Source organism: Streptomyces sp. NPDC046860, from assembly GCF_040645115.1.
Taxonomy (GTDB): Bacteria; Actinomycetota; Actinomycetes; order Streptomycetales; family Streptomycetaceae; genus Streptomyces.
In genome coordinates this window covers 170225-225974 of record NZ_JBEYXQ010000010.1, presented here as the reverse complement: position 1 = coordinate 225974, position 55750 = coordinate 170225, and the positions used below count along the sequence as shown (strand labels likewise).

Here is a 55750-nt window from a genome sequence, read left to right as displayed (position 1 = left end):
GGACGACCGCGACCTCGGCCTCCTCCAGGATCAGCGCGGCCAGCTCGACGGTGGTCGCGGGACGCCTGCCCCGGATCTCCTTGCCCAGCAGGTCCTTCACCGAGGGGTAGACGTAGAAGGCGCCCTCGGGCTCGGGGCACAGCACGCCGTCGATCTCGTTCAGCATCCGCACGATCGTGCGACGGCGCCGGTCGAAGGCCTCGCGCATCTCCGCCACGGCCTTCAGGTCGCCGGAGACGGCGGCCAGCGCGGCCATCTGCGCCACGTTGGAGACGTTGGAGGTGGCGTGCGACTGGAGGTTGGTCGCGGCCTTGACCACGTCCTTGGGGCCGATGACCCAGCCCACGCGCCAGCCGGTCATGGCGTACGTCTTGGCGACACCGTTGACCACGATGCACTTGTCCCGCAGCTCGGGCAGGATCGCCGGGAGCGAGGTGAAGGTGGCGTCGCCGTAGACCAGGTGCTCGTAGATCTCGTCGGTCAGCACCCACAGGCCGTGCTCGACGGCCCAGCGGCCGATGGCCTCGGCCTCGGACTCGCTGTAGACCGCGCCGGTCGGGTTGGAGGGCGAGACGAAGAGGACGACCTTCGTCTTCTCCGTGCGGGCCGCCTCCAGCTGCTCGACGGTGACGCGGTAGCCGGTCGTCTCGTCGGCCACGACCTCCACCGGCACACCGCCGGCGAGACGGATCGACTCGGGGTAGGTGGTCCAGTACGGCGCCGGGACGATGACCTCGTCGCCCGGGTCGAGGATCGCGGCGAACGCCTCGTAGATGGCCTGCTTGCCGCCGTTGGTCACCAGGATCTGGGAGGCGTCGACCTCGTATCCGGAGTCCCGCAGGGTCTTCGCGGCGATGGCGGCCTTCAGCTCGGGCAGGCCGCCGGCCGGGGTGTAGCGGTGGAACTTCGGGTTCCGGCAGGCCTCTACGGCCGCCTCGACGATGTAGTCCGGGGTCGGGAAGTCGGGCTCACCGGCGCCGAAGCCGATCACCGGACGCCCGGCGGCCTTGAGGGCCTTGGCCTTGGCGTCCACGGCGAGGGTGGCGGACTCGGAGATCGCGCCGACTCGGGCGGAGACCCGGCGCTCGGTGGGAGGGGTTGCAGCGCTCATACGCCCATCGTTCCAGACCGGAAACACGGCGGGCACACGGGTTTCACAGACTGAACGGCACCGGGCGGGCACCGGAACAAGGGTCCGAATCCTGGCCGCGGCCAGGACGATCTTCCACACCGGGCGCCCGGCCGGGCACTTTCTGTTCGACGCCGGGCCGTTGAACACGTACACTCTCACCTCGTTGGCCTCCAGCAGCCTCCGCGCGACCGGTGCACACCGAGCGGTCGGTCGGATGCGGTAAGTTGGGGGACATACAAAGGGTCGTAGCTCAATTGGTAGAGCACCGGTCTCCAAAACCGGCGGTTGGGGGTTCAAGTCCCTCCGGCCCTGCTACACACACCGCCAGGATGTGTGCGCATGTACGTACAGCAATGCACCGCCGTGCGGCTCTGATTCACCGGGCGCGGCACGGCCACGATTCCGGGATCAGGTGAGGACGCATGACGGACGCCGTGGGCTCCATCGACACGCCTGACGCCCAGGACGAGCTGTCGGATGCCAAGAAGCCCCGCAAGGGCGGCAAGCGAGCCAAGAAGGGCCCGCTGAAGCGTCTTGCCACCTTCTACCGCCAGATCATCGCGGAACTCCGCAAGGTCGTCTGGCCGACCCGCAATCAGCTGACGTCGTACACGACCGTCGTGATCGTCTTCGTCGTCATCATGATTGGCTTGGTCACCGTGATTGACTATGGCCTCAACCACGCGGCCAAGTACGTCTTCGGCTGAGCCAAGAGCGAAGGGCGCCGTGGTACCGGCGCCTTTTTTCGCATGTTCCACCCCTATGTATCCAGGAAGAAGCAGCCATCGTGTCTGACCCGAACCTGAACGACGCCACCGAGCCTCGCCGAGACACCGCCGAGGCGGTGGACGCCGAGCTCGACATCGTCGAGGGCGCGGACGAGCAGGACGAGTTCGAGGCTGCCGCCGAGGTCGACGCGGACGTCGTCGACACGGACGAGACGGACGAGGCCGGCGACGACGTCGTCGAGGCCGAGGAAACCGTCGAGGCCGTCGAGGAAGAGCCCGCCGAGCCGGTCGACCCGATCGCCGCGCTCCGCGAGGAGCTGCGCACGCTCCCCGGCGAGTGGTACGTCATCCACACCTACGCGGGTTACGAGAACCGCGTGAAGACGAACCTCGAGCAGCGCGCCGTCTCGCTGAACGTCGAGGACTACATCTTCCAGGCCGAGGTGCCGCAGGAAGAGGTCGTCCAGATCAAGAACGGCGACCGCAAGACGATCAAGCAGAACAAGCTGCCGGGTTACGTCCTGGTCCGCATGGACCTGACGAACGAGTCCTGGGGCGTCGTCCGCAACACCCCCGGCGTCACCGGCTTCGTGGGCAACGCCTACGACCCGTACCCGCTGACCCTGGACGAGATCGTCAAGATGCTCGCCCCGGAGGCCGAGGAGAAGGCCGCCCGCGAGGCCGCCGAGGCCGAGGGCAAGCCCGCCCCGCAGCGCAAGGTCACCGTCGAGGTCCTGGACTTCGAGGTCGGCGACTCGGTCACCGTCACCGACGGCCCCTTCGCCACCCTCCAGGCCACGATCAACGAGATCAACGCCGACTCGAAGAAGGTCAAGGGCCTCGTCGAGATCTTCGGCCGCGAGACCCCGGTCGAGCTGAGCTTCGACCAGATCCAGAAGAACTAGTTCTCCTCTGGGCACATCGCTTCCGAAGCAGGTCAGACCGGCTGTCACAGCGGGTCTGACCTGCTCGGTTTTCAGCCGCGCATCTATACCCGCTATCGTTGTGCGGTATGCCTGCGTCCGGGTGGTTCACCGGGGGCGGGCAGGACCCGAATCGAAAGGACCCGGAGAGCAATGCCTCCCAAGAAGAAGAAGGTCACGGGGCTCATCAAGCTCCAGATCAACGCCGGTGCGGCGAACCCGGCCCCGCCGGTCGGCCCCGCGCTCGGTCAGCACGGCGTCAACATCATGGAGTTCTGCAAGGCCTACAACGCCGCGACCGAGTCGCAGCGTGGCTGGGTCATCCCGGTGGAGATCACGGTCTACGAGGACCGTTCCTTCACCTTCGTGACCAAGACTCCGCCGGCCGCGAAGATGATCCTCAAGGCCGCGGGCGTGGAGAAGGGCTCCGGCGAGCCGCACAAGACCAAGGTCGCCAAGATCACCGAGGCGCAGGTCCGCGAGATCGCCACGACCAAGATGCCCGACCTGAACGCCAACGACCTGGACGCCGCGTCGAAGATCATCGCCGGCACCGCCCGTTCCATGGGCATCACGGTCGAGGGCTGATCACCCACCCCGTAGTCATGCGGCCGTAGCCGGTCGCACGTGGCAGGGCCTGCTCGGCCCGTACCACGCCTCCTTTTCAGAACCCCTCAGGAGCAGTTGTGAGCAAGCGCAGCAAGGCTCTCCGCGCTGCGGACGCCAAGATCGACCGGGAGAAGCTGTACGCCCCGCTCGAGGCCGTCCGTCTCGCCAAGGAGACCTCCACGACCAAGTTCGACGGCACCGTCGAGGTCGCCTTCCGCCTGGGTGTCGACCCGCGCAAGGCCGACCAGATGGTCCGTGGCACCGTGAACCTTCCGCACGGCACCGGTAAGACCGCCCGGGTCCTGGTCTTCGCGACCGGCGACCGTGCCGAGGCCGCGCGTGCCGCGGGCGCCGACATCGTCGGCTCCGACGAGCTGATCGACGAGGTGGCGAAGGGCCGTCTGGACTTCGACGCCGTCGTCGCCACCCCGGACCTCATGGGCAAGGTCGGCCGCCTCGGCCGCGTCCTCGGCCCGCGTGGTCTGATGCCGAACCCGAAGACCGGCACCGTGACCCCGGACGTGGCCAAGGCCGTGACCGAGATCAAGGGCGGCAAGATCGAGTTCCGCGTCGACAAGCACTCGAACCTGCACTTCATCATCGGCAAGACGTCGTTCGACGACGCCAAGCTGGTGGAGAACTACGGCGCCGCGCTGGAGGAGATCCTCCGTCTGAAGCCGTCCGCCGCCAAGGGTCGCTACATCAAGAAGGCCGCCATCAGCACCACGATGGGCCCCGGCATCCTGGTGGACCAGAACCGCACCCGCAACCTCCTCGTCGAGGAGGACCCGGCCGCCGTCTGAGCCTTCGCTCACCGGTAGCCGCGTCCGCGACGCGCGCGTGTGAGGAGGACCCCGCACCCTTCGAGGGTGCGGGGTCCTCCCCTTTTCCTTTCCCTCCCGGCCCGCCCGTGCCCTGGGTTACGGTGCGGGCAGGTGCTTACGAGGGGGTGGGGGACCGGATGAGGAGCACGACCGTCCGCCGGGCGGGGACCGCGGCGCTGGTACTGGCCGCGCTCGGCCCGCTGGCCTCCTGCGGCGACGACCGGGAGGACGCCCCGAGCCGCCCGTTGGCCGCCCTGCGCTCCGCCGAGCGGTCCACCGACCGCGCCGAGTCGGTCCGCGTGCGCTCCACGCTCAGCTACGGCAAGGCCCTCTCGCTGTCCTCCGACGGCGCCCTGCGCTGGGGCGACGGCGTCACCGGCCACCTCACCATCCGCTACACGGGCGGCGCCCTCGCGGCCGCCATGCGCGAGGCCGGCACCTCGTCCCTGCGGGCCCGCTATCTCCCGGACGCCTACTACGCCCGCATGAGCGACACCTTCGCCCGGCGGGCCGGCGGCCGGCACTGGATCAGGTACGGCTACGCCGACCTGGCGCGCGGCGGCGACGGACTCGGGATGTATCTGAAGGACCAGATGCGCAACACCACGCCCAACCAGTCGGTGAAGATGCTGCTGGCCTCCGGGGACGTGCGCAGGGTCGGTGCCGAGCGGGTCCAGGGGACGTCTGCCACGCACTACCGGGGCCGGGTCCGCGTCGCCGACCTGGCGGGCCGGGAGAGCGGTCTGAGCGCCCGCGAACTGGCCGGCCTCAAGCGCCAGCTCGACCAGGCCGGGGTCACCACGGAGACCGTGGACCTGTGGATCGACCAGCGGAACCTGCTGGTCAAGAAGGTGGAGCGGGCCGACACCGCCCAGGGCAGCCTGGTCTCCACCGCCTACTACCGTGAGTACGGCGTCCGCGTCACCGCCGAGGCGCCCCCGGCCTCCGACACCCAGGACTTCACGAAGCTGGCCCGGTCCGGGAGCCTTGCCGGCGCCCGCTGAACCAGCGGATTTGCCCGGCGGTGCCCGAGTCCCGTACTCTCCTCGAGAAGCCAAAGACCGCTGGTCGTTGCCGCACGCTCACCTGAGGGTGTGGTGGCCGAAGGACTCACTGCAAAGTGGGCGACCCGCGCAGGTGTCAGTGGAAGAACTCCCGGAGCAGACGCGTCCACGCGTAAGCGCCCGGTCGAGTCCGCCCCGAGCGCCTGCGCCGGGGCGTTTGTTTTTCCCAGTCTCCTCCTTCGGGGTCCGCGCGGTCAGAATCACCCGGAAGGAGGCCGAGACTCTATGGCGAGGCCCGACAAGGCTGCCGCAGTGGCCGAGTTGACGGAGCAGTTCCGCAACTCCAACGCTGCCGTGCTGACCGAGTACCGCGGTCTCACCGTGGCGCAGATCAAGACCCTGCGCCGGTCGCTCGGTGAGAACGCCAAGTACGCCGTGGTGAAGAACACGCTGACCAAGATTGCGGCCAACGAGGCCGGGATCACGCTGGACGACCAGCTCTTCGCTGGTCCGACGGCTGTCGCCTTCGTCACCGGTGACCCGGTGGAGTCGGCGAAGGGTCTCCGTGACTTCGCCAAGGACAACCCGAATCTCATCATCAAGGGCGGTGTCCTTGACGGCAAGGCGCTGTCCGCCGATGAGATCAAGAAGCTTGCGGACCTCGAGTCCCGCGAGGTTCTGCTCAGCAAGCTGGCCGGTGCCTTCAAGGGCAAGCAGTCTCAGGCTGCTCAGCTCTTCCAGGCGCTGCCCTCGAAGCTCGTCCGCACCGTGGACGCGCTCCGTGCCAAGCAGGCCGAGCAGGGCGGTGCCGAGTAATTCGGCTCGCTTTCTGATCCTGGCCGCCTGACGCGGCGAGGGTCGCAGCGGGCCCTAAGTACGCCCGCCTCACCCAGTACATCCGGCACCTGCCGAATTAGTGGAAGGACCGCCATCATGGCGAAGCTCACCCAGGACGAGCTGCTTGCCCAGTTCGAGGAGATGACCCTCATCGAGCTCTCCGAGTTCGTGAAGGCCTTCGAGGAGAAGTTCGACGTCACCGCCGCCGCCGCGGTCGCCGTGGCCGGCCCGGCCGCCCCCGGCGCCCCGGCCGAGGCTGCCGAGGAGCAGGACGAGTTCGACGTCGTCCTCACCGGCGCCGGCGAGAAGAAGATCCAGGTCATCAAGGTCGTGCGCGAGCTGACCTCCCTGGGTCTGAAGGAGGCCAAGGACCTCGTCGACGGCACCCCGAAGCCGGTCCTCGAGAAGGTCACCAAGGAGGCCGCGGAGAAGGCTGCCGAGTCCCTCAAGGCCGCCGGCGCCTCCGTCGAGGTCAAGTAACACCTCACGGGGTTCCCGCGAACCTCACCCGCGTGACCGCGGCCTGAAGAGGCTGTAACGCGAACGCACCGAAGAGCGATCATCCATCCGGGTGGTCGCTCTTCGGCGTATCCGGGGGACGACCGGGGTTGCCTTGCACTCGTCGTGGCGAGGGGTATGGTGATCTTCGTCGTGTCTCCGGAAGGCCCCGTTCCGGCTGGGGGGCCTTGACGAACCGCACGCAGCGCGCAATTCTCAGGACGCGTCGTCACAACGATCCGGATTCGAGGCATGGATCGACGGCGAAGAGGGCAGGATCATCCTGCGTCGAGGGCAGCGGGCCGAGGGCGTCGAACACGAGGGCGTTGAGAAAAACGAGGGTCTCCGAAACCGGGACTGGACATCAGTGTGCCAAGTGGCTACACTGACCCTTTGCGCTGCCTGTTAGCTGTCCCCTGCCCGTCACCAGGGGTCTGCCCTCACTCGAGCACCGACGCCGAACTTCCCTGACCTGGGGTTTCCCGTCGTGAGCCTGAGAGAGGGACCGGTACGCGCGTAGTGAGTCCGAGCCCTCGGAAGGACCCCCTCTTGGCCGCCTCGCGCACTGCCTCGACCGCGAATACGAACAACGGCGCCAGCACCGCCCCGCTGCGCATCTCCTTTGCAAAGATCAAGGAGCCCCTCGAGGTTCCGAACCTTCTTGCGCTCCAGACCGAGAGCTTCGACTGGCTGCTCGGCAACGACGCCTGGAAGGCTCGCGTCGAGAAGGCTCTCGAGAACGGTCAGGACGTTCCCACCAAGTCCGGTCTGGAGGAGATCTTCGAGGAGATCTCCCCGATCGAGGACTTCTCCGGGTCGATGTCGCTGACCTTCCGCGACCACCGCTTCGAGCCGCCGAAGAACTCCATCGACGAGTGCAAGGACCGCGACTTCACGTACGCCGCGCCGCTCTTCGTCACCGCCGAGTTCACCAACAACGAGACCGGCGAGATCAAGTCCCAGACGGTCTTCATGGGCGACTTCCCGCTCATGACCAACAAGGGCACCTTCGTCATCAACGGCACCGAGCGTGTCGTGGTGTCGCAGCTCGTCCGCTCGCCGGGTGTCTACTTCGACTCCTCCATCGACAAGACGTCCGACAAGGACATCTTCTCCGCCAAGATCATCCCGTCCCGGGGTGCCTGGCTGGAGATGGAGATCGACAAGCGCGACATGGTCGGTGTCCGCATCGACCGCAAGCGCAAGCAGTCGGTCACCGTTCTGCTCAAGGCGCTCGGCTGGACCACCGAGCAGATCCTCGAGGAGTTCGGCGAGTACGAGTCCATGCGCGCCACCCTGGAGAAGGACCACACCCAGGGCCAGGACGACGCGCTGCTCGACATCTACCGCAAGCTGCGTCCGGGCGAGCCGCCCACGCGTGAGGCCGCGCAGACGCTGCTGGAGAACCTGTACTTCAACCCGAAGCGCTACGACCTCGCCAAGGTCGGCCGTTACAAGGTCAACAAGAAGCTCGGTGCCGACGCCCCGCTCAACGCGGGTGTGCTGACCACCGAGGACGTCATCTCGACGATCAAGTACCTGGTCAAGCTGCACGCCGGTGAGACCGAGACCGTCGGTGACAGCGGCCAGTCGATCGTCGTCGAGACCGACGACATCGACCACTTCGGCAACCGTCGTCTGCGCAGCGTCGGCGAGCTGATCCAGAACCAGGTCCGTACGGGTCTCGCCCGTATGGAGCGTGTCGTGCGCGAGCGCATGACCACCCAGGACGTCGAGGCGATCACGCCGCAGACCCTGATCAACATCCGGCCGGTCGTCGCCTCCATCAAGGAGTTCTTCGGCACCAGCCAGCTGTCGCAGTTCATGGACCAGAACAACCCGCTGTCGGGTCTCACCCACAAGCGCCGTCTGTCGGCTCTTGGTCCGGGTGGTCTCTCCCGTGAGCGGGCCGGCTTCGAGGTCCGCGACGTGCACCCCTCGCACTACGGCCGCATGTGCCCGATCGAGACGCCCGAAGGCCCGAACATCGGTCTGATCGGCTCGCTCGCCTCCTACGGCCGGGTCAACGCGTTCGGTTTCGTCGAGACCCCGTACCGCAAGGTCGTCGACGGCCAGGTCACCGACGAGGTGGACTACCTGACCGCCGACGAGGAGGACCGCTTCGTCATCGCGCAGGCCAACGCCACGCTCAACGACGACATGCGGTTCGAGGAGGCCCGCGTCCTGGTCCGCCGTCGTGGCGGCGAGGTCGACTACGTCCCCGGTGACGACGTCGACTACATGGACGTCTCCCCGCGCCAGATGGTGTCCGTCGCCACCGCGATGATCCCGTTCCTGGAGCACGACGACGCCAACCGTGCCCTCATGGGCGCGAACATGATGCGCCAGGCCGTGCCGCTCATCAAGAGCGAGGCCCCGCTCGTCGGCACCGGCATGGAGTACCGCTCCGCCGTCGACGCCGGCGACGTGGTCAAGGCCGAGAAGGCGGGTGTGGTCCAGGAGGTCTCCGCGGACTACGTCACCACCGCCAACGACGACGGCACGTACATCACGTACCGCCTGCACAAGTTCTCGCGCTCCAACCAGGGCACCTCGGTCAACCAGAAGGTCATCGTCAACGAGGGCGACCGGATCATCGAGGGCCAGGTCCTGGCCGACGGTCCGGCCACCGAGAACGGCGAGATGGCCCTGGGCAAGAACCTGCTCGTGGCGTTCATGCCGTGGGAGGGTCACAACTACGAGGACGCGATCATCCTGTCGCAGCGCCTCGTGCAGGACGACGTCCTCTCCTCGATCCACATCGAGGAGCACGAGGTCGACGCCCGTGACACCAAGCTCGGCCCCGAGGAGATCACCCGGGACATCCCGAACGTCTCCGAGGAGGTCCTCGCCGACCTCGACGAGCGCGGCATCATCCGCATCGGCGCCGAGGTCACCGCGGGCGACATCCTCGTCGGCAAGGTCACGCCCAAGGGTGAGACCGAGCTGACGCCGGAGGAGCGTCTGCTCCGCGCGATCTTCGGTGAGAAGGCCCGCGAGGTCCGCGACACCTCCCTGAAGGTGCCGCACGGCGAGACCGGCAAGATCATCGGTGTCCGCGTCTTCGACCGCGAGGAGGGCGACGAGCTGCCCCCGGGCGTGAACCAGCTGGTCCGCGTCTACGTCGCCCAGAAGCGCAAGATCACCGACGGTGACAAGCTCGCCGGCCGTCACGGCAACAAGGGTGTCATCTCCAAGATCCTGCCGATCGAGGACATGCCGTTCCTGGAGGACGGCACCCCGGTCGACATCATCCTGAACCCGCTGGGTGTCCCGTCCCGAATGAACCCGGGACAGGTCCTGGAGATCCACCTCGGCTGGCTCGCCAGCCGCGGCTGGGACGTCTCCGGCCTCGCGGAGGACTGGGCCGAGCGCCTGCAGGTCATCGGCGCCGACCAGGTCGACCCCGGCACCAACGTCGCCACCCCGGTGTTCGACGGCGCGCGCGAGGACGAGCTGGCGGGTCTGCTGCAGCACACCATCCCGAACCGCGACGGTGAGCGGATGGTGCAGCCGACCGGCAAGGCCCGGCTGTTCGACGGCCGCTCCGGTGAGCCGTTCCCGGACCCGATCTCCATCGGGTACATGTACATCCTCAAGCTCCACCACCTGGTCGACGACAAGCTGCACGCCCGTTCGACCGGTCCGTACTCGATGATCACCCAGCAGCCGCTGGGTGGTAAGGCCCAGTTCGGTGGCCAGCGCTTCGGTGAGATGGAGGTGTGGGCGCTGGAGGCTTATGGCGCCGCGTACGCCCTCCAGGAGCTGCTGACCATCAAGTCCGACGACGTGACCGGCCGCGTGAAGGTCTACGAGGCCATCGTCAAGGGCGAGAACATCCCCGAGCCCGGCATCCCCGAGTCCTTCAAGGTGCTCATCAAGGAGATGCAGTCGCTCTGCCTCAACGTGGAGGTGCTGTCCTCGGACGGCATGTCCATCGAGATGCGCGACACCGACGAGGACGTCTTCCGCGCTGCGGAGGAGCTCGGCATCGACCTGTCCCGGCGCGAGCCGAGCAGCGTCGAAGAGGTCTGACGGGAGTCCGGCGGGGTCCTCTCACCGAGGACCCCGCCGACCCCCAGGCCCCCGTTTCAGACCACAGACTTACGACACTGAGAGGGATTGACGCATAGTGCTCGACGTCAACTTCTTCGACGAGCTCCGGATCGGCCTGGCCACCGCGGACGACATCCGCCAGTGGAGCCACGGCGAGGTCAAGAAGCCCGAGACGATCAACTACCGCACCCTCAAGCCCGAGAAGGACGGACTCTTCTGCGAGAAGATCTTCGGTCCGACCCGGGACTGGGAGTGCTACTGCGGCAAGTACAAGCGCGTCCGCTTCAAGGGCATCATCTGTGAGCGCTGTGGCGTCGAGGTCACGCGCGCCAAGGTGCGCCGTGAGCGGATGGGCCACATCGAGCTCGCCGCCCCCGTCACCCACATCTGGTACTTCAAGGGCGTTCCGTCGCGGCTGGGCTACCTGCTCGACCTCGCCCCGAAGGACCTCGAGAAGGTCATCTACTTCGCGGCGTACATGATCACGTACGTCGACGAGGAGCGCCGTCAGCGCGACCTGCCGTCGCTGGAGGCCCACGTCTCCGTCGAGCGCCAGCAGATCGAGAACCGCCGCGACTCCGACCTGGAGGCCCGCGCCAAGAAGCTCGAGACCGACCTGGCCGAGCTCGAGGCCGAGGGTGCCAAGGCCGACGTGCGCCGCAAGGTGCGCGAGGGCGCCGAGCGCGAGATGAAGCAGCTCCGTGACCGCGCGCAGCGCGAGATCGACCGCCTCGACGAGGTGTGGAACCGCTTCAAGAACCTCAAGGTCCAGGACCTCGAGGGCGACGAGCTGCTCTACCGCGAGCTGCGTGACCGCTTCGGCACGTACTTCGACGGTTCGATGGGTGCCGCGGCGCTGCAGAAGCGCCTGGAGTCCTTCGACCTGGAGGAGGAGGCCGAGCGCCTCCGCGAGATCATCCGCACCGGCAAGGGCCAGAAGAAGACCCGTGCGCTCAAGCGCCTCAAGGTCGTCTCCGCGTTCCTGCAGACCAGCAACAGCCCCAAGGGCATGGTGCTCGACTGCGTGCCGGTCATCCCGCCGGACCTGCGTCCGATGGTGCAGCTGGACGGTGGCCGCTTCGCGACCTCCGACCTGAACGACCTGTACCGCCGTGTCATCAACCGCAACAACCGCCTGAAGCGGCTTCTCGACCTCGGCGCGCCCGAGATCATCGTGAACAACGAGAAGCGCATGCTCCAGGAGGCCGTGGACGCCCTCTTCGACAACGGTCGTCGCGGTCGCCCGGTCACCGGTCCCGGCAACCGCCCGCTGAAGTCCCTGAGCGACATGCTCAAGGGCAAGCAGGGTCGTTTCCGTCAGAACCTGCTCGGCAAGCGAGTCGACTACTCGGCGCGTTCCGTCATCGTCGTCGGCCCGCAGCTGAAGCTGCACCAGTGCGGTCTGCCCAAGGCCATGGCGCTGGAGCTCTTCAAGCCGTTCGTGATGAAGCGCCTGGTCGACCTGAACCACGCGCAGAACATCAAGAGCGCCAAGCGCATGGTGGAGCGCGGCCGCACGGTCGTGTACGACGTCCTCGAAGAGGTCATCGCCGAGCACCCGGTTCTGCTGAACCGTGCTCCCACCCTGCACCGCCTCGGCATCCAGGCCTTCGAGCCGCAGCTGGTCGAGGGCAAGGCCATCCAGATCCACCCGCTCGTCTGCACCGCGTTCAACGCGGACTTCGACGGTGACCAGATGGCCGTGCACCTGCCGCTCTCCGCGGAGGCGCAGGCCGAGGCCCGCATCCTGATGCTGTCCTCGAACAACATCCTCAAGCCCGCCGACGGCCGTCCGGTGACGATGCCGACCCAGGACATGGTCCTCGGTCTGTTCTTCCTCACCACCGACGGTGAACTCCGTGACACCAAGGGCGAGGGCCGCGCGTTCGGCTCCACGGCCGAGGCGACCATGGCGTTCGACGCCGGCGAGCTGGCCCTGCAGTCGCCGATCGACATCCGCTTCCCGGTGGGCACCATCCCGCCGCGTGGCTGGACGCCGCCGGCGCGCGAGGAGGGCGAGCCCGAGTGGCAGCAGGGGGACTCGTTCCGCCTGCGCACCACCCTGGGCCGCGCGCTCTTCAACGAGCTGCTGCCCGAGGACTACCCGTTCGTCGACTACTCGGTGGGCAAGAAGCAGCTCTCCGAGATCGTCAACGACCTGGCCGAGCGCTACCCCAAGGTCATCGTGGCGGCGACGCTCGACAACCTGAAGGCGGCGGGCTTCTACTGGGCGACCCGTTCCGGTGTCACCGTGGCCATCTCCGACGTCGTCGTTCCCGAGGCGAAGAAGGAGATCGTCAAGGGCTACGAGGCGCAGGACGAGAAGGTCCAGAAGCAGTACGAGCGCGGTCTGATCACCAAGGAAGAGCGCACTCAGGAGCTCATCGCGATCTGGACCAAGGCGACCAACGAGGTCGCCGAGGCGATGAACGCGAACTTCCCCAAGACGAACCCCATCTTCATGATGGTTGACTCGGGTGCCCGAGGAAACATGATGCAGATGCGGCAGATCGCCGGTATGCGTGGTCTGGTGTCGAACGCCAAGAACGAGACCATCCCGCGTCCGATCAAGGCGTCCTTCCGTGAGGGCCTGTCCGTGCTGGAGTACTTCATCTCCACGCACGGTGCCCGTAAGGGTCTGGCGGACACCGCCCTGCGTACCGCCGACTCGGGTTACCTCACCCGTCGTCTGGTGGACGTCTCGCAGGACGTCATCATCCGCGAGGAGGACTGCGGCACCGAGCGCGGCCTCAAGCTGTCGATCGCCGAGCGCGGCGCCGACGGTGTGCTGCGCAAGGCGGACAACGTCGAGACGTCCGTGTACGCGCGCTGCCTCGCCGAGGACATCGTCGTCGACGGCAAGGTGCTGGCCCCGGCCGGCACCGACCTGGGCGACGTGCTCATCGACGAGCTGGTCAAGTACGGCGTCGAGGAGGTCAAGACCCGCTCGGTCCTGACCTGCGAGTCCGCCGTCGGCACCTGCGCGATGTGCTACGGCCGTTCGCTGGCCACCGGCAAGCTGGTCGACATCGGTGAGGCGGTCGGCATCATCGCCGCCCAGTCCATCGGTGAGCCCGGTACCCAGCTGACGATGCGTACCTTCCACACCGGTGGTGTGGCCGGTGACGACATCACCCAGGGTCTGCCCCGTGTGGTCGAGCTCTTCGAGGCCCGTACCCCGAAGGGTGTCGCCCCGATCTCCGAGGCCTCCGGCCGCGTGCGGATCGAGGAGACCGAGAAGACCAAGAAGCTCGTGGTCACCCCGGACGACGGCAGCGACGAGACGGCGTTCCCGATCTCCAAGCGCGCCAAGGTCCTGGTCCGCGAGGGCGAGCACGTCGAGGTGGGCCAGCAGCTCACCGTGGGTGCCACCAACCCGCACGACGTGCTGCGCATCCTGGGTCAGCGTGCCGTCCAGGTCCACCTGGTCGGCGAGGTCCAGAAGGTCTACAACTCGCAGGGTGTGTCGATCCACGACAAGCACATCGAGATCATCATCCGGCAGATGCTCCGCCGCGTGACGATCATCGAGTCCGGCGACGCCGAGCTGCTGCCCGGCGAGCTGGTCGAGCGCTCGAAGTTCGAGACCGAGAACCGTCGTGTGGTCCAGGAGAACGGGCACCCGGCCTCCGGCCGCCCGCAGCTCATGGGTATCACCAAGGCGTCGCTGGCGACCGAGTCGTGGCTGTCCGCGGCCTCCTTCCAGGAGACGACCAGGGTCCTGACGGACGCGGCGATCAACGCCAAGTCCGACTCCCTGATCGGCCTCAAGGAGAACGTCATCATCGGTAAGCTCATCCCGGCCGGTACGGGTCTGTCCCGCTACCGCAACATCCGGGTCGAGCCGACCGAGGAGGCCAAGGCCGCGATGTACTCGGCCGTCGGCTACGACGACATCGACTACTCGCCGTTCGGCGCGGGCTCCGGCCAGGCCGTTCCGCTGGAGGACTACGACTACGGTCCGTACAACCAGTAGGCGAGCAGCCGAAAGGCTCTTGAACCGAAGGGCGGCATCCCCCCGGGCATGCCGCCCTTCGGCGTTTTCCGCCCGCCCGGCGGACATTTGGGCGCATCATGGAAGAACCCCGGTCGGGGGTTCGGGAGGTGCTCCGTGTCGCATCCGTCGTGGCAGCCGTCGTGGCCGGACAACAACGACCCGGCGGCGTCCGGTACTCCACCGGCGCCGTCGCACCCGCAGGGATGGCCCCTGGCGCCCTTCCCCGGCCCGTTCCGGCCCGCGATGCCCCCGCCCTGGCCCGGGGTGCCCCAGGGGCAGGCCGGCGCCGCCTCGTTCATGCTGGCCTCGCACGCCGACCGGGAGCGGGCCGTGGACGTGCTGCGCGCCGGGTTCGCCGAAGGGCGGCTGGAGAAGGACGAGTTCGACCGGCGGGTGGGCCGGGTGTTCGCGGCCCGTTCGGTCGGTGAGTTGGCGCTGGTGGTGGCCGACCTGCCGCAGGGGCCGGCGCCGCATCCGGCGCCCGTGACGCCCGTGCCGCAGGTGTTCTGGCCCACACCGCGGCCGGCGGCCAACGGCAAGGCGGTGGGGTCCGCGGTGTGCGGGCTGCTGTGTCTGCTGACGGCCGGGCTCACCGGTATCCCGGCGGTGGTGCTGGGGCACACCGCGCGCGCGGAGATCCGCCGCACCGGCGAGGACGGCGACGGACTGGCCCTGACCGGCCTCGTTCTGGGCTGGCTGTCCGTCGGAGGCTGGGCGCTGCTGTGGCTGCTGCTGATCGCGGTGGGCGTGCTGGACCGATGACGGGGGCGTGGCCGGGTGTGTGCGCTACGTGAAATCGAAGATCGTTGACGGCGTTGGGACTTGACATGCCCTGTCCCTCACGGGTGGCCGCCTCGCATTTGTTTTGACCGAAGTCCGTGCGGTAGGTACGCTCAGACCTTGTGCCTGGGGTGTGCCCTGGCTCCCGTGTGTGCTTCTCACCGCACGGCGAGTCGTCAGCGGCCACCGAAATCCGCGCCCTTCCCTTTGCGGCGGGAGTCCGCGGGTTCGACACACCCGACCGCGTGGGTCGGTGACGTTCCAGGTTAGCTTCACCATTCGGCACACAGAAACCGGAGAAGTAGTGCCTACGATCCAGCAGCTGGTCCGGAAGGGCCGGCAGGACAAGGTCGAGAAGAACAAGACGCCCGCACTCGAGGGTTCGCCCCAGCGTCGCGGCGTCTGCACGCGTGTGTTCACGACCACCCCGAAGAAGCCGAACTCGGCCCTGCGTAAGGTCGCGCGTGTGCGTCTGACCAGCGGCATCGAGGTCACGGCCTACATTCCGGGTGAGGGACACAACCTGCAGGAGCACTCCATCGTGCTCGTGCGCGGCGGCCGTGTGAAGGACCTGCCGGGTGTTCGCTACAAGATCATCCGCGGTTCGCTCGACACCCAGGGTGTCAAGAACCGCAAGCAGGCCCGCAGCCGCTACGGCGCCAAGAAGGAGAAGTAAGAATGCCTCGTAAGGGCCCCGCCCCGAAGCGCCCGGTCATCATCGACCCGGTCTACGGTTCTCCTCTGGTGACCTCCCTCATCAACAAGGTGCTGCTGAACGGCAAGCGCTCCACCGCCGAGCGCATCGTCTACGGCGCCATGGAGGGTCTGCGTGAGAAGACGGGCAACGACCCGATCATCACGCTGAAGCGCGCGCTCGAGAACATCAAGCCGACCCTCGAGGTCAAGTCCCGCCGCGTCGGCGGTGCGACGTACCAGGTGCCGATCGAGGTCAAGCCCGGTCGCGCCAACACGCTCGCGCTGCGCTGGCTCGTCGGTTACTCCCGCGCCCGTCGCGAGAAGACGATGACCGAGCGTCTGCTCAACGAGCTTCTCGACGCTTCGAACGGCCTCGGTGCGGCCGTCAAGAAGCGCGAGGACACGCACAAGATGGCCGAGTCCAACAAGGCCTTCGCGCACTACCGCTGGTAGTCGCTACCCACATCGAGACCGAGAGAAGACTGAAGCCTTATGGCTACCACTTCACTTGACCTGGCCAAGGTCCGCAACATCGGGATCATGGCCCACATCGACGCGGGCAAGACGACCACCACCGAGCGGATCCTGTTCTACACCGGTGTGTCGTACAAGATCGGTGAGGTCCACGACGGCGCCGCCACGATGGACTGGATGGAGCAGGAGCAGGAGCGTGGCATCACGATCACGTCTGCTGCGACGACCTGCCACTGGCCTCTCGAGGGCAGTGACTACACCATCAACATCATCGACACCCCGGGTCACGTCGACTTCACCGTCGAGGTGGAGCGTTCGCTCCGCGTGCTCGACGGTGCCGTGACGGTGTTCGACGGTGTCGCCGGTGTCGAGCCGCAGTCCGAGACGGTGTGGCGTCAGGCCGACCGTTACGGCGTGCCCCGCATCTGCTTCGTCAACAAGCTGGACCGTACCGGCGCCGAGTTCCACCGCTGCGTGGACATGATCAAGGACCGCCTCGGCGCGGTCCCGATCGTCATGCAGCTCCCGATCGGTGCCGAGATGGACTTCCAGGGCGTTGTGGACCTCGTCCGCATGAAGGCGCTCGTGTGGTCCGCCGAGGCCGCCAAGGGCGAGATGTACGACACCGTCGACATCCCGGCCTCGCACCTCGAGGCTGCCGAGGAGTACCGCGGCAAGCTGGTCGAGACCGTCGCGGAGCACGACGACGAGATCATGGAGCTCTTCCTGGAGGGCCAGGAGCCCACCGAGGAGCAGCTCTACGCGGCGATCCGCCGGATCACGATCGCGTCCGGCAAGTCCGAGGGCGTCACGGTCACCCCGGTGTTCTGTGGCACCGCGTTCAAGAACAAGGGCGTCCAGCCCCTGCTCGACGCGGTCGTGCGCTACCTGCCGACCCCGCTCGACGTCGAGGCCATCGAGGGCCACGACGTCAAGGACGCCGAGCTCGTCGTCAAGCGCAAGCCGTCGGACGAGGAGCCCCTCTCCGCGCTCGCGTTCAAGATCATGAGCGACCCGCACCTCGGCAAGCTCACCTTCGTCCGGGTCTACTCGGGCCGCCTGGAGTCCGGCACCTCGGTGCTGAACTCCGTCAAGGGCAAGAAGGAGCGCATCGGCAAGATCTACCGCATGCACGCCAACAAGCGTGAGGAGATCGAGTCGGTGGGCGCCGGCGACATCGTCGCCGTCATGGGCCTGAAGCAGACCACCACCGGTGAGACGCTGTCCGACGACAAGAACCCGGTGATCCTGGAGTCCATGGACTTCCCGGCGCCGGTCATCCAGGTCGCCATCGAGCCCAAGTCCAAGGGTGACCAGGAGAAGCTGGGTGTCGCCATCCAGCGTCTCGCGGAGGAGGACCCCTCCTTCCAGGTCCACTCGGACGAGGAGACCGGCCAGACCATCATCGGCGGTATGGGCGAGCTGCACCTCGAGGTGCTGGTCGACCGCATGCGCCGTGAGTTCAAGGTCGAGGCGAACGTCGGCAAGCCGCAGGTGGCTTACCGCGAGACGATCCGCAAGGCCGTCGAGCGGCTCGACTACACCCACAAGAAGCAGACCGGTGGTACCGGTCAGTTCGCCAAGGTGCAGATCGCGATCGAGCCGATCGAGGGTGGCGACACCTCGTACGAGTTCGTGAACAAGGTCACCGGTGGCCGCATCCCGAAGGAGTACATCCCTTCGGTGGACGCGGGTGCGCAGGAGGCCATGCAGTTCGGCATCCTGGCCGGCTACGAGATGACGGGCGTCCGCGTCATTCTTCTCGACGGTGGCTACCACGAGGTCGACTCCTCCGAGCTCGCCTTCAAGATCGCCGGCTCGCAGGCCTTCAAGGAGGCCGCGCGCAAGGCTTCGCCCGTGCTCCTCGAGCCGATGATGGCCGTCGAGGTCACCACGCCCGAGGACTACATGGGTGAGGTCATCGGCGACATCAACTCCCGCCGTGGCCAGATCCAGGCCATGGAGGAGCGGGCCGGTGCCCGCGTCGTGAAGGGCCTCGTGCCCCTCTCGGAGATGTTCGGCTACGTCGGAGACCTCCGCAGCAAGACCTCGGGTCGCGCAAGCTACTCGATGCAGTTCGACTCCTACGCCGAGGTTCCCCGGAACGTCGCCGAGGAGATCATCGCGAAGGCCAAGGGCGAGTAACGCACCCCGTTTACACGCTTTAGGCTTGACACCGACCGCCGGGGTCGGACCAGACGGAAAGATCCCGGCGGACGGCATCCCAGCAAAGATCACCTGGCGCCGATGAGTAAGGCGTACCAGAACCACTCCACAGGAGGACCCAGTGGCGAAGGCGAAGTTCGAGCGGACTAAGCCGCACGTCAACATCGGCACCATCGGTCACATCGACCACGGTAAGACGACCCTCACGGCCGCCATTACCAAGGTGCTGCACGACGCGTACCCGGACCTGAACGAGGCCTCGGCCTTCGACCAGATCGACAAGGCTCCCGAGGAGCGCCAGCGCGGTATCACGATCTCGATCGCGCACGTCGAGTACCAGACCGAGACGCGGCACTACGCCCACGTCGACTGCCCCGGTCACGCGGACTACATCAAGAACATGATCACCGGTGCCGCGCAGATGGACGGCGCCATCCTCGTGGTCGCCGCCACCGACGGCCCGATGCCGCAGACCAAGGAGCACGTGCTCCTGGCCCGCCAGGTCGGCGTTCCGTACATCGTCGTCGCCCTGAACAAGGCCGACATGGTGGACGACGAGGAGATCCTGGAGCTCGTCGAGCTCGAGGTCCGTGAGCTCCTCTCCGAGTACGAGTTCCCGGGCGACGACCTGCCGGTCGTCAAGGTCTCGGCGCTCAAGGCGCTCGAGGGCGACAAGGAGTGGGGCAACACCGTCCTCGAGCTCATGAAGGCCGTGGACGAGAACATCCCGCAGCCCGAGCGCGACGTCGACAAGCCGTTCCTGATGCCGATCGAGGACGTCTTCACGATCACCGGTCGTGGCACCGTCGTCACCGGCCGCATCGAGCGTGGTGTCCTCAAGGTCAACGAGACCGTCGACATCGTCGGCATCAAGACCGAGAAGACCACCACCACGGTCACCGGCATCGAGATGTTCCGCAAGCTGCTCGACGAGGGCCAGGCCGGTGAGAACGTCGGTCTGCTGCTCCGCGGCATCAAGCGCGAGGACGTCGAGCGCGGCCAGGTCATCATCAAGCCCGGTTCGGTCACCCCGCACACCGAGTTCGAGGCCCAGGCCTACATCCTGTCCAAGGACGAGGGTGGCCGCCACACGCCGTTCTTCAACAACTACCGCCCGCAGTTCTACTTCCGTACCACGGACGTGACCGGCGTCGTGACCCTCCCCGAGGGCACCGAGATGGTCATGCCGGGCGACAACACTGAGATGACCGTTTCGCTCATCCAGCCCGTCGCCATGGAGGAGGGCCTGAAGTTCGCCATCCGTGAGGGTGGCCGCACCGTGGGCGCCGGCCAGGTCACCAAGATCGTCAAGTAAGTACCGCTTGCTTGAGGGTCCTTGAACGACCCGGAGAGGCCCGCACGACGCAAGTCGTGCGGGCCTCTTCGCTGTTCCTGTGACGTTGCCCTCAGGCGCCCGCCCGGGTGGGTTTGACCTGCGTCACTTTCGGGGTAATCTACTCGGCTCGATTGGCCAGAGGGGTACGCCATATGGCAGACTGTCGGAGTTGCTCGGTCGAGTGTTGATGCTGCGCGCCTCCCGCCGGGAGGACCGGAAGCGAGTCCCACAGTACTCGTCAACCCCCTGGGGTTGGACGTACGGGAATCTTCCGGGAAGCGTGGGCGCAGCACCGACCAGGCGCCCGGTGGGCCTTCCGCCCTCGGCCCGCGGTTCCGGCAGGGCCGTGTGCATTCCCTGAAGGGATGTTCCAGCGATGGGCATTCTCGTTAGCGGCAGTGCGACACGCCCGACCGCGTGGGTCGGAGAGAAGGCAGTGTGAAACTGCCGGGTTCCAGAGCGTGAGAGAAGACAGGACTACTGAGTAGCCATGGCGGGACAGAAGATCCGCATCCGGCTCAAGGCCTACGACCACGAGGTCATCGACTCCTCGGCGAAGAAGATCGTCGAGACGGTGACCCGCACTGGTGCGTCGGTCGCGGGCCCGGTGCCGCTGCCCACTGAGAAGAACGTGTACTGCGTCATCAAGTCGCCGCACAAGTACAAGGACTCGCGCGAGCACTTCGAGATGCGCACGCACAAGCGCCTGATCGACATCCTCGACCCGACGCCCAAGACCGTTGACTCCCTGATGCGACTCGACCTCCCGGCCGGTGTCGACATCGAGATCAAGCTCTAGGGATCGGTGATCTGAGAATGGCTAAGCAGATCAAGGGCATCCTGGGCGAGAAGCTCGGCATGACGCAGGTGTGGGACGAGAACAACCGTGTTGTTCCGGTCACCGTCGTCAAGGCCGGCCCGAACGTCGTCACCCAGGTCCGCACCAACGACGTCGACGGCTACGAGTCGGTCCAGATCGCCTTCGGCGAGATCGACCCGCGCAAGGTGAACAAGCCCCTCAAGGGCCACTTCGCCAAGGCCGACGTCACCCCGCGCCGCCACCTGGTGGAGCTCCGCACCTCCGACGCCAGCGACTACACGCTGGGCCAGGAGATCACTGCCGAGGTCTTCGAGTCGGGCGTCAAGGTCGACGTCACCGCGAAGAGCAAGGGCAAGGGCTTCGCGGGTGTCATGAAGCGCCACAACTTCAAGGGTGGCAAGGCGTCCCACGGTGCCCACCGTGTGCACCGCATGCCCGGTTCCATCGGTGGCTGTGCCACCCCCGGTCGTGTCTTCAAGGGCATGCGCATGGCGGGTCGCATGGGCAACGAGCGGGTGACCACCCAGAACCTGACCGTTCACGCCGTTGACGCGGAGAAGGGCCTGCTCCTCATCAAGGGCGCGGTTCCTGGTCCGAACGGCGGCCTCGTCCTGGTCCGCACCGCGGCCAAGGGGGCCTGAGGACTATGAGCACCATTGACATTCTGTCGCCGTCCGGCGACAACGCCGGGACCGTCGAGCTCCCGGCCGAGATCTTCGGCGTAGAGAAGATCAGCGTTCCGCTGCTTCACCAGGTCGTCGTCGCGCAGCTGGCCGCGGCCCGTCAGGGCACGCACAAGGTCAAGCGTCGTGGCGAGGTCCGCGGTGGTGGCCGCAAGCCTTACCGCCAGAAGGGCACCGGCCGCGCGCGCCAGGGTTCGACCCGTGCGCCGCAGTTCGCCGGCGGTGGCGTCGTCCACGGCCCCACGCCGCGTGACTACTCGCAGCGGACCCCCAAGAAGATGAAGGCCGCGGCCCTGCGCCACGCCCTCACCGACCGGGCCCGCAACGCTCGCATCCACGTCATCACCGGCGTGGTCGAGGGCGAGACCCCCTCCACCAAGGCCGCGAAGAGCTTCCTCGGCAAGGTCAGCGAGCGCAAGAACGTGCTCCTGGTCATCGAGCGCTCCGACGAGGCCGCGCTGCTTTCCGCGCGCAACCTGCCCCAGGTCCACATCCTGGAGCCGGGCCAGCTGAACACGTACGACGTTCTCGTCTCGGACGACGTGGTCTTCACCCAGGCCGCTTTCGAGTCCTTCGTGTCCGGCCCGAAGGCCAATGACACCGAAGGGAGCGAAGCCTGATGGCTACGCGCCACCCGAGCATCGCCTCGAAGGCCGCCAAGGCCGCCAAGGCCGCGCGCGTCGCCAAGGCGAAGCGTCACGCCACCGAGGGCAAGAACACCGTCGAGACCCCGCTGAGCAAGTCCTTCACGGACCCCCGTGACGTGCTGCTCAAGCCGGTCGTCTCGGAGAAGAGCTACGCGCTCCTCGACGAGGGCAAGTACACGTTCATCGTCGCCCCGAACGCCAACAAGACCCAGATCAAGCAGGCCGTCCAGGCGGTCTTCGACGTCAAGGTCACCGGGGTCAACACGATCAACCGCCAGGGCAAGCGCAAGCGCACGAAGACCGGCTTCGGTCAGCGTGCCGCCACCAAGCGCGCGATCGTGACCCTCGCCGAGGGCGACCGTATCGACATCTTCGGCGGTCCGACCGCCTGACGGCGGTCTGGATCGTCCGATATCGGACGAGGACTGAGAAATGGGAATCCGCAAGTACAAGCCGACTACGCCGGGCCGTCGTGGCGCCAGCGTCGCCGACTTCGTCGAGGTCACGCGGTCCACGCCGGAGAAGTCGCTGGTCCGCCCGCTGCACAGCAAGGGCGGCCGTAACAACGCCGGTCGTGTGACCGTTCGCCACCAGGGTGGCGGACACAAGCGCGCCTACCGAGTGATCGACTTCCGTCGTCACGACAAGGACGGCGTGCCGGCGAAGGTCGCGCACATCGAGTACGACCCCAACCGCACCGCGCGCATCGCGCTGCTGCACTACGCCGACGGCGAGAAGCGCTACATTCTCGCCCCGCGCAACCTGCAGCAGGGTGACCGCGTCGAGAACGGTCCGGGCGCCGACATCAAGCCGGGCAACAACCTGGCGCTCCGCAACATCCCGGTCGGTACCACGATCCACGCGATCGAGCTCCGTCCCGGTGGCGGTGCCAAGTTCGCCCGCTCCGCCGGTGCGTCCGTGCAGCTCCTTGCGAAGGAGGGCTCCATGGCCCACCTCCGCATGCCGTCCGGCGAGATCCGTCTCGTCGACGTGCGCTGCCGCGCCACCGTCGGTGAGGTCGGCAACGCCGAGCAGAGCAACATCAACTGGGGTAAGGCCGGCCGTAAGCGGTGGCTGGGCGTTCGCCCGACCGTCCGTGGTGTGGTCATGAACCCGGTCGACCACCCGCACGGTGGTGGTGAGGGCCGGACCTCCGGTGGTCGCCACCCTGTGTCCCCGTGGGGCAAGAAGGAAGGCCGTACTCGTTCGCCCAAGAAGGCGTCGAACAAGTACATCGTCCGCCGCCGCAAGACGAACAAGAAGCGCTAAGGACGGGTTGAGATGCCTCGTAGCTTGAAGAAGGGGCCCTTCGTAGACGACCACCTGATCAAGAAGGTGGATGTCCAGAACGAAGCCGGCACCAAGAACGTCATCAAGACCTGGTCCCGTCGCTCGATGATCGTCCCGGCCATGCTCGGCCACACGATCGCGGTGCACAACGGCAAGACCCACATCCCGGTGTTCGTCACCGAGTCGATGGTCGGCCACAAGCTCGGCGAGTTCTCGCCGACCCGCACCTTCCGCGGCCACGTCAAGGACGACCGGAAGTCGAAGCGCCGCTAGTAGCGGATCGCATTCAGACACGTAAGTAACTGAGAGGGACAACCATGGAAGCCAGGGCCCAGGCGCGGTACATCCGCGTTACGCCCATGAAGGCCCGCCGCGTGGTGGACCTTATCCGTGGCATGGATGCCACGGAGGCTCAGGCTGTTCTGCGATTCGCTCCGCAGGCAGCCTCCGTGCCGGTCGGCAAGGTGCTCGACAGCGCCATCGCCAACGCCGCGCACAACTACGACCACACCGACGCCGACAGCCTCTTCATTTCCGAGGCCTACGTCGACGAGGGCCCGACCCTGAAGCGGTTCCGGCCGCGCGCCCAGGGCCGTGCCTACCGGATCCGCAAGCGGACCAGCCACATCACCGTGGTCGTCAGCAGCAAGGAAGGAACCCGGTAATGGGCCAGAAGGTAAACCCGCACGGGTTCCGGCTCGGTGTCACGACCGACTTCAAGTCGCGTTGGTACGCCGACAAGCTGTACAAGGACTACGTCAAGGAAGACGTGGCCATCCGTCGCATGCTGACGCAGGGCATGGAGCGCGCGGGTATCTCCAAGGTGGAGATCGAGCGCACCCGTGACCGTGTTCGCGTCGACATCCACACCGCGCGTCCGGGCATCGTCATCGGCCGCCGTGGTGCGGAGGCCGACAAGATCCGCGGTCAGCTGGAGAAGCTGACGGGCAAGCAGGTCCAGCTGAACATCCTCGAGGTCAAGAACCCCGAGACCGATGCTCAGCTCGTGGCCCAGGCCGTCGCCGAGCAGCTCTCCTCCCGTGTCTCCTTCCGCCGTGCCATGCGTAAGAGCATGCAGTCGGCGATGAAGGCGGGCGCCAAGGGCATCAAGATCCAGTGCGGTGGCCGCCTCGGTGGCGCCGAGATGTCCCGCTCGGAGTTCTACCGCGAGGGCCGTGTGCCCCTGCACACGCTCCGCGCGAACGTGGACTACGGCTTCTTCGAGGCCAAGACGACCTTCGGCCGCATCGGCGTGAAGGTCTGGATCTACAAGGGCGATGTCAAGAACATCGCCGAGGTCCGCGCCGAGAACGCTGCGGCCCGTGCGGGTAACCGCCCGGCCCGTGGTGGCGCCGACCGCCCGGCCCGTGGTGGCCGTGGTGGCGAGCGTGGCGGTCGCGGTCGTAAGCCGCAGCAGGCTGCCGGCGCCGAGGCCCCCAAGGCCGAGGCTCCCGCTGCCGCCGCTCCGGCTGAGAGCACCGGAACGGAGGCCTGACCGAAATGCTGATCCCCCGTAGGGTCAAGCACCGCAAGCAGCACCACCCGAAGCGCAGTGGTATGGCCAAGGGTGGCACGCAGGTCGCGTTCGGCGAGTACGGCATCCAGGCGCTGACCCCGGCCTACGTCACGAACCGCCAGATCGAAGCGGCTCGTATCGCCATGACCCGCCACATCAAGCGTGGCGGCAAGGTCTGGATCAACATCTACCCGGACCGTCCCCTCACCAAGAAGCCTGCCGAGACCCGCATGGGTTCCGGTAAGGGTTCGCCGGAGTGGTGGATCGCCAACGTCAAGCCCGGACGCGTCATGTTCGAGCTGTCGTACCCCAACGAGAAGATTGCGCGTGAGGCCCTCACTCGTGCGGCCCACAAGCTGCCGATGAAGTGCCGGATCGTCAAGCGCGAGGCAGGTGAAGCGTGATGTCGGCCGGTACCAAGGCGTCCGAGCTGCGCGAGCTGGGCAACGAGGAGCTTCTCGCGAAGCTCCGCGAGGCCAAGGAAGAGCTGTTCAACCTCCGCTTCCAGGCGGCGACTGGTCAGCTCGAGAACCACGGCCGTCTGAAGGCGGTCCGCAAGGACATCGCGCGGATCTACACCCTGATGCGCGAGCGTGAGCTGGGCATCGAAACGGTGGAGAACGCCTGATGAGCGAGAAGAACGTGACTGAGAACGCAGAGGCCCGCGGCTTCCGCAAGACCCGTGAGGGTCTCGTCGTCAGCGACAAGATGGACAAGACCGTCGTCGTCGCCGTCGAGGACCGCGTGAAGCACGCGCTGTACGGCAAGGTCATCCGCCGTACGAACAAGCTCAAGGCTCACGACGAGCAGAACGCCGCCGGTGTCGGCGACCGTGTCCTCCTCGCGGAGACCCGGCCGCTGTCGTCGACGAAGCGCTGGCGCATCGTCGAGATCCTCGAGAAGGCCAAGTAGGCGATTCCCCCTCGGGGGAACTGCTCAAGCAAGATTCCTGCGGGGTAAATCCGCAGGTCAGTTCCGCCAGGCTCGGTCGGGGTCCTTCACCGGACCCCGGCCGGGAACCGGCAGACAATCAGGAGATAGACGTGATCCAGCAGGAGTCGCGGCTGCGTGTCGCCGACAACACTGGTGCGAAGGAGATCCTTTGCATCCGTGTGCTCGGTGGCTCCGGTCGCCGCTACGCGGGCATCGGTGACGTCATCGTCGCCACCGTCAAGGACGCGATCCCCGGCGGCAACGTGAAGAAGGGTGACGTCATCAAGGCGGTCATCGTTCGCACCGTCAAGGAGCGCCGCCGTCCGGACGGCTCGTACATCCGCTTCGACGAGAACGCCGCTGTCATTCTCAAGAACGACGGCGACCCTCGCGGCACCCGTATCTTCGGCCCTGTCGGCCGTGAGCTGCGCGAGAAGAAGTTCATGAAGATCATCTCGCTCGCGCCGGAGGTGCTGTAAGCATGAAGATCAAGAAGGGCGACCTGGTCCAGGTCATCACCGGTAAGGACAAGGGCAAGCAGGGCAAGGTCATTGCCGCTTTCCCGCGCGACGAGCGTGTCCTGGTCGAGGGTGTCAACCGGGTCAAGAAGCACACCAAGGCCGGCCCCACCGCCAGCGGTTCGCAGGCGGGCGGCATCGTCACGACCGAGGCGCCCATCCACGTCTCCAACGTCCAGCTGGTCGTTGAGAAGGATGGCAACAAGGTCGTCACGCGTGTCGGCTACCGCTTCGACGACGAAGGCAACAAGATCCGCGTTGCCAAGCGGACGGGTGAGGACATCTGATGGCTACCACCACCACTCCGCGTCTGAAGACGAAGTACCGCGAGGAGATCGCGGGCAAGCTGCGTGACGAGTTCCAGTACGAGAACGTCATGCAGATCCCCGGCCTCGTCAAGATCGTGGTCAACATGGGTGTGGGCGACGCCGCCCGCGACTCCAAGCTGATCGAGGGCGCCATCCGCGACCTCACCACGATCACCGGTCAGAAGCCGGCCGTCACCAAGGCCCGCAAGTCCATCGCGCAGTTCAAGCTGCGCGAGGGTCAGCCGATCGGTGCCCACGTCACGCTCCGTGGCGACCGCATGTGGGAGTTCCTGGACCGCACCCTGTCGCTGGCGCTTCCGCGCATCCGCGACTTCCGCGGCCTGTCCCCCAAGCAGTTCGACGGTCGTGGCAACTACACCTTCGGTCTCACGGAGCAGGTCATGTTCCACGAGATCGACCAGGACAAGATCGACCGTACCCGGGGCATGGACATCACCGTGGTCACCACGGCGACCAACGACGCTGAGGGCCGCGCGCTCCTTCGTCACCTCGGCTTCCCGTTCAAGGAGGCGTGAGCGAGATGGCGAAGAAGGCTCTGATCGCTAAGGCTGCTCGCAAGCCCAAGTTCGGTGTGCGTGGCTACACCCGCTGCCAGCGCTGCGGCCGTCCGCACTCCGTGTACCGCAAGTTCGGCCTCTGCCGCGTGTGCCTTCGTGAGATGGCTCACCGTGGCGAGCTGCCGGGCGTGACCAAGAGCTCCTGGTAATCCCCCTAAAAAGGGATTCCTGAAGCTCTCGGTAAGCAACTGGGTCGGCAGAGGCCCTTCCCCACATGCCGTAGGCTTGCGGGGTTGGGCGTCTGTCGCGCCCGTACGACTTACTACGCCGTAGGTCCACCGCGCCGCACCCGCCCCGTCTCGGATCGGGGAGAGGGATGGCGCACCAGGAAACCCCGGCGAGAGAGGCCGAAGGCCAATTCATGACCATGACTGATCCGATCGCAGACATGCTTACGCGTCTGCGGAACGCGAACTCGGCATACCACGACTCCGTGACGATGCCGGCGTCCAAGATCAAGTCTCACATCGCGGAGATCCTCCAGCAGGAGGGCTTCATCACGGGCTGGAAGGTCGAGGACGCCGAGGTCGGCAAGAACCTCGTTCTCGAGCTGAAGTTCGGCCCGAACCGTGAGCGCTCCATCGCGGGCATCAAGCGGATCTCCAAGCCCGGTCTCCGGGTTTACGCGAAGTCCACCAACCTGCCGAAGGTGCTCGGCGGCCTGGGCGTGGCGATCATCTCCACGTCGCACGGTCTCCTCACCGACAAGCAGGCCGGCAAGAAGGGCGTGGGTGGGGAAGTCCTCGCCTACGTCTGGTAACGGAAGGGAACGGAGGAAACAGCTATGTCGCGTATTGGCAAGCTCCCCATCACGGTTCCCGCCGGCGTGGACGTCACCATCGACGGCCGTACGGTCGCGGTCAAGGGCCCCAAGGGCTCGCTGACCCACACCGTTGTCGCGCCGATCGACATCGTCCGGGATGAGGACGGCACCCTCGCGGTGACCCGCCCCAACGACGAGCGTCAGAACAAGGCCCTCCACGGCCTGTCCCGCACGCTGGTGGCGAACATGATCACCGGCGTGACCCAGGGTTACGTGAAGAAGCTCGAGATCAGCGGTGTCGGTTACCGCGTTATGGCCAAGGGCTCGAACCTCGAGTTCGCGCTCGGCTACAGCCACCCGATCATCGTCGAGGCGCCCGAGGGAATCACCTTCAAGGTGGAGTCCCCGACCCGCTTCCAGGTCGAGGGCATCGACAAGCAGAAGGTCGGCGAGGTTGCGGCCAACATCCGCAAGCTGCGCAAGCCCGACCCGTACAAGGCCAAGGGCGTCAAGTACGAGGGCGAAGTCATCCGCCGCAAGGTCGGAAAGGCGGGTAAGTAAGCCATGGCATACGGACAGAAGATCCTCAAGGGCGACGCCTACAAGCGCGCCGCGATCAAGCGCCGCCACATCCGGATTCGCAAGAACATCTCCGGTACGGCGGAGCGTCCGCGTCTGGTCGTCACCCGCTCCAACCGCCACATCGTGGCGCAGGTGATCGACGACCTCAAGGGCCACACCCTGGCCTCCGCGTCCACGCTGGACGCGTCGGTCCGGGGCGGCGAGGGCGACAAGTCCACGCAGGCCAAGCAGGTCGGCGCCCTGGTCGCCGAGCGCGCCAAGGCCGCCGGTGTCGAGGCTGTCGTGTTCGACCGTGGTGGCAACCAGTACGCCGGGCGCATCGCCGCCCTGGCGGACGCCGCCCGCGAAGCCGGTCTGAAGTTCTGAGCCGGTTCCGTAGCTAGCGGAAACAGAGAGAGGTAATTCCAATGGCTGGACCCCAGCGCCGCGGTGGCGGTGCCGGTGGCGGCGAGCGGCGGGACCGGAAGGGCCGTGACGGCGGCGCTGCTGCCGCCGAGAAGACCGCGTACGTTGAGCGCGTTGTCGCGATCAACCGCGTCGCCAAGGTTGTGAAGGGTGGTCGTCGCTTCAGCTTCACCGCGCTGGTCGTGGTGGGCGACGGTGACGGCACCGTGGGTGTCGGTTACGGCAAGGCCAAGGAGGTGCCGGCCGCCATCGCCAAGGGTGTTGAGGAGGCCAAGAAGCACTTCTTCAAGGTCCCCCGTATCCAGGGCACCATCCCTCACCCCATCCAGGGTGAGAAGGCTGCCGGCGTCGTGCTGCTCAAGCCCGCGTCCCCGGGTACCGGTGTTATCGCCGGTGGTCCGGTGCGCGCCGTGCTCGAGTGCGCCGGTATCCACGACATCCTGTCGAAGTCCCTGGGCTCCGACAACGCGATCAACATCGTGCACGCGACCGTGGCGGCCCTCAAGGGCCTGCAGCGTCCCGAGGAGGTCGCGGCCCGCCGCGGTCTGCCGCTCGAGGACGTCGCCCCCGCGGCTCTGCTCCGTGCGCGTGCCGGGGCTGGTGCGTAATGGCGCAGCTCAAGATCACGCAGGTCAAGTCGTACATCGGCAGCAAGCAGAACCACCGCGACACCCTGCGGTCCCTTGGTCTCAAGGGCATCAACACGCAGGTCGTCAAGGAGGACCGCCCCGAGTTCCGCGGCATGGTGCACACCGTCCGCCACCTCGTGACGGTTGAGGAGGTCTGATCATGGCGGAGAACAACCCGCTCAAGATCCACAACCTCCGTCCCGCCCCGGGCGCCAAGACCGCCAAGACCCGTGTGGGTCGTGGTGAGGCGTCGAAGGGTAAGACGGCCGGTCGTGGTACCAAGGGTACGAAGGCCCGTTACCAGGTTCCGGAGCGCTTCGAGGGTGGCCAGATGCCCCTCCACATGCGTCTCCCGAAGCTGAAGGGCTTCAAGAACCCGTTCAAGACCGAGTTCCAGGTCGTGAACCTCGACAAGCTGGCCGCGCTCTACCCGCAGGGTGGCGAGGTCACCGTCGAGGGTCTGGTGGCCAAGGGTGCCGTTCGCAAGAACAGCCTCGTCAAGGTCCTCGGCCAGGGCGAGATCTCCGTGGCGCTGCAGGTGACGGTCGACGCCGTCTCCGACTCCGCCAAGGAGAAGATCACCGCCGCGGGCGGTACGGTCACCGAGCTGGTCTGAGTCCTTCAGGTCTCTCGATGACGTAGAACATCCCGACCGGGGATACCCCACAATGGGGTATCCCCGGTTGGTCGTTCCTAGGGGGGCGGTGTCGCCGGTAAGGTGGCTGGCGCTGTTCCCTTTTCCTTATTCGTCGAACCTCTAGACCGTCACCCTTGACGCAGTTGCGCGGGGGTCGCAGGAGGCACCGTGCTCACCGCGTTCGCCCGGGCGTTCAGGACGCCCGACCTGCGCAAGAAGCTGCTCTTCACGCTGGGCGTCATCGTGGTCTACCGGGTCGGTACCCACATCCCGATCCCCGGCGTCAATTACAAGGCCGTCCAGACCTGCGTGACCGAGGCCTCCGGCAACCAGGGCCTCTTCGGCCTGGTCAACATGTTCAGCGGCGGAGCGCTGCTCCAGATCACGATCTTCGCCCTCGGCATCATGCCGTACATCACGGCGAGCATCATTCTCCAGCTTCTGACCGTCGTGATCCCGCGTCTGGAGGCCCTCAAGAAGGAGGGTCAGGCCGGCACCGCGAAGATCACGCAGTACACCCGCTATCTGACGGTGGCGCTCGCCATCCTGCAGGGCACCGGCCTGGTGGCCACCGCCCGCAGCGGCGCCCTGTTCAGCGGCTGCACGGTCGCCGGGAACATCGTCCCGGACCAGGCGATCTTCACCACGATCACCATGGTGATCTGCATGACCGCCGGTACGGCGTTCGTGATGTGGCTCGGTGAGCTGATCACCGACCGCGGCATCGGCAACGGCATGTCGATCCTGATGTTCATCTCGATCGCCGCGACCTTCCCGTCCGCGCTGTGGGCCATCAAGAAGCAGGGCACCCTGGCCGGCGGCTGGATCGAGTTCGGCACCGTCATCCTGGTCGGCCTGGTCATGGTCGCGCTCGTCGTCTTCGTGGAGCAGGCCCAGCGCCGCATCCCCGTGCAGTACGCGAAGCGCATGATCGGCCGCCGTTCCTACGGGGGTACGTCGACGTACATCCCGCTCAAGGTCAACCAGGCGGGCGTGATCCCGGTCATCTTCGCCTCGTCGCTCCTCTACATCCCGGCGCTGATCGCTCAGTTCGCCGGCGGCGACTCGGGCTGGAAGCGCTGGATCACGGCGAACCTGACCAAGGGCGACCACCCCATCTACATCTCCCTGTACTTCCTGCTCATCGTGTTCTTCGCGTTCTTCTACGTGGCGATCTCCTTCAACCCCGAAGAAGTCGCCGACAACATGAAGAAGTATGGTGGCTTCATTCCGGGCATCCGGGCCGGTCGGCCGACCGCTGAGTACCTGAGTTACGTGCTCAACCGGATCACCTGGCCGGGTTCGCTGTATCTGGGTCTGATCGCTCTCGTACCGACGATGGCGTTGGTGGGCTTCGGGGCGAGTCAGAACTTCCCCTTCGGTGGCACCAGCATCCTGATCATCGTGGGTGTGGGCCTCGAGACGGTGAAGCAGATCGAGAGCCAGCTCCAGCAGCGCAATTACGAAGGGTTCCTCCGCTGATGCGTATCGTCCTCGTCGGGCCGCCTGGCGCCGGTAAGGGAACGCAAGCCGTCCGCCTCGCCGAGACGCTCACCGTCCCGCACATCTCCACGGGCGACCTGTTCCGGGCCAACATCAGTCAGCAGACGGAGCTGGGCAAGCTGGCCAAGTCCTACATGGACGCGGGCAACCTCGTCCCGGACGAGGTCACCATCGCCATGGCCAAGGACCGCATGGAGCAGCCGGACGCCGTGAACGGCTTCCTGCTCGACGGTTTCCCGCGCAACGTCTCGCAGGCCAAGGCGCTGGACGAGCTGCTGCAGGGCGAGGGCATCACGCTGGACGCCGTCCTGGACCTGGAGGTCCCGGAGGAAGAGGTCGTCAAGCGGATCGCCGGCCGGCGCATCTGCCGCAACGACTCCTCGCACGTCTTCCACGTGACGTACAGCGCGCCGAAGAAGGAAGGCGTCTGCGACGTCTGCGGGGGCGAGCTGTACCAGCGTGACGACGACTCCGAGGACACCGTCCGCAAGCGGCTCGAGGTCTACCACACGCAGACCGAGCCGATCATCGACTACTACAAGGCGCAGGGGCTCGTCCGGACGATCTCCTCGCTGGGCCCGGTGGACGAGATCACCAAGCGGGCGCTGGAGGCACTCAAGCGCGAGAAGGCCGGCAGCGAGTAGGAGCCCGGTCCTTCCGGCCGCGGTGCCCGCCCAGGGCGCCGCGGCCGTAGTGTTGTGCAGGTAACCCAGTCGGTCCGAGTGACGGAGAGCGCAGGCCCCCCATGGTGCAGATCAAGACCCCCGAGCAGATCGCCAAGATGCGAGCGGCGGGGCTGGTCGTCGCCGCGATCCACGCGGCCACCCGCGAGGCGGCTGTGCCCGGTGCGACCACCAAGGACCTGGACGACGTGGCGCGCAAGGTGCTGGACGAGCACGGCGCGAAGTCGAACTTCCTGGGGTACGGCGGCTTCCCCGCGACCATCTGCACGTCGGTGAACGACGTCGTGGTGCACGGCATCCCCTCCGAGGACGTCGTCCTGAAGGACGGCGACATCATCTCCATCGACTGCGGCGCGATCGTCGACGGCTGGCACGGTGACGCGGCCTACACGGCCTTCGTCGGCTCCGGCCACGCCCCCGAGCTGGTCGAGCTGTCCCGCGTGACCGAGGAGTCGATGTGGGCGGGGATCGCGGCGATGAAGCTGGGCAACCGCCTGGTCGACATCTCCCGCGCGATCGAGACCTACATCCGCCGCCAGCCCAAGCCGGGCGGCGGCAAGTACGGCATCGTCGAGGACTACGGCGGCCACGGCATCGGCACCGAGATGCACATGGACCCGCACCTGCTGAACTACGTCGAGCGGCGCCGCGGCAAGGGCCCCAAGCTGGTCCCCGGCTTCTGCCTCGCCATCGAGCCCATGGTCTCCCTCGGCACCCCGCGCACCAAGGTCCTCGAGGACGACTGGACCGTCATCACGACGGACGGCACCTGGTCCTCCCACTGGGAGCACTCGGTCGCCCTGACGGAACAGGGCCCTCTGGTCCTGACCTCCCCGGACGGCGGCAGGGCGAAGCTGGCGGAGTACGGCGTGACCGCCGCTCCTGATCCGCTCGCATAAGGATCAGCCGTATGGGGCAGACTTTCTCGATTCGTGTTTCCGGGTGCGCTGACGTAGACTGACTCGTCGGCTCTCGTGCACCCGCATGTCCGCATGCGCTCGCGCAGAGTCGATCAAGGTAGTCGATTCGAAGGGCGAAGCGTGGCCAAGAAGCAAGGTGCCATCGAGATCGAGGGCACTGTCGTCGAGTCTCTGCCGAACGCCATGTTCAAGGTCGAGCTCCAGAACGGCCACCAGGTCCTGGCACACATCAGCGGCAAGATGCGTATGCACTACATCCGCATCCTCCCTGACGACCGGGTCGTGGTGGAGCTGTCTCCGTACGACCTGACGCGTGGCCGGATCGTCTACCGGTACAAGTAGATCTTGCCCGCATCCCGGCTCGCGCCGGGGTGGTGGCACTGACCCGGAGAACCTCACCCCATGAAGGTCAAGCCGAGCGTCAAGAAGATCTGCGACAAGTGCAGGGTGATCCGCCGTCACGGCCGGGTCATGGTCATCTGCGACAACCCGCGCCACAAGCAGCGCCAGGGCTGACGCACGGCCGAACCCTCTGCACTCATCGCAGAGTTTCGCGCGACGCAAGCTGAATTGTTCATACGCAGAGCCCGAGCCAACCAGCTCGACACCCTCGGTCGGAGGCCGAGGACCCGGTTCGTACCTCGTACGGCGGCCGGGACCCGGTTCTGTGGAAGACCTCCGAAGAATCACCAGGAGCCATTGAATGGCACGCGTTTCCGGTGTTGACATCCCGCGCGAAAAGCGCGTGGAGGTCGCCCTCACCTACGTGTTCGGCATCGGCCGGACCCTCTCCCAGGAGACGCTGGCTGCGACCGGCGTCGACCCGAACACCCGCGTCCGCGACCTGAGCGAAGAGCAGCTCGTCGCGATCCGCGAGTACGTGGACAACAACATCAAGACCGAGGGTGACCTCCGTCGCGAGATCCAGGCCGACATCCGCCGCAAGGTCGAGATCGGTTGCTACCAGGGTCTCCGTCACCGTCGCGGCCTGCCCGTCCGCGGTCAGCGCACCAGCACCAACGCCCGCACCCGCAAGGGCCCGCGTCGCGCCATCGCCGGCAAGAAGAAGCCGGGCAAGAAGTAGTCCTCAGCGGACAACGCTTCATCAGCGGTCTTCGCTGTAGGACCGACCACCTCCCCGTAGGAGTTTGTAGATGCCCCCCAAGGGACGTCAGGGCGCTGCCAAGAAGGTGCGCCGCAAGGAAAAGAAGAACGTCGCTCACGGCCACGCGCACATCAAGAGCACGTTCAACAACACGATCGTCTCGATCACGGACCCGTCCGGCAACGTGATCTCCTGGGCCTCCGCCGGCCACGTCGGCTTCAAGGGCTCCCGGAAGTCCACGCCGTTCGCCGCGCAGATGGCTGCCGAGTCGGCCGCCCGCCGCGCCCAGGAGCACGGCATGCGCAAGGTCGACGTGTTCGTCAAGGGCCCGGGCTCCGGTCGTGAGACCGCGATCCGCTCCCTGCAGGCCACGGGCCTCGAGGTCGGCTCCATCCAGGACGTCACCCCGACCCCGCACAACGGCTGCCGCCCGCCGAAGCGCCGCCGCGTCTGACGCACAGCGCTCCGCTGGTTTTCGCGGGTCCGGGCGGTACGGCTCTTTCGGGCCGTGCCGCCCGTACCCTTGCAGTACTGAGTCGGGCGTCAAATAGCGGGCGCCCCTGACTGAAGGAATTCACACCATGCTGATCGCTCAGCGTCCCTCGTTGACCGAAGAGGTCGTCGACGAGTTCCGCTCCCGGTTCGTGATCGAGCCGCTGGAGCCGGGCTTCGGCTACACCCTCGGCAACTCCCTCCGCCGTACCCTCCTCTCCTCGATCCCCGGTGCCGCTGTCACCAGCATCCGGATCGACGGTGTCCTGCACGAGTTCACCACCGTGCCGGGCGTCAAGGAGGACGTGACCGACCTCATCCTCAACATCAAGCAGCTGGTCGTCTCCTCGGAGCACGACGAGCCGGTCGTGATGTACCTGCGCAAGCAGGGCCCGGGTCTGGTCACCGCCGCCGACATCGCGCCCCCGGCCGGTGTCGAGGTGCACAACCCCGACCTGGTCCTCGCCACGCTCAACGGCAAGGGCAAGCTGGAGATGGAGCTGACCGTCGAGCGCGGTCGCGGCTACGTCTCCGCCGTGCAGAACAAGCAGGTGGGCCAGGAGATCGGCCGTATCCCGGTCGACTCCATCTACAGCCCCGTGCTGAAGGTCACGTACAAGGTCGAGGCCACGCGTGTCGAGCAGCGCACCGACTTCGACAAGCTGATCGTCGACGTCGAGACCAAGCAGGCCATGCGCCCGCGTGACGCCATGGCGTCCGCCGGCAAGACCCTGGTCGAGCTGTTCGGTCTCGCCCGCGAGCTGAACATCGACGCCGAGGGCATCGACATGGGCCCGTCCCCCACGGACGCCGCCCTGGCCGCCGACCTCGCGCTGCCGATCGAGGAGCTGGAGCTCACGGTCCGCTCCTACAACTGCCTCAAGCGTGAGGGCATCCACTCCGTGGGTGAGCTCGTCGCCCGCTCCGAGGCCGACCTGCTCGACATCCGCAACTTCGGTGCGAAGTCGATCGACGAGGTCAAGGCGAAGCTGGCCGGTATGGGCCTCGCGCTCAAGGACTCGCCTCCCGGCTTCGACCCGACCGCCGCCGCGGACGCCTTCGGCGCCGACGACGACGCGGACGCTGGTTTCGTCGAGACCGAGCAGTACTGAGCGCTCCGCGAGGAGGCCGGTTCCGCGACTGCGGGTCCGCTCCGGCTGGTCGCGCAGTTCCCCGCGCCCCTTGGGGGCGCGGACGCTCCGGGCGCCTGAGAAGGCGCCCGGATCTCCGACGAGCAACCGCTCGCTCGGATACTGACTCCGGTACCTGACACGGCCGGGGCAGACACCTAGGAGAAACACCATGCCGAAGCCTGCCAAGGGTGCCCGTATGGGCGGCAGCGCCGCGCACGAGAAGATGCTGCTCGCGAACCTCGCGAAGAGCCTCTTCGAGCACGGCCGCATCACCACCACCGAGGCGAAGGCGCGCCGTCTGCGCCCGTACGCCGAGCGTCTGGTCACCAAGGCGAAGAAGGGCGACCTTCACAACCGCCGTCAGGTGCTCCAGGTGATCACGGACAAGGGCATCGTCCACACGCTCTTCACCGAGATCGGCCCGCGCTACGAGAACCGCCCCGGTGGTTACACCCGCATCACCAAGATCGGTAACCGTCGTGGCGACAACGCGCCCATGGCTGTCATCGAGCTTGTCGAGGCCCTGACCGTCGCCCAGCAGGCGACCGGTGAGGCCGAGGCCGCCACCAAGCGTGCGGTCAAGGAGTCCGAGGAGGCGAAGGTCGAGCAGACCGAGGCCACCGAGGCTCCGGCCGAGGAGTCCAAGGACGCCTGAGGCTCTGCCTGACGCCTGAGAGCGGGCCTGCCCTTGCGGGGGCGGGCCCGCTTTCTCGTTTTTCGTGGGGCACCGCCCTTGAGAGGATCTTCTCTGTGAGTGACGAAGCACAGCCCGGCCGGGTCCGTATCCGCCTCGACCTGTCCTACGACGGCACCGACTTCCACGGGTGGGCCAAGCAGGCCGGCGGCAGGCGGACCGTCCAGGGCGAGATCGAGGACGCCCTGCGCACGGTGACCCGGTCGCAGGAGACGTACGAGCTGACCGTGGCCGGGCGGACGGACGCCGGGGTGCACGCGCGCGGCCAGGTCGCGCACGTGGACCTGCCGGAGACGGTGTGGGCCGAGCACCGGGAGAAGCTGCTGAAGCGGCTGGCCGGGCGGCTGTCGAAGGATGTGCGCGTCTGGTCCCTGACCGAGGCCCCGCCCGGCTTCAACGCCCGTTTCTCCGCCGTCTGGCGGCGCTACGCCTACCGCGTCACCGACGACCCCGGCGGTGTCGACCCGCTGCTGCGCGGCCATGTGCTGTGGCACGACTGGCCGTTGGACGTGGACGCGATGAACGAGGCGGCCCGGGTCCTGCTGGGGGAGCACGACTTCGCGGCGTACTGCAAGCGGCGTGAGGGCGCGACCACCATCCGTACCCTCCAGGAGCTGAGCCTGGTGCGCGGGGCGGACGGGGTCATCACGGCCACCGTGCGGGCGGACGCGTTCTGTCACAACATGGTGCGCTCGCTGATCGGCGCGCTGCTGTTCGTCGGGGACGGGCACCGGGGGCCCGAGTGGCCGGGGAAGGTGCTCGGCGCCGGTGTGCGGGACTCCGCGGTGCACGTGGTGCGGCCGCACGGTCTGACGCTGGAGGAGGTCGGCTACCCCGCCGACGAACTGCTGGCGGCGCGCAACAAGGAGGCGCGCAACAAGCGCTCGCTGCCGTCGGCGGGGTGCTGCTGAGCGGCCGGGCGGGGGAGTGCGGCGGCTACTGGGCCGCCGCCGACGCCTGGGCCTCACCGCGGCGCCGGATCTGGCGGAAGGAGAACTCCGCCAGGTCGTTGCCGGCCGCGAAGACCTTGGTGTCCTTGGTCGTCACGTCCTTGCCGTCGGTGAAACCGGCGATGGTGAAGTAGGCGTACCGGCCGAGGGTGTTCGTGGTGGAGCGGCAGACCGCGGAGTCGCAGAACGACTTCACGCCCTTGCCGGGCAGGGCGGCGACGATGCTCTTCTTGTCCGCGCGGTCCTTGAACCGGGTGGCGTCGGTGTCGTTGTCGAAGACCGCGACGCCGACGGTGACGGCCACGCCGTCCTTGACGTAGCTGACGCGCATCAGCCGGGTGCAGTCGCCCGCGGCGAGCGCCTTGGCCAGGGTGCCGCCGGCGCCGGACGCGCAGTTCTTGCTGTCGCTGGTGGCGCCCTTCTTGTACACCGTCTCGCCCATGGTGAGCTGGGTGCCCGGGAACAGGGTCTCCGGGCTCAGCGGGGCGGTGTCCTTGTTGGCGCTGGCTATGAAGTCCTTGGGGTCCAGCGGTGGTGGCGCGCTGGTCGGCTCGAAGGACGGTGCCGTGGTCGCCGTGCCGCCCGGCAGGGAGGCGGTCGCGGGCAGGCTGCCGGGACCGCCGGCCCGGTCGTCGCCGCCCGCGTTCACCACGGCCATGGCGACGGCGGTGGCGACCGCGCCGGTGGCGAGCACGCCGCCCGCGACGAGCAGCACCTTGCGGCGCTTCTTACGGTTCTCCGACGCGTCCGCGAGCGCGGCCCAGTCCGGAGTGCCGTCGTCGCCGCCGTTCTTCCACGGCTGCTCGGATTGCGGTGTCCAAGGGTCCCACTGAGACTGAGGACCCCCCTGCCCATAACTCATGGGGCGCATCTTAGAGGGGGCCGGAGGCTCCCGGCGCGCCCGAGGCGGGGCCCCGCGCGGGCCATAGGGGACCTTCGGCGCACGGGGGAACATCTCGGCGCGGGGGATTTCCGGCAAGCTCGTTTTGACCCGTCCGGGGTGGGCCGGTAGGCTGGCTCCTCGTTGTGTATTGGCTTGCTCATTCTCACGGGACGGGCCCTTACACCGGTCCACCGGGCCGATGACCAGCGATCAGCACGCGGTTGCGTCACCGCAGTGCGATCGAGGCTGTCGTGATCGTTTCGGTGACCTGTTCAGGACCATTCACTCGAAGCGAAGGCTACGAACCGTGCGTACGTACAGCCCCAAGCCCGGCGATGTGACGCGCCAGTGGTACGTCATCGACGCTCAGGACATCGTCCTGGGTCGTCTCGCCACCACCGCCGCGACCCTCCTCCGGGGCAAGCACAAGCCGATCTACGCGCCGCACGTCGACACCGGTGACTTCGTCATCGTCGTCAACGCCGACAAGGTGCACCTGTCCGGCAACAAGCGGACCCAGAAGATGGCCTACCGCCACTCCGGCTACCCGGGTGGTCTGCGCTCCGTCCGTTACGACGAGCTGCTGGACAAGAACCCCGAGAAGGCCATCGAGAAGGCCGTCAAGGGCATGCTCCCCAAGAACACCCTCGGCCGTCAGATGCTCTCGAAGCTGAAGGTCTACAAGGGCGACCAGCACCCGCACGCTGCCCAGCAGCCGGTGCCGTTCGAGATCACCCAGGTCGCGCAGTAATTCCGGCCACCCTTTAAGACTGAAGAGAATCTGAGGAGAATCGTGGCCGAGACCACCCCCGAGCAGCCGCTCGAAGAGACCGAGCTCGTCGACATCGAGAGCTACACCACCGAGACCGAGCTCCCCGTCGAGGGCGAGTACACCTCGGAGTCCCTCGCGTCCCACTTCGGTGAGCCCCAGCCGGCCGCCGGCCTGGGCCGTCGCAAGAACGCCATCGCCCGCGTCCGGATCGTCCCGGGCACCGGCAAGTGGAAGATCAACGGTCGCACCCTCGAGGACTACTTCCCGAACAAGGTGCACCAGCAGGAAGTCAACGAGCCCTTCAAGGTGCTCGAGCTCGAGGGCCGCTACGACGTCATCGCCCGCATCGCGGGTGGCGGTGTCTCCGGTCAGGCCGGTGCGCTCCGTCTCGGTGTCGCCCGTGCGCTGAACGAGGCGGACGTCGACAACAACCGCGGCGCCCTCAAGAAGGCCGGCTTCCTCAAGCGCGACGACCGTGCGGTCGAGCGCAAGAAGGCCGGTCTGAAGAAGGCCCGTAAGGCTCCGCAGTACAGCAAGCGCTAAACAGCGGCGCTTCGCGCGTACTCCGAACGCCCCGACGGCACGCCCTGTGTGCCGCCGGGGCGTTCGTTTATCCGCGCCAAGGGCGTATAACGGCACAAGACGCTCAAAGGCTTGTGTGATCGGATGCTCGGGCGCATGCCATGATTCCTGGCAGCAGTGACGCTTTCTCGGGAGGACAAGTGGGACGACTCTTCGGCACCGACGGCGTGCGTGGCGTCGCCAACGCGGACCTGACGGCCGAGATGGCGCTCGGCCTGTCCGTCGCGGCGGCGCATGTGCTGGCCGAGGCGGGCACGTTCGAGGGCCATCGGCCGACCGCGGTGGTGGGCCGTGACCCGCGCGCGTCCGGGGAGTTCCTGGAGGCCGCCGTCGTCGCGGGCCTGGCCAGCGCGGGCGTGGACGTGCTCCGCGTCGGTGTGCTGCCGACGCCCGCCGTCGCCCACCTGACCGGCGAGCTCGGCGCCGACCTCGGCGTGATGCTCTCCGCCAGCCACAACGCGATGCCGGACAACGGCATCAAGTTCTTCGCGCGCGGCGGCCACAAGCTCGCGGACGAGCTGGAGGGCCGTATCGAGGCCGTCTACGAGTCGCACCGCCACGGCGAGCCCTGGGAGCGCCCCACCGGCGCCGGGGTGGGCCGGGTCCGCGACCACGAGGCGGGCGCCGAGACCTACGTCTCCCACCTGCTGTCGGTGCTGCCGAACCGGCTGGACGGCCTGAAGATCGTCCTCGACGAGGCGCACGGCGCCGCCTCGGGCGTCTCCCCGGAGGCGTTCACCCGGGCCGGTGCGACCATCGTCACCATCGGCGCCGAGCCGGACGGCCTGAACATCAACGACGGCTGCGGCTCGACCCACCTGGGCCTGCTGAAGGCCGCCGTGCTGGAGCACGGCGCGGACCTCGGCATCGCGCACGACGGGGACGCCGACCGCTGCCTGGCCGTGGACCACACCGGCGAGGAGGTCGACGGCGACCAGATCCTCGCGGTGCTGGCGCTGGCGATGCGGGAGCGCTCCGCGCTGTCCTCCGACACCGTGGTGGCCACCGTGATGTCCAACCTGGGCTTCAAGCTGGCCATGGAGCGGGCGGGCATCCGCCTGGTGCAGACGGCCGTCGGCGACCGGTACGTGCTGGAGGAGATGAAGGAGCACGGCTACGCCCTCGGCGGCGAGCAGTCCGGGCACGTCATCATCCTGGACCACGCCACCACCGGCGACGGCACGCTGACCGGCCTGCTGCTGGCGGCGCGGGTCGCCGAGACCGGGCGGTCGCTGCGTGAACTGGCCGCGGTGATGGACCGGTTGCCGCAGGTCCTGGTCAACGTGCCGGACGTGGACCGCACCCGGGTGCGCACCTCCGCCGACCTCGCGGCCGCCGTGGGCGAGGCCGAGCGCGAACTCGGTGAGACCGGGCGGGTGTTGCTGCGCCCCTCGGGCACCGAGCCGCTGGTCCGGGTCATGGTGGAGGCCGCCGACATCGACCAGGCCCGTACGGTCGCCGGGCGCCTGGCCGACGCGGTCAAGTCGGCGCTGGGCTAAGCCTTCTGGGCCTTCGGGCCGTTCCTGCCCGTCCTGGCCCAGAACGCCTTCTGCGCCAGGAGGGTGAGGACGCCGGCCAGCACGATCCCGAAGAGGTTGAGCAGGAGCTGCTCGCAGGAGCCGACGGTCTGCGTGGTGTCCCCGTAGGCCAGGGCGACGGCGGCGTTCGCGGCGGCCGGGACCGTGGTGACCGAGATGGCCACGCCGACCAGGGCGCCGGACTTGGCCGAGGTCAGGGAGAGCGTGCCCGCGGCGCCGGCCAGCAGGGCGACGATGAAGGAGAAGGCGTCCGGCGCCCACACGAAGCCGGTGTTGGGCCGGTCCGCCTCCAGCTTGGCCTCGCTGAACTGCCCGAGGGCGTCCATCAGGATGCTGAAGCCGACCGTCAGCCCTATGGCGACGGCGAAGCCCACCACCAGGGCGATCAGTGAGCGGGACGCGAGCCTGGGCTTGCGGCGCACCAGCGCGGTGCTGATCCCGGCCAGCGGGCCGAACTCGGGTCCGACCGCCATCGCGCCCACGATCAGCACGGCGTTGTCCAGCACCACACCGCAGGCCGCGATCATCGTGGCGATGGCGAGGAACGCCACGTAGGTCACCGACAGCGTCGACTCCTCGTGGGTCTCCTCGACCAGGTGCTGCCACAGCACGGCGTCCGCGGCCTCGCCGGGCGCCTCCTTCTCGGCGCGGTCGGCGCGCGTCGACAGCGACAGGCCGATGTCGTCGGCGGCGATCGAGCCGGTGCGGTCGACACCGAGTTCCTGGAGCCGGGTGAGCAGGCCGTCGCCCGCCTCCCGGGCCACGTCGCACAGCACCACGTCCCCGGCGGGGTCGCGGGCGGCGCCGGGCAGGACGACGAGGTGGGTGGCGCCGACCGTGGACTCGATCAGGCGCACCACCTCGTCCGTGCGGTCGGACGGGACGATCAGGCGCAAGTGCAGCATGCGCCCATCCAACCGTCCCGGGCTACAGCTTGCGCAGCCGGAGTCGCTGCACGGTGTGGTCGGGGCCCTTGCGCAGCTGGAGGGTGGCCCGGCCGCGGGTGGGGGCGATGTTCTCGGTCAGGTTGGGCTTGTTGATGGTCCGCCACAGCCCGCGCGCGTAGTCCACCGCCTCCTGCTCGGAGACCTGGGTGTACTTGCGGAAGTACGAGTCCTGCTTCTGGAACGCGGTCTGACGCAGTTTCTTGAACCGCTCCAGGTACCAGCGTTCGATGTCCTCGGCGCTCGCGTCGACGTAGACGCTGAAGTCGAAGTAGTCGGCGAGGCCGACCCGGGTGCGGCCGTCGCTGCCGGGCAGGGCGGGCTGGAGGACGTTGAGGCCCTCGACGATGAGGATGTCCGGGCGGCGGACGGTGAGGCGCTCGCCGGGGACGATGTCGTAGATGAGGTGGGAGTAGACGGGTGCGGTCACCTCGTCCTTGCCGGCCTTGATGTCGGCGACGAAGCGGGTCAGGGCGCGGCGGTCGTAGGACTCGGGGAAGCCCTTGCGGGACATCAGGCCGCGGGCCTGGAGCTCCTTGGTGGGGAGGAGGAACCCGTCGGTGGTGACCAGTTCGACGCGGGGGTGTTCGGGCCAGCGGGAGAGCAGTGCCTGGAGCAGCCGGGCCACGGTGGATTTGCCGACCGCGACGGAGCCGGCCACGCCTATGACGAAGGGGGTGCCGGACTGGGAGCCGCCTTCGCCGAGGAAGGTGTTCAGCGCGCCTCTGAGGCCGTCGGTGGCGCCGACGTAGAGGTTGAGCAGGCGGGACAGCGGCAGGTAGATGTCCCGTACCTCGTCGAGGTCGATGACGTCGCCGAGGCCGCGCAGCTTCTCCACCTCCTCGGCGGTGAGCGGCTGCGGAGTCTTGTCGCGCAGGGCGCTCCACTCGGCGCGGGTGAGGTCGACGTAGGGAGTCGCCTCCGGCTTGTGCCGGTGGGCGCTCCGGGGGATCGAGGAGACCGGTGAGATCACATTCCATTGTTAACGCTGTTTGAACGGAGCGGTGGGGTGGTGTGCGTCACTCGGCCCGCCTGGAGGGTCACTCGGCCGTCACGAGCGGGTACCGGACGGCACCCTGATGATCATCTGTGCGTCCGCTGTGCGTAATCTGCGGGGCAACCGTGTGCAAAGCGCGGGGAAAGTCACGCAGAAGAGAAGAGTGCCCACGTGAGAGCCACTGTCGTCCGCCGTACCGCCCTCGCCGCGTCCGCCACCGCGCTGGCGCTGCTCGCCACCGCCTGCGGCTCCGGGGACACGGACGAGGCGGCCGGGAGCGAGGGCGACGGCGCGAAGGCCGCCGCCTCCGCGCCCGCGGCGAAGGCGCTGACCGCCGCCGAGCTGGAGAAGGCCGCGCTCGCCCAGTCGGACGTCAAGTCCGGCAAGGTCACCACCAAGGTCCCCGCGGGCGACGACATCGCCGCGGACAAGGTCACCGCGGACGACGAGGCGTGCCTGCCGCTGGCCCGCGCCCAGGCGGGCGTGGCGCAGGGCGAGCCCGCGTCGACGGCGAAGCGGTCGTGGCTCGGCACGCCGAAGAAGCCGGCGCCCGGCACCAAGCCCGAGGACATGCTGCTGGCCGCGCTCGACGTGAACAAGACGCTGATCGGGCTGGCCTCCTACGACGGCGGCGCGGCGGAGTCCTCGCTGAAGGCGCTGAGCGAGGCCGCGCGGAAGTGCGCGGGCGGCTTCTCGGCCACCGTGGGCGGCGAGAAGACCCGGTTCCTGAAGGTGGCCACGGCGGCCGCGCCGCAGGGCGGCGACGAGGGTGTCGCGGTGACCCTGACCATGGCCGCCGACGACGGCGTGCGGGCCCCGGTCAAGGTCGTCGCCGTCCGCGAGGGCGCCACGGTGGCCACCTTCAGCACGGTCAACATGGCGGCGATGGCCTCGGGCAAGGACTACCGGGTCCCGGCCGACGTCATCGCCGCCCAGGTCGCCAAGCTGGGCTGATCCGCTCGCCGCGGCCGGCCGGGCTCAGGTGTTGATGAGCGACTCCTGACGGGAGTTCTGCAGCACGCTGCCGAACTGGGGGGAGCCCGTCATGTCCATCCCCGCCTGGCCGGGCCGCAGGAGCTGCGCGCCCGTGACGCCGATCCGGTGCTGCCCGTCCTGGGCGGGCTCGGAGGGCAGCACGGTGACGGTGCCGTCGCCGTTGTCCTGCCACGGGCTGCCCGCGATCAGGTCGGCCCCGCCGTCACGGTCGAGGTCGGACAGCAGCGCGGCGGTGCCGAAGTTCCCTCCCGGCGTGCCGGGGACGCCGTGGTTGCCCTGGTAGAAGTACTGCGGGGAGGTCTTGGTGTCGATGCCGGAGGCGGTGCCGTACAGCACGGTGACGGTGCCCATGTTGTAGTACATCTGCCCCCACAGGCGCATGTTCTCCTGCTGGGCGCCGACGGCGAGGTCCAGCCGGCCGTCGCCGTTGACGTCGCCGAGCGTGACGGAGCTGCCGAACTTGTCCCAGTCCTCGGAGTCGCCGGGGATGGCGCCGGACTCCTGGGTGATGGTCTGGACGCGGGAGGAGGGGCCCGAGGCCGATCCGTAGGTGATCTCGACCTTGCCGCCGATGGGGCCGGTGGCGGTGGTGCGGCCCCAGTAGACGCCGGTGACGATGTCGCCGCGGCCGTCGCCGTCGATGTCGCCGATGGCCGCCGCGAGGCCGCCGGGCATCCGCTTGGCGGTGGTGCGCGAGGGGCCCGTGGAGGTGCCCGGCACGTAGTAGTTGACGTTGTGGTACTTGCCGTCGGTCGTGGAGGCGGTGCGGTTCAGGCCGTCCGCCATCACGTCCGCGCGGCCGTCGCCGTTGACGTCACCGGCCGTGAGGTTGATGATCCCGGCGTCCGGGGCGCCGCGCAGCGACAGGGAGCGGGTGGCGAGGGCCCCGGCCCTGCCGTTCCTGCCGATGCCCTTGCGGAACGTGTAGAGGGTGGAGGAGCTGGTGCCGACGGCGAGGTCGGTACGGCCGTCCCCGTCGAAGTCGCCCGCGGCCAGCGAGGCGCCGAACCGGTCGTGCTCGGCCGGGGCCGGGTCGGCGATCGTGGAGGCGCCGGCGAGGCCGCGCGGGGAGCCCCAGACGATCTGCACCGTGCCGCCGTTGATGTCGCTGGCCACGTCCTCCAGCGGGCTGCCGACGGCGAGGTCGGTGTAGCCGTCCCGGTCGAAGTCGCCGGTGGTGGTGGCCGCGCCGAACAGGTCCCCGTTCTCCGCCGTGTCCGGCACACCGGAGGTGTCCTGGTCGATTGTGGTGTGCCGGGCGGGGGAGACGCCCTGGGCGGAGCCGTAGAACGCGGTGACGGAGCCGACCCGCCACTTCCCGTGCGCCCAGGCGGCGGGCGCGCTGACCACGAAGTCGTTGTAGCCGTCGCCGTTGAAGTCGGTCCTGGGCTGCTTGGCGGCCGCTCCCGCGGTGCCCGCCGCGACGGCGCTGCCGGAGAGCGCGCCGGTCATGCCTCCCACCAGGGTCGCGGCGACGACGGTGGCCAGGGCTGTGCGATGTCCACGCTTCATTCGTGAGTCTCCCGCTGTTCGCTTGGGTGTTCAGGCGGTAGACCCCCGACGGGCTCGCACGGTTGTGCGGCGGAGTGCGGGCAGGGCCCGACGGGCGCGGACGGGCGCGGACGAGTGCGGATGGGCCCGGGCGGCGCCGGACGGCTTCAGAATTTCCGAATCCGGGCACGCTGAACCTCTTTTGACGGCTCGTCGGACCATAGGTTGCCGAACATGTGCGGAATCGTGGGGTACGTAGGGGCGCAGTCGGCGCTCGATGTCGTGATGGCCGGACTGAAGCGGAGAGCAGTGCCTGGAGCAGCCGGGCCACGGTGGATTTGCCGACCGCGACCGAGCCGGCCACGCCTATGACGAAGGGGGTGCCGGACTGGGAGCCGCCTTCGCCGAGGAAGGTGTTCAGCGCGCCTCTGAGGCCGTCGGTGGCGCCGACGTAGAGTCACGCCCGGCTCCGTCTCAGGGAGACCGCGGACCGATCAGGGCGGCCGTCAAGGCTTCACCTGTCATCTCGACCGACACCGAGTCCTCCCTCATGGCCACCGGGAGCCGGGCGTACGTCTCCTCGTCGCACAGGAAGACACCGTTGTTCGGGTCGATGACGACTGCTCGCAGCCGCGCGGCGAGTTCGGCGATGATGCCGAACACGCCGGTACCGGACTGGGGACGTTCCACCAGGACGCTGCTGCCGTCCGCGAAGATCTCGGCCTCGCTCCCGTCGGACGCCCGGACCCAGAACTGCAGCCAGCCGTCCTCCATCACCGTGAGAGCCGGGTCACCCGTCTCGTACGGGCCGAGCACGGACCGGACGACGTCCATGTCCAGAGGGACAGGCACGTCACTGCCTTCGACGAACGTGCGCAGGGACAGGCTGTAGCTCACAACGGGTTCTCCTTCTGTGCTGGGTGGTGGCCCCGGGCGCCACCCCCGGGCAGGGGTGGCGCCCGGGTGGCTTACGCCGGGCCCGGCCTGTGGACGACCGTGATGGTCTTGATGTCGTTGTCGGCCATCATGTACTTGAACGCGGTGGCGGTGCGCTCGTCGGAGACGTACCAGACGATCGGTACGTCGCCTGCCGCCCGGGCCTGGTCTTTCGCCTGCTTGAGCGGCTCCGTGACCCAGGGCCGCAGCTTCCCCTCATCGGTGAAGAACGATGCCTTGAGAGCCTGGTCCTTGGCGTCGATGAGAACGCCGTCCTGGTAACCGTCGAACTTCACGTACCCGCTCTTCCTCCATTCCGCGGGCACCTTGTAGGAGATGCCCGACGGCACGCCGTTCGTCACCATCTGCTCGTAGGCACGATTGGCCTGGCTCATCGTTTCCGTCTCCGGCATCCATCTGCCGGGACCGCCGAGCTCCAGCCACTTGCAGTAGCCACCGCCACCGCTCATGGCTCGGAGAGCCGCGACGTGTGCACCTTCCTCCACGCAGTGCTTGGCCATCTGCTGGAGGGCCCGGCCGCCGATACCCGCGACGGCCTCGTCGGCGAGACCGAGTGAACGCAGAGCCGTCCACGCGTCCTCGAACGCGATACCCGTCCGGGCCGCCGCGTCGACCGCCTTCACCGCGTCCACGATCGGGCGGAGGATCTTGCCGGCGAAGAGGGTGGCCACGTCGACCGCTGCCCAGGCGCAGCCGGTCCAGGTGCCGGAGGCGCCGCCGGGAGCGATCTTCTGTACGCACTTGATCCAGTGGCCGAAGAGGATGTCCACCGGGTCGATGCCCGAGTTGAACTCGGTCATGGAGATGGTGTCGGTGACCTCGGTCGACAGTTCCTTGGTGGGGAACTCGCCCAGGTAGACCGTGGCCCCGGCCGGGCACGTGTACGTGGACAGGTCCAGGTCGTCGGCGGTGCACAGGTAGAGGTCGAGGATCGCCTTGAAGCGGATCTTCGCGGTGATCTTGCAGTCCCCGACGTGGACGATGGGGTTGCAGTTGTCCTTCTTGACCACCTCCGGTTCGCCGATCTTGTCCGTCCGCTGGACGACGTAGAACATGTTGCCGATCGAGGCACCGTTCTCGTCGACGACGGTTCCGGACTCGATCTGGCCGGCCTTGCCCGCTGCCTCGGCGCGCGCGGCGGCGTCCTGGGCCTCCTTGGCGTACTTGTCCGCGTCCTTGGCCGCCTCTTCGGCCTCGGTGGCGGCCGCATCGGCGCGGTTGGCGGCGTCGCGGGCCTCCTTGGCGTCCGATTCGGCCGCGTCCGCAGCGGAGCGCGCGGCGGCGGCGTCGAGTTCGGCGGCGTCGGCCGAGTCGCGGGCGTCCTTGGCGTAGCCCTCGGCGTTGCCGGCCGCCTTGTCGGCGGCTGCCGCGTCCTCGGTGGCCTGGTTGTCGTACTCGATGGTGCGGACCAGGGAGGCGGAGGCGGCCGAAGCGGCCTTGGCGGCGTCGGCCGCGTAGCCGAGGGCCTCCTTGGAGTAGGTGAGGGCGTCGGCGGCGTATCGGGCGGCGTTCGCCGCGTGCTGGTAGGCCTCCTTGGCGTCGCCGGTCGCCTGGTCGGCGAGGTTCTTGGCCGCGTCCGCCTCGGCTGCCGCGTTCTTGGCGTGCGCGTCGGCGACGGCCTTCTGCTGGTCGGCGATCGTCTTGGAGGACTGTCCGGTCAGTACGACCAGGGCGGCGGCCGAGTCGGTGTCGACGTACGGGGAGCCGAGCTGGATGGCGTCGTTGGCGGGGGCGGCGACCTGCTTGGCCGCTTCACCGGCGTCCACGGCCGCCTGAGCGGTGACGTGGGCGTAGCCCGCAGCTTTCGCTGCGGCCGCGAGGGCGGTCGCAGCTTCCTTCTTCGCCGCGTCCGCCTGGGTCCGGGCGTCCTTGGCGTGCTGTTCGGCCTCGTCGGCGAGCTTGACCGCCGCCTCTGCCTCTGCGGAGGCGTCCTGGGAGGCCTTGATGGCGTCGGCCACGGCACTGGTCGCGGTCCTCACCGCCGCGTCGGCTTTGAGCTTGTCCGCCTGGGCGGCGTCCGAAGCGGCGCGAGCCCGCTTGGCGGCGGCCTCGGCGCGGGTGGCCGCGGCGTCGGCGTCGGCTGCCGCCTGGGTGGCGGCGTCGGCCTCGGAGCGGGCACGGTTCGCGGCGGCCTCGGCGTCGTCGGCCGCGGCGTCCGCGCTGTTCGCCGCGGCGCGGGCCGCGTCCGCCGCGTCACCGGAGTCGAGCGAGTCGGCGTAGGCCTCCTTGGCGTCGGCCTTGGCGCGGGCCGCGTCGGCCTTCTGCTCGGCGTCCCAGGCGTCGTCGCGCATCGCCTTGGCGTGGTCACGGGCCTCGACGGCGTCGTCGCGCCGGTCCCCGGCGGTCTTCTCGGCGGTCTCGGCCTTTTCCTTGGCGTCCTTCGCCTTCGTCGCCTCCGACTCGGCGTTGTGCCGGTGCTCGGCGGCCTCGGCGCGCTTGGCGGCGGCGGTGTCCTTCTCCGCCTTGGCCGTCTTCTCCTCGGCCTCGGCGGAGAGCCGCTTGGCGTGGGCGTCGGCGGCAGCCGCCTTCGCGTCCGCCTCGGCCTTCACCGCCACTGCGAGCTTCGCCTCGGCGGTCTCCTTGTCCTTCTTGGCGTTGTCCCGGTGCACCTTGGCCGCGTCGGCGGCGGCCTTGGCCTGCCACTCCGCGCGGGCGGCGGCCTCCTTGCGGAACTCCGCCTTCGACTGGGCGGCCTGCGCCAGGGCGCGCTGCGCGATCGTCGCGCTGTCACCGGCGGATGCGCGGGTGGCCGCCTCCGCGGTCTCACCGGCCTTCTCCAGCGCCGTCAGCGCGGCCGCCGCACCCTTGGTGACCTGGTCCTTCTGCTGGCCCACCAGCAGACCGCGCCCGCGCGGCGCCCCGTTGGCGTCGGCGACGCCGTACGCCGCCTGCAGCGCGGTGTCCGAGGTGGTCGCCGCCGCCTGCGCGACCGCGAGCCGGGTCTTCAGGACCGTGAGCTGGGCCTTCGCCGCCGCCTGCGCGGCGGAGACGCCGGCCTTGGCCTTATCGAACTGCGCCTTGTCGGGGTAGGAGAGCGTGCCGTCACCGGTGTGGGTCTTGGGGACGATCCGGAAATTCTGCGCGGTCGAGCCGTTGCAGGCGGACTGCACGGCGTCCTTGCTGTTGTCGAACGTCGGCAGGTGCACGCACTTGCCCGTCGCGGCGTTGCGCAGCGCGCCCGCGCTGCGGACGTCGAACGTCCACTGCTGCGCCTTGGCGCTGCCGCAGTCGCGGATCTGGATCTTCGTGCCGTCGGCGACGGCACCGCCCGCCACCTCCAGGCACTTGCCCGAGTTGACGTTCCGCAGGGTGCGGCCGCCGTCGTAGGAACCCCAGAGCTGCCAGCGCTGGGCGCTGCTGCCGTTGCAGGTGTAGATCTGGACCGGTGTGCCGTTGGCCGTGGCGGCACCCTGTACGTCGAGGCACTTGCCGGAGGCGGCCGGAACCTGGATCTCCAGCTGGCCGTCACCGATCCAGCCGATCCCGCCCGCGCTCCAGTAGTCCTGCCAGCGCGTGAGGTGGTCGGCGATCCAGGACTGGCCCAGCATCTCGGCCATCGTCTCGGCGCCCTTCTTCAGGGCGGTCGTGGCGTCGCGGTTGGCGTTCAGGATCTGGTTGCGCTGGCCGGCCTGGGAGGCCACCTCCTGCTGCCACTCCGTCGCGGCGGTGTCCTCCGCCGTGCGCAGCGCCTTGTCGGGGTCGATGGGATCCCGCCAGGCGCACGAGGCGAACCTGGTCTTGAGATCCTCGACGGCGATCCGGAACTCCGCGCTGTCCGGCTCCGGGGCGACGCGAGGGAACCCGCCGGAGGCGAGGAGGAGACGGCTGTCGTCCGCGCCCTTGTCGCCGAAGCCTCCCGTCAACTCCTCGAAAGCATTGTGTTCGTAGTACTGGCGGTCCCGTTCCTCCTGGGAGAGGGACGGATCGTAGGCGGGCTCGCTGCCATACAGCGGCGTCGCGAGATCCGTGACGGCTTTGAAGGTCTTGTCGTCGGCCTTCGGGGTCGGATCGTAGAAGTCGAACTTCTGGGTCCAGTCGGGGCCGCCGGCCCACTTGCCGAGTCCGGTCTGGTCGTAGAAGTCGCCGCCCTCGTGGACGCCGGGTACCCAGTGGAAGCCGGTCTCGGTGAACCCGCCGGGGGTCTCCAGGCCGTCGAGGGGCTTCTCCCACGCGCTCTCGCGTGCGTCGAGGCGGTCCCAGTTGGCGTCGAAGTCGGTCTTGTCCTGGTCGTAGGCGGTGTGCAACGGCCCGTCGAACGCCCCGTCCAGATCCGCGAGTTCACGCAGTTTCTGCGGCGTCTGGTTCAGGGCGTCCTGGGCGAAGCCGTACATCTTCGGGCCGCCCAGGCGCAGCGCGTCACCCATCAGGCACTGGTCGAGACGCAGTTGTTCGTCGGACGTGGTCTCGTACCAGTCGTCCGGCCGGTCGCTGGAGTGGGCGCCGGCGAGGCGCGCCGCGAGTTCCGGGCGTACGCCGAGCGTGGCCATGGCCGCGACCACGCTCAGCAGGAGCACCACGCGGGTGAACAGCCCGCGTATGCCGGGTGGTGGTGTGCCGAGTTTCGGTGTTCTGGAGCGCACGTGCGCGTTTCCCCCCATCGGGAGTCGAGGCGATCGGGGAGGTGGCGCGGGTCAGGGCACGCGAACGTGCCCGAGTCCGTGCGGAGAAGCCCGGGGCCGGGCTCCGCCGTGCGCCGTGCGGGTGGCCCGTACGACGGCATGCCGGGGCGCCCTGTCCCCGAGAGCGACGGTGTTCCCCCGATCGCCGCTGGTCGACGCGCGGAGACGGAACCGGTCGTGATCCACTCCGCGCAGCGCCAAAGTAGACATGGACACGTCTATTCCGCTACGTGTGCGATTCCCTTGCGGGCGACGGTCAGTGGGATCACGCCACGGCTCCGCCGTCGGCCGGTGACGCACGCGATCCCGCCGGGCTGGTGGATTTTCTGTGTGCTTCTTGTGAGTGGGAAGGGTGTGGCGGTGCGAAAGGGTCGGGATAAGTCGGCCGGTTTTCGCCCCCTCCGCGAACTCGGCCTTCGCCCGTTCCTCATTTGCCCCCGCGCACCCCCACCCTTCGTACCCCCGTGGGAATTTCCGAAATCGGGCACGCTGAACCTCTTTTGAGGCGCCGTCGGACCGTAGGCTGCCGAACATGTGCGGAATCGTGGGATACGTAGGGGCGCAGTCGGCGCTCGATGTCGTGATGGCCGGACTGAAGCGGCTGGAGTACCGGGGATACGACTCCGCCGGTGTCGCCGTGCTCGCGGACGGCGGGCTGGCCACGGCGAAGCGGGCCGGAAAGCTCGTCAACCTGGAGAAGGAGCTGGCCGAACGGCCGCTCCCGGCCGGCAGCACCGGCATCGGGCACACCCGCTGGGCCACCCACGGCGGCCCGACGGACGCCAACGCCCACCCGCACCTGGACAACGCGGGCCGGGTCGCGGTCGTGCACAACGGCATCATCGAGAACTTCGCCGCGCTGCGCGCCGAACTCGCCGAGCGCGGCCACGACCTGGCCTCCGAGACGGACACCGAGGTGGTCGCGCACCTGCTGGCGGAGGAGTTCTCCGCGAGCGCCGACCTCGCCGAGGCGATGCGGCTGGTGTGCCGGCGTCTGGAGGGCGCGTTCACCCTGGTCGCGGTGCACGCCGACGAGCCGGACGTGGTCGTCGGCGCCCGGCGCAACTCCCCGCTGGTGGTGGGCGTCGGGGAGGGCGAGGCGTTCCTCGCCTCCGACGTGGCCGCGTTCATCGCGCACACCCGCGAGGCGGTCGAACTGGGCCAGGACCAGGTGGTCGAGCTGCGCCGCGACGGTGTCACCGTGACCGGCTTCGACGGCAGCCCGGCCGAGACCCGCGCCTACCACGTGGACTGGGACGCCTCGGCGGCCGAGAAGGGCGGCTACGACTACTTCATGCTGAAGGAGATCGCCGAGCAGCCGAAGGCCGTCGCGGACACCCTCCTCGGCCGTATCGACGCCTCCGGCTCGCTCACCCTGGACGAGGTGCGGATCGGGGCGGCCGAGCTGCGCGAGGTGCACAAGGTCGTCATCGTCGCCTGCGGCACCGCCTTCCACGCCGGGATGATCGCCAAGTACGCGATCGAGCACTGGACCCGCATCCCCTGCGAGGTCGAGCTGGCCAGCGAGTTCCGCTACCGGGACCCGATCCTGGACGGGCGCTCGCTGGTCATCGCCATCTCGCAGTCCGGCGAGACCATGGACACCCTGATGGCGCTCAGGCACGCCCGCGAGCAGGGTTCGAAGGTGCTGGCGATCTGCAACACCAACGGCTCGACCATCCCCCGCGAGTCCGACGCCGTGCTCTACACGCACGCCGGTCCGGAGGTCGCCGTCGCCTCCACCAAGGCGTTCCTGACCCAGCTCGTCGCCTGCTACCTCGTCGCCCTCTACCTGGGCCAGGTGCGCGGCACCAAGTGGGGCGACGAGATCCGCGACGTCATCCGCGACCTCTCCCGCATCTCCGGCGCGGTCGAGCGCGTGCTGGACACCATGGAGCCGGTGCGGGAGCTGGCCCGCTCCCTCGCGCGGAAGAACACGGTGCTCTTCCTCGGCCGGCACGTGGGCTACCCCGTCGCCCTGGAGGGCGCCCTCAAGCTCAAGGAACTCGCCTACATGCACGCCGAGGGCTTCGCGGCCGGCGAGCTGAAGCACGGCCCGATCGCGCTGATCGAGCAGGACGTGCCGGTCGTCGTGATCGTGCCCTCCCCGCGCGGCCGGTCCCTGCTGCACGACAAGATCGTCTCCAACATCCAGGAGATCCGCGCCCGCGGCGCCCGCACCATCGTCATCGCCGAGGAGGGCGACGAGGCGGTCGTCCCGTACGCCGACCACCTCGTCCGCGTCCCGGCCACGCCGACGCTGCTCCAGCCGCTGGTCTCGGCTGTGCCGCTGCAGGTGTTCGCCTGCGAACTGGCCACCGCGCGCGGCAACGAGGTGGACCAGCCCAGGAACCTGGCGAAGTCGGTGACGGTCGAGTAGCGCGGCGGCCGTAGGCTCCCGGCATGAGCATCATCGGGGTCGGGATCGACGTGGCCGAGATCGACCGGTTCCGGGCGGCGCTGGAGCGCACGCCCAACCTGGCCGCCCGGCTGTTCGTCGCGGCGGAGCTGACGCTGCCGGGCGGGGAGCGGCGCGGCATCGCCTCGCTCGCCGCCCGCTTCGCGGCCAAGGAGGCCCTCGCCAAGGCGCTGGGCGCGCCCGCCGGGCTGCTCTGGACCGACGCCGAGGTGTACGTCGAGGACAGCGGGCAGCCCCGGCTGCGGGTGAAGGGCACCGTCGCCGCGCGCGCGGCCGAGCTGGGGGTGCGGTCCTGGCACGTCTCGCTCAGCCATGACGCGGGCGTCGCCTCCGCCGTGGTGATCGCCGAGGCGTGAACCATCCGGGTGCGCCCGCCCGCGCTCCGGGGGCAGACTCGGACCCATGCGTACTGCGTACAGCGTGGAGACGGTACGGGCGGCCGAGCGCGCCCTGATGGCCCGGCTGCCCGAGGGCGCCCTGATGCAGCGGGCGGCCGCCGGACTGGCCGCCGCCTCGGCCGAGTTCCTCGGGCGGGTGTACGGCAGCCGGGTGGTGCTGCTCGTGGGCAGCGGCGACAACGGCGGCGACGCGCTGTACGCGGGGGCGCGGCTGCGCCGGCGCGGCGCCGGGGTCACGGCCGTCCTGCTCTCGCCCGACCGCGCCCACGCGGGCGGTCTCGCCGCGCTGCGGCTGGCGGGCGGCTCCGTCATCGGCCCCGAGCGGGCCCTGGACGCGATCGAGCGGGCCGACCTCGTCATGGACGGTGTCGTCGGCATCGGCGGCAAGGGTGGTCTGCGGCCGGACGCCCAGCGGCTGGCCGAAGCCGCCGGGCGGTCGCGGGCCGCGGTCGTCGCCGTGGACCTGCCCAGCGGGGTCGACGCGGACACCGGCGAGGTGTCCGGCTCCGCCGTCCGCGCCGACCTCACCGTCACCTTCGGCGCGTACAAGCCCGGCCTGCTGATCGACCCGGGCCGTGAGTACGCGGGGACGGTACGGCTCGTCGGGATCGGCCTCGAACTGCCCCCGGACCCGGTGCTGGAGGCGCTCCAGCACGAGGACGTGGCCCGGCTGCTGCCCCGGCCGGACATGGAGAGCGACAAGTACCGGCGCGGGGTGCTGGGCGTCGCCGCCGGGTCCGCCCGCTATCCCGGCGCCGCCGTCCTCGCCGTCTCCGGCGCGCTGCGCGGCGGCGCGGGCGCCGTACGGTACGTCGGCCCGGCGGGGGAGGCGGTCATCGCGCGCTTCCCCGAGACCCTCGTCACCGACCAGGGCCCCGACCACGCGGGCCGGGTGCAGGCGTGGGTGGTGGGCCCCGGTGCCGGGGAGGACGCCCCGACCGTGGCCAAGGTGCTCGGCGCCGACGTGCCCGTGCTGCTGGACGCCGACGGGCTGCGGCTGGCCGACCGGGACGTGGTGCGCGGGCGCACCGCGCCGACCCTGATGACCCCTCACGCCGGGGAGGCGGCCGCCCTGCTCGGGGTGCGCCGCGAGGAGGTGGAGGCGGCCCGGCTGGCCTCGGTGCGGGAACTGGCCGCGGTCTACCGGGCGACGGTGCTGCTGAAGGGCTCCACCACCCTGGTCGCCGGCCCCGGCGGCGGCCCGGTCCGGGTGAACGCCACCGGTACCGGCTGGCTGGCCACGGCCGGCAGCGGTGACGTGCTGTCAGGACTCGCCGGATCGCTGCTGGCCTCCGGTCTGCCGGC

At 68.4% G+C, this 55750-nt stretch carries 59 protein-coding genes, 1 tRNA gene and 1 pseudogene (2 of these 61 cut by a window edge); 53 read left to right on the top strand and 8 right to left on the bottom strand.

The genetic code is table 11. The annotated features are described in order from the left end of the window. Positions 1–1111, bottom strand: the 5' portion of a protein-coding gene (locus tag ABZ898_RS17415) for a pyridoxal phosphate-dependent aminotransferase (RefSeq protein ID WP_361658886.1). It extends 116 nt beyond the left edge of the window; the window shows 1111 of its 1227 coding nt (coding positions 1–1111); the start codon lies at positions 1109–1111; its stop codon lies off the left edge, out of view. Between the two features lie 260 nt (positions 1112–1371). Here ABZ898_RS17415 and ABZ898_RS17410 point away from each other — a divergent pair. The 46 genes from ABZ898_RS17410 (at position 1372) to truA (ending at position 37810) form a co-directional block, all read left to right on the top strand. Next, positions 1372–1444, top strand: a tRNA-Trp gene (locus ABZ898_RS17410). A gap of 110 nt (positions 1445–1554) precedes the next feature. Beyond that, positions 1555–1839: a preprotein translocase subunit SecE gene (secE, locus tag ABZ898_RS17405; RefSeq protein ID WP_030811625.1), complete on the top strand. Its 285-nt coding sequence runs from the start codon at positions 1555–1557 to the stop codon at positions 1837–1839. Positions 1840–1919: 80 nt separating this feature from the next. After that, on the top strand, positions 1920–2765 hold the full coding sequence (gene nusG / locus ABZ898_RS17400) for a transcription termination/antitermination protein NusG (protein ID WP_361658883.1): 846 nt from the start codon (positions 1920–1922) through the stop codon (positions 2763–2765). A gap of 171 nt (positions 2766–2936) precedes the next feature. Further along, a complete protein-coding gene (rplK, locus tag ABZ898_RS17395; protein WP_018543896.1) occupies positions 2937–3371 on the top strand; it encodes a 50S ribosomal protein L11 in 435 nt (144 codons plus the stop codon). 98 nt (positions 3372–3469) lie between these two features. Further along, positions 3470–4195 carry a 50S ribosomal protein L1 gene (gene rplA, locus ABZ898_RS17390; RefSeq protein ID WP_161146644.1) on the top strand — a complete coding sequence of 242 codons (726 nt, stop codon included), beginning with the start codon at positions 3470–3472 and terminating at the stop codon, positions 4193–4195. A gap of 158 nt (positions 4196–4353) precedes the next feature. Then, positions 4354–5220, top strand: a complete 867-nt coding sequence (locus ABZ898_RS17385) for a hypothetical protein (protein WP_361658880.1) — start codon at positions 4354–4356, stop codon at positions 5218–5220. Positions 5221–5505: 285 nt separating this feature from the next. Beyond that, a complete protein-coding gene (gene rplJ, locus ABZ898_RS17380; RefSeq protein ID WP_031180873.1) occupies positions 5506–6036 on the top strand; it encodes a 50S ribosomal protein L10 in 531 nt (176 codons plus the stop codon). Positions 6037–6153: 117 nt separating this feature from the next. Beyond that, entirely contained in the window at positions 6154–6537 is a 384-nt protein-coding gene (rplL, locus tag ABZ898_RS17375; protein WP_031180872.1) for a 50S ribosomal protein L7/L12, read from the top strand. 567 nt (positions 6538–7104) lie between these two features. Then, on the top strand, positions 7105–10590 hold the full coding sequence (rpoB, locus tag ABZ898_RS17370; protein ID WP_135783682.1) for a DNA-directed RNA polymerase subunit beta: 3486 nt from the start codon (positions 7105–7107) through the stop codon (positions 10588–10590). A gap of 97 nt (positions 10591–10687) precedes the next feature. Next, positions 10688–14587, top strand: coding sequence for a DNA-directed RNA polymerase subunit beta' (locus ABZ898_RS17365; protein ID WP_361658876.1), 3900 nt, complete (start codon positions 10688–10690; stop codon positions 14585–14587). Between the two features lie 318 nt (positions 14588–14905). Continuing rightward, on the top strand, positions 14906–15370 hold the full coding sequence (locus tag ABZ898_RS17360; RefSeq protein WP_361659005.1) for a DUF1707 and DUF4190 domain-containing protein: 465 nt from the start codon (positions 14906–14908) through the stop codon (positions 15368–15370). Between the two features lie 322 nt (positions 15371–15692). After that, positions 15693–16064, top strand: coding sequence for a 30S ribosomal protein S12 (gene rpsL, locus ABZ898_RS17355; RefSeq protein ID WP_003948652.1), 372 nt, complete (start codon positions 15693–15695; stop codon positions 16062–16064). Positions 16065–16066: 2 nt separating this feature from the next. Next, the gene (gene rpsG, locus ABZ898_RS17350) at positions 16067–16537 is read left to right on the top strand and encodes a 30S ribosomal protein S7 (protein ID WP_003992340.1); all 471 of its coding nucleotides are present in this window, start codon (positions 16067–16069) and stop codon (positions 16535–16537) included. A 39-nt stretch (positions 16538–16576) separates the two neighbouring features. Beyond that, positions 16577–18703 (top strand): elongation factor G, encoded by a 2127-nt coding sequence (gene fusA / locus ABZ898_RS17345; protein WP_361658873.1) that lies wholly within the window; start codon positions 16577–16579, stop codon positions 18701–18703. A 142-nt stretch (positions 18704–18845) separates the two neighbouring features. Then, on the top strand, positions 18846–20039 hold the full coding sequence (gene tuf, locus ABZ898_RS17340; RefSeq protein ID WP_164187148.1) for an elongation factor Tu: 1194 nt from the start codon (positions 18846–18848) through the stop codon (positions 20037–20039). Positions 20040–20550: 511 nt separating this feature from the next. Next, positions 20551–20859, top strand: a complete 309-nt coding sequence (rpsJ, locus tag ABZ898_RS17335; protein WP_003948644.1) for a 30S ribosomal protein S10 — start codon at positions 20551–20553, stop codon at positions 20857–20859. Positions 20860–20876: 17 nt separating this feature from the next. Further along, entirely contained in the window at positions 20877–21521 is a 645-nt protein-coding gene (gene rplC, locus ABZ898_RS17330; RefSeq protein ID WP_030811658.1) for a 50S ribosomal protein L3, read from the top strand. A 5-nt stretch (positions 21522–21526) separates the two neighbouring features. Further along, on the top strand, positions 21527–22183 hold the full coding sequence (gene rplD, locus ABZ898_RS17325) for a 50S ribosomal protein L4 (protein ID WP_361658870.1): 657 nt from the start codon (positions 21527–21529) through the stop codon (positions 22181–22183). After that, positions 22183–22602, top strand: a complete 420-nt coding sequence (rplW, locus tag ABZ898_RS17320; RefSeq protein ID WP_361658867.1) for a 50S ribosomal protein L23 — start codon at positions 22183–22185, stop codon at positions 22600–22602. Before rplD ends, rplW begins: the two co-directional genes overlap by 1 nt. A 40-nt stretch (positions 22603–22642) precedes the next feature. After that, on the top strand, positions 22643–23479 hold the full coding sequence (gene rplB / locus ABZ898_RS17315; protein ID WP_030811669.1) for a 50S ribosomal protein L2: 837 nt from the start codon (positions 22643–22645) through the stop codon (positions 23477–23479). 12 nt (positions 23480–23491) lie between these two features. Then, the gene (gene rpsS / locus ABZ898_RS17310; RefSeq protein WP_003948639.1) at positions 23492–23773 is read left to right on the top strand and encodes a 30S ribosomal protein S19; all 282 of its coding nucleotides are present in this window, start codon (positions 23492–23494) and stop codon (positions 23771–23773) included. A 44-nt stretch (positions 23774–23817) separates the two neighbouring features. Continuing rightward, on the top strand, positions 23818–24165 hold the full coding sequence (gene rplV / locus ABZ898_RS17305; RefSeq protein ID WP_003974262.1) for a 50S ribosomal protein L22: 348 nt from the start codon (positions 23818–23820) through the stop codon (positions 24163–24165). After that, positions 24165–24995: a 30S ribosomal protein S3 gene (rpsC, locus tag ABZ898_RS17300; RefSeq protein WP_030811675.1), complete on the top strand. Its 831-nt coding sequence runs from the start codon at positions 24165–24167 to the stop codon at positions 24993–24995. The genes rplV and rpsC overlap by 1 nt, the downstream gene beginning before the upstream one ends. A 5-nt stretch (positions 24996–25000) precedes the next feature. Beyond that, complete coding sequence (rplP, locus tag ABZ898_RS17295; protein WP_030811678.1) at positions 25001–25420, top strand: 50S ribosomal protein L16; 420 nt, start codon at positions 25001–25003, stop codon at positions 25418–25420. Next, complete coding sequence (gene rpmC / locus ABZ898_RS17290; protein ID WP_007494763.1) at positions 25420–25644, top strand: 50S ribosomal protein L29; 225 nt, start codon at positions 25420–25422, stop codon at positions 25642–25644. Before rplP ends, rpmC begins: the two co-directional genes overlap by 1 nt. After that, a complete protein-coding gene (gene rpsQ, locus ABZ898_RS17285) occupies positions 25644–25928 on the top strand; it encodes a 30S ribosomal protein S17 (protein ID WP_030811683.1) in 285 nt (94 codons plus the stop codon). The genes rpmC and rpsQ overlap by 1 nt, the downstream gene beginning before the upstream one ends. 131 nt (positions 25929–26059) lie before the next feature. Beyond that, a complete protein-coding gene (gene rplN, locus ABZ898_RS17280; RefSeq protein WP_003992364.1) occupies positions 26060–26428 on the top strand; it encodes a 50S ribosomal protein L14 in 369 nt (122 codons plus the stop codon). 2 nt (positions 26429–26430) lie between these two features. After that, on the top strand, positions 26431–26754 hold the full coding sequence (rplX, locus tag ABZ898_RS17275) for a 50S ribosomal protein L24 (RefSeq protein WP_161146652.1): 324 nt from the start codon (positions 26431–26433) through the stop codon (positions 26752–26754). After that, the gene (rplE, locus tag ABZ898_RS17270; RefSeq protein WP_055710750.1) at positions 26754–27311 is read left to right on the top strand and encodes a 50S ribosomal protein L5; all 558 of its coding nucleotides are present in this window, start codon (positions 26754–26756) and stop codon (positions 27309–27311) included. Before rplX ends, rplE begins: the two co-directional genes overlap by 1 nt. Before the next feature lie 5 nt (positions 27312–27316). After that, on the top strand, positions 27317–27502 hold the full coding sequence (locus tag ABZ898_RS17265; protein ID WP_003948630.1) for a type Z 30S ribosomal protein S14: 186 nt from the start codon (positions 27317–27319) through the stop codon (positions 27500–27502). A gap of 212 nt (positions 27503–27714) precedes the next feature. Further along, a complete protein-coding gene (rpsH, locus tag ABZ898_RS17260; protein ID WP_007384075.1) occupies positions 27715–28113 on the top strand; it encodes a 30S ribosomal protein S8 in 399 nt (132 codons plus the stop codon). A 24-nt stretch (positions 28114–28137) separates the two neighbouring features. Beyond that, positions 28138–28677: a 50S ribosomal protein L6 gene (gene rplF / locus ABZ898_RS17255; RefSeq protein WP_361658861.1), complete on the top strand. Its 540-nt coding sequence runs from the start codon at positions 28138–28140 to the stop codon at positions 28675–28677. 3 nt (positions 28678–28680) lie between these two features. Further along, entirely contained in the window at positions 28681–29064 is a 384-nt protein-coding gene (rplR, locus tag ABZ898_RS17250; protein WP_361658858.1) for a 50S ribosomal protein L18, read from the top strand. Between the two features lie 41 nt (positions 29065–29105). Beyond that, entirely contained in the window at positions 29106–29711 is a 606-nt protein-coding gene (rpsE, locus tag ABZ898_RS17245) for a 30S ribosomal protein S5 (RefSeq protein ID WP_007494753.1), read from the top strand. Then, a complete protein-coding gene (rpmD, locus tag ABZ898_RS17240) occupies positions 29711–29890 on the top strand; it encodes a 50S ribosomal protein L30 (protein WP_052580766.1) in 180 nt (59 codons plus the stop codon). The genes rpsE and rpmD overlap by 1 nt, the downstream gene beginning before the upstream one ends. Positions 29891–29892: 2 nt before the next feature. Then, complete coding sequence (gene rplO, locus ABZ898_RS17235; RefSeq protein ID WP_361658856.1) at positions 29893–30348, top strand: 50S ribosomal protein L15; 456 nt, start codon at positions 29893–29895, stop codon at positions 30346–30348. Positions 30349–30537: 189 nt separating this feature from the next. Then, positions 30538–31851, top strand: a complete 1314-nt coding sequence (gene secY, locus ABZ898_RS17230) for a preprotein translocase subunit SecY (protein ID WP_361658854.1) — start codon at positions 30538–30540, stop codon at positions 31849–31851. Next, positions 31851–32516: an adenylate kinase gene (locus tag ABZ898_RS17225; protein WP_361658852.1), complete on the top strand. Its 666-nt coding sequence runs from the start codon at positions 31851–31853 to the stop codon at positions 32514–32516. The genes secY and ABZ898_RS17225 overlap by 1 nt, the downstream gene beginning before the upstream one ends. 101 nt (positions 32517–32617) lie before the next feature. Next, the gene (gene map / locus ABZ898_RS17220; protein ID WP_361658850.1) at positions 32618–33454 is read left to right on the top strand and encodes a type I methionyl aminopeptidase; all 837 of its coding nucleotides are present in this window, start codon (positions 32618–32620) and stop codon (positions 33452–33454) included. A gap of 141 nt (positions 33455–33595) precedes the next feature. Beyond that, positions 33596–33817 carry a translation initiation factor IF-1 gene (gene infA, locus ABZ898_RS17215; RefSeq protein WP_003948620.1) on the top strand — a complete coding sequence of 74 codons (222 nt, stop codon included), beginning with the start codon at positions 33596–33598 and terminating at the stop codon, positions 33815–33817. Between the two features lie 60 nt (positions 33818–33877). After that, the gene (rpmJ, locus tag ABZ898_RS17210; RefSeq protein ID WP_003974245.1) at positions 33878–33991 is read left to right on the top strand and encodes a 50S ribosomal protein L36; all 114 of its coding nucleotides are present in this window, start codon (positions 33878–33880) and stop codon (positions 33989–33991) included. A gap of 187 nt (positions 33992–34178) precedes the next feature. Continuing rightward, entirely contained in the window at positions 34179–34559 is a 381-nt protein-coding gene (rpsM, locus tag ABZ898_RS17205; RefSeq protein ID WP_030811707.1) for a 30S ribosomal protein S13, read from the top strand. 70 nt (positions 34560–34629) lie between these two features. Beyond that, positions 34630–35034, top strand: a complete 405-nt coding sequence (rpsK, locus tag ABZ898_RS17200) for a 30S ribosomal protein S11 (RefSeq protein WP_003956432.1) — start codon at positions 34630–34632, stop codon at positions 35032–35034. Positions 35035–35161: 127 nt separating this feature from the next. Further along, the gene (locus ABZ898_RS17195) at positions 35162–36184 is read left to right on the top strand and encodes a DNA-directed RNA polymerase subunit alpha (RefSeq protein ID WP_003966937.1); all 1023 of its coding nucleotides are present in this window, start codon (positions 35162–35164) and stop codon (positions 36182–36184) included. Between the two features lie 190 nt (positions 36185–36374). Next, positions 36375–36860, top strand: coding sequence for a 50S ribosomal protein L17 (gene rplQ, locus ABZ898_RS17190; RefSeq protein ID WP_361658848.1), 486 nt, complete (start codon positions 36375–36377; stop codon positions 36858–36860). A gap of 95 nt (positions 36861–36955) precedes the next feature. After that, entirely contained in the window at positions 36956–37810 is an 855-nt protein-coding gene (gene truA, locus ABZ898_RS17185) for a tRNA pseudouridine(38-40) synthase TruA (RefSeq protein ID WP_361658845.1), read from the top strand. A 25-nt stretch (positions 37811–37835) separates the two neighbouring features. Here the strand turns inward: truA and ABZ898_RS17180 are convergent, their stop codons facing one another. Continuing rightward, positions 37836–38711, bottom strand: coding sequence for a hypothetical protein (locus ABZ898_RS17180; RefSeq protein ID WP_361658843.1), 876 nt, complete (start codon positions 38709–38711; stop codon positions 37836–37838). Positions 38712–39039: 328 nt separating this feature from the next. On the opposite strand from ABZ898_RS17180, the gene rplM reads away from it, so the two are divergent. The 3 genes from rplM to glmM all read left to right on the top strand — a co-directional run bounded on the left by rplM (position 39040) and on the right by glmM (position 41585). Continuing rightward, positions 39040–39483, top strand: a complete 444-nt coding sequence (gene rplM, locus ABZ898_RS17175; protein WP_161146661.1) for a 50S ribosomal protein L13 — start codon at positions 39040–39042, stop codon at positions 39481–39483. 42 nt (positions 39484–39525) lie between these two features. Then, positions 39526–40047, top strand: coding sequence for a 30S ribosomal protein S9 (gene rpsI / locus ABZ898_RS17170; protein ID WP_361658840.1), 522 nt, complete (start codon positions 39526–39528; stop codon positions 40045–40047). A 179-nt stretch (positions 40048–40226) separates the two neighbouring features. Continuing rightward, positions 40227–41585, top strand: coding sequence for a phosphoglucosamine mutase (glmM, locus tag ABZ898_RS17165; RefSeq protein ID WP_361658837.1), 1359 nt, complete (start codon positions 40227–40229; stop codon positions 41583–41585). Here glmM and ABZ898_RS17160 read toward each other — a convergent pair. Further along, positions 41582–42529 (bottom strand): DUF389 domain-containing protein, encoded by a 948-nt coding sequence (locus ABZ898_RS17160; protein ID WP_361658834.1) that lies wholly within the window; start codon positions 42527–42529, stop codon positions 41582–41584. The two genes, glmM and ABZ898_RS17160, sit on opposite strands and share 4 nt — an antisense overlap. 22 nt (positions 42530–42551) lie before the next feature. Beyond that, a complete protein-coding gene (coaA, locus tag ABZ898_RS17155) occupies positions 42552–43541 on the bottom strand; it encodes a type I pantothenate kinase (RefSeq protein ID WP_361658832.1) in 990 nt (329 codons plus the stop codon). Positions 43542–43736: 195 nt separating this feature from the next. Between coaA and ABZ898_RS17150 the strand changes: the two genes are divergently transcribed. Further along, a complete protein-coding gene (locus ABZ898_RS17150) occupies positions 43737–44519 on the top strand; it encodes a hypothetical protein (protein WP_361658830.1) in 783 nt (260 codons plus the stop codon). A 24-nt stretch (positions 44520–44543) separates the two neighbouring features. Here ABZ898_RS17150 and ABZ898_RS17145 read toward each other — a convergent pair whose 3' ends face one another. From ABZ898_RS17145 to ABZ898_RS17130, 4 genes and pseudogenes are all read right to left on the bottom strand, one after another. Further along, entirely contained in the window at positions 44544–46073 is a 1530-nt protein-coding gene (locus ABZ898_RS17145) for an FG-GAP-like repeat-containing protein (RefSeq protein WP_361658827.1), read from the bottom strand. Between the two features lie 280 nt (positions 46074–46353). Next, positions 46354–46509, bottom strand: a pseudogene (locus tag ABZ898_RS17140) (type I pantothenate kinase); the annotation flags it as partial. A 17-nt stretch (positions 46510–46526) separates the two neighbouring features. Beyond that, complete coding sequence (locus tag ABZ898_RS17135; protein ID WP_361658824.1) at positions 46527–46949, bottom strand: hypothetical protein; 423 nt, start codon at positions 46947–46949, stop codon at positions 46527–46529. A gap of 71 nt (positions 46950–47020) precedes the next feature. Next, complete coding sequence (locus ABZ898_RS17130) at positions 47021–51496, bottom strand: RICIN domain-containing protein (RefSeq protein ID WP_361659002.1); 4476 nt, start codon at positions 51494–51496, stop codon at positions 47021–47023. Positions 51497–52160: 664 nt separating this feature from the next. Here ABZ898_RS17130 and glmS point away from each other — a divergent pair. The 3 genes in view from glmS to ABZ898_RS17115 are tightly spaced (at most 46 nt apart) and all read left to right on the top strand, a layout consistent with a single transcriptional unit that may run on beyond the window. Then, positions 52161–54008, top strand: coding sequence for a glutamine--fructose-6-phosphate transaminase (isomerizing) (gene glmS, locus ABZ898_RS17125; protein WP_361658821.1), 1848 nt, complete (start codon positions 52161–52163; stop codon positions 54006–54008). 23 nt (positions 54009–54031) lie between these two features. Then, a complete protein-coding gene (locus ABZ898_RS17120; protein WP_361658819.1) occupies positions 54032–54403 on the top strand; it encodes a holo-ACP synthase in 372 nt (123 codons plus the stop codon). A 46-nt stretch (positions 54404–54449) separates the two neighbouring features. Beyond that, on the top strand, positions 54450–55750 hold the 5' portion of the coding sequence (locus ABZ898_RS17115) for an NAD(P)H-hydrate dehydratase (RefSeq protein ID WP_361658816.1). 133 nt of this gene lie beyond the right edge of the window; 1301 of the gene's 1434 nt are visible here — the first part of the coding sequence; the start codon lies at positions 54450–54452; its stop codon lies beyond the right edge, outside the window.

What these genes read in the sequence shown, in the direction of transcription:
- secE (WP_030811625.1), top strand. Translation starts at nt 1,555, where the DNA reads ATGACGGACGCCGTGGGCTCCATCGACACGCCTGACGCCCAGGACGAG.
- rplK (WP_018543896.1), top strand. Translation starts at nt 2,937, where the DNA reads ATGCCTCCCAAGAAGAAGAAGGTCACGGGGCTCATCAAGCTCCAGATC.
- ABZ898_RS17385 (WP_361658880.1), top strand. Translation starts at nt 4,354, where the DNA reads ATGAGGAGCACGACCGTCCGCCGGGCGGGGACCGCGGCGCTGGTACTG.
- rplJ (WP_031180873.1), top strand. Translation starts at nt 5,506, where the DNA reads ATGGCGAGGCCCGACAAGGCTGCCGCAGTGGCCGAGTTGACGGAGCAG.
- rplL (WP_031180872.1), top strand. Translation starts at nt 6,154, where the DNA reads ATGGCGAAGCTCACCCAGGACGAGCTGCTTGCCCAGTTCGAGGAGATG.
- ABZ898_RS17360 (WP_361659005.1), top strand. Translation starts at nt 14,906, where the DNA reads ATGCTGGCCTCGCACGCCGACCGGGAGCGGGCCGTGGACGTGCTGCGC.
- rpsG (WP_003992340.1), top strand. Translation starts at nt 16,067, where the DNA reads ATGCCTCGTAAGGGCCCCGCCCCGAAGCGCCCGGTCATCATCGACCCG.
- fusA (WP_361658873.1), top strand. Translation starts at nt 16,577, where the DNA reads ATGGCTACCACTTCACTTGACCTGGCCAAGGTCCGCAACATCGGGATC.
- rpsJ (WP_003948644.1), top strand. Translation starts at nt 20,551, where the DNA reads ATGGCGGGACAGAAGATCCGCATCCGGCTCAAGGCCTACGACCACGAG.
- rplC (WP_030811658.1), top strand. Translation starts at nt 20,877, where the DNA reads ATGGCTAAGCAGATCAAGGGCATCCTGGGCGAGAAGCTCGGCATGACG.
- rplD (WP_361658870.1), top strand. Translation starts at nt 21,527, where the DNA reads ATGAGCACCATTGACATTCTGTCGCCGTCCGGCGACAACGCCGGGACC.
- rplW (WP_361658867.1), top strand. Translation starts at nt 22,183, where the DNA reads ATGGCTACGCGCCACCCGAGCATCGCCTCGAAGGCCGCCAAGGCCGCC.
- rplB (WP_030811669.1), top strand. Translation starts at nt 22,643, where the DNA reads ATGGGAATCCGCAAGTACAAGCCGACTACGCCGGGCCGTCGTGGCGCC.
- rpsS (WP_003948639.1), top strand. Translation starts at nt 23,492, where the DNA reads ATGCCTCGTAGCTTGAAGAAGGGGCCCTTCGTAGACGACCACCTGATC.
- rplV (WP_003974262.1), top strand. Translation starts at nt 23,818, where the DNA reads ATGGAAGCCAGGGCCCAGGCGCGGTACATCCGCGTTACGCCCATGAAG.
- rpsC (WP_030811675.1), top strand. Translation starts at nt 24,165, where the DNA reads ATGGGCCAGAAGGTAAACCCGCACGGGTTCCGGCTCGGTGTCACGACC.
- rplP (WP_030811678.1), top strand. Translation starts at nt 25,001, where the DNA reads ATGCTGATCCCCCGTAGGGTCAAGCACCGCAAGCAGCACCACCCGAAG.
- rpmC (WP_007494763.1), top strand. Translation starts at nt 25,420, where the DNA reads ATGTCGGCCGGTACCAAGGCGTCCGAGCTGCGCGAGCTGGGCAACGAG.
- rpsQ (WP_030811683.1), top strand. Translation starts at nt 25,644, where the DNA reads ATGAGCGAGAAGAACGTGACTGAGAACGCAGAGGCCCGCGGCTTCCGC.
- rplX (WP_161146652.1), top strand. Translation starts at nt 26,431, where the DNA reads ATGAAGATCAAGAAGGGCGACCTGGTCCAGGTCATCACCGGTAAGGAC.
- rplE (WP_055710750.1), top strand. Translation starts at nt 26,754, where the DNA reads ATGGCTACCACCACCACTCCGCGTCTGAAGACGAAGTACCGCGAGGAG.
- ABZ898_RS17265 (WP_003948630.1), top strand. Translation starts at nt 27,317, where the DNA reads ATGGCGAAGAAGGCTCTGATCGCTAAGGCTGCTCGCAAGCCCAAGTTC.
- rpsH (WP_007384075.1), top strand. Translation starts at nt 27,715, where the DNA reads ATGACCATGACTGATCCGATCGCAGACATGCTTACGCGTCTGCGGAAC.
- rplF (WP_361658861.1), top strand. Translation starts at nt 28,138, where the DNA reads ATGTCGCGTATTGGCAAGCTCCCCATCACGGTTCCCGCCGGCGTGGAC.
- rplR (WP_361658858.1), top strand. Translation starts at nt 28,681, where the DNA reads ATGGCATACGGACAGAAGATCCTCAAGGGCGACGCCTACAAGCGCGCC.
- rpsE (WP_007494753.1), top strand. Translation starts at nt 29,106, where the DNA reads ATGGCTGGACCCCAGCGCCGCGGTGGCGGTGCCGGTGGCGGCGAGCGG.
- rpmD (WP_052580766.1), top strand. Translation starts at nt 29,711, where the DNA reads ATGGCGCAGCTCAAGATCACGCAGGTCAAGTCGTACATCGGCAGCAAG.
- rplO (WP_361658856.1), top strand. Translation starts at nt 29,893, where the DNA reads ATGGCGGAGAACAACCCGCTCAAGATCCACAACCTCCGTCCCGCCCCG.
- ABZ898_RS17225 (WP_361658852.1), top strand. Translation starts at nt 31,851, where the DNA reads ATGCGTATCGTCCTCGTCGGGCCGCCTGGCGCCGGTAAGGGAACGCAA.
- map (WP_361658850.1), top strand. Translation starts at nt 32,618, where the DNA reads ATGGTGCAGATCAAGACCCCCGAGCAGATCGCCAAGATGCGAGCGGCG.
- rpmJ (WP_003974245.1), top strand. Translation starts at nt 33,878, where the DNA reads ATGAAGGTCAAGCCGAGCGTCAAGAAGATCTGCGACAAGTGCAGGGTG.
- rpsM (WP_030811707.1), top strand. Translation starts at nt 34,179, where the DNA reads ATGGCACGCGTTTCCGGTGTTGACATCCCGCGCGAAAAGCGCGTGGAG.
- rpsK (WP_003956432.1), top strand. Translation starts at nt 34,630, where the DNA reads ATGCCCCCCAAGGGACGTCAGGGCGCTGCCAAGAAGGTGCGCCGCAAG.
- ABZ898_RS17195 (WP_003966937.1), top strand. Translation starts at nt 35,162, where the DNA reads ATGCTGATCGCTCAGCGTCCCTCGTTGACCGAAGAGGTCGTCGACGAG.
- rplQ (WP_361658848.1), top strand. Translation starts at nt 36,375, where the DNA reads ATGCCGAAGCCTGCCAAGGGTGCCCGTATGGGCGGCAGCGCCGCGCAC.
- ABZ898_RS17180 (WP_361658843.1), bottom strand. Translation starts at nt 38,711, where the DNA reads ATGAGTTATGGGCAGGGGGGTCCTCAGTCTCAGTGGGACCCTTGGACA.
- ABZ898_RS17160 (WP_361658834.1), bottom strand. Translation starts at nt 42,529, where the DNA reads ATGCTGCACTTGCGCCTGATCGTCCCGTCCGACCGCACGGACGAGGTG.
- ABZ898_RS17145 (WP_361658827.1), bottom strand. Translation starts at nt 46,073, where the DNA reads ATGAAGCGTGGACATCGCACAGCCCTGGCCACCGTCGTCGCCGCGACC.
- ABZ898_RS17130 (WP_361659002.1), bottom strand. Translation starts at nt 51,496, where the DNA reads ATGGCCACGCTCGGCGTACGCCCGGAACTCGCGGCGCGCCTCGCCGGC.
- glmS (WP_361658821.1), top strand. Translation starts at nt 52,161, where the DNA reads ATGTGCGGAATCGTGGGATACGTAGGGGCGCAGTCGGCGCTCGATGTC.
- ABZ898_RS17120 (WP_361658819.1), top strand. Translation starts at nt 54,032, where the DNA reads ATGAGCATCATCGGGGTCGGGATCGACGTGGCCGAGATCGACCGGTTC.